The 56784-nt window shown below is 66.3% G+C and carries 51 protein-coding genes, 2 pseudogenes and 1 riboswitch (2 of these 54 only partly in view); of the genes and pseudogenes, 27 read left to right on the plus strand and 26 right to left on the minus strand.

Features of this window, described 5'->3' with window-relative positions:
* Positions 1 to 822, plus strand: partial view of an ATPase domain-containing protein gene (locus BMW54_RS16750; RefSeq protein ID WP_090058333.1) — the 3' portion only. The gene continues 669 nt to the left of window position 1, outside the view; the window shows 822 of its 1491 coding nt (coding positions 670-1491); its start codon lies beyond the left edge, outside the window; it ends in the stop codon at positions 820 to 822.
* Entirely contained in the window at positions 791 to 2893 is a 2103-nt protein-coding gene (locus tag BMW54_RS16755; RefSeq protein WP_090058335.1) for a hybrid sensor histidine kinase/response regulator, read from the plus strand. Before BMW54_RS16750 ends, BMW54_RS16755 begins: the two co-directional genes overlap by 32 nt.
* A gap of 27 nt (positions 2894 to 2920) precedes the next feature.
* On the opposite strand, the gene BMW54_RS16760 is transcribed toward BMW54_RS16755, so the two are convergent.
* Positions 2921 to 5290, minus strand: coding sequence for a DNA polymerase II (locus BMW54_RS16760; protein ID WP_090058337.1), 2370 nt, complete (start codon positions 5288 to 5290; stop codon positions 2921 to 2923).
* A 222-nt stretch (positions 5291 to 5512) separates the two neighbouring features.
* Here BMW54_RS16760 and BMW54_RS16765 point away from each other — a divergent pair, with 222 nt between their 5' ends.
* Positions 5513 to 5878, plus strand: a complete 366-nt coding sequence (locus tag BMW54_RS16765) for an ArsR/SmtB family transcription factor (RefSeq protein WP_090058339.1) — start codon at positions 5513 to 5515, stop codon at positions 5876 to 5878.
* Positions 5879 to 5882: 4 nt separating this feature from the next.
* Here the strand turns inward: BMW54_RS16765 and BMW54_RS16770 are convergent, their stop codons facing one another.
* Positions 5883 to 6410 carry an arsenate reductase ArsC gene (locus tag BMW54_RS16770; RefSeq protein ID WP_090058340.1) on the minus strand — a complete coding sequence of 176 codons (528 nt, stop codon included), beginning with the start codon at positions 6408 to 6410 and terminating at the stop codon, positions 5883 to 5885.
* A 121-nt stretch (positions 6411 to 6531) separates the two neighbouring features.
* Here BMW54_RS16770 and BMW54_RS18645 point away from each other — a divergent pair, with 121 nt between their 5' ends.
* A complete protein-coding gene (locus BMW54_RS18645) occupies positions 6532 to 7056 on the plus strand; it encodes an alpha/beta hydrolase (RefSeq protein WP_139206132.1) in 525 nt (174 codons plus the stop codon).
* Between the two features lie 35 nt (positions 7057 to 7091).
* On the opposite strand, the gene BMW54_RS16780 is transcribed toward BMW54_RS18645, so the two are convergent.
* Complete coding sequence (locus BMW54_RS16780) at positions 7092 to 7382, minus strand: hypothetical protein (protein ID WP_090058344.1); 291 nt, start codon at positions 7380 to 7382, stop codon at positions 7092 to 7094.
* A gap of 134 nt (positions 7383 to 7516) precedes the next feature.
* Positions 7517 to 8323, minus strand: coding sequence for an SDR family NAD(P)-dependent oxidoreductase (locus BMW54_RS16785; protein ID WP_090058347.1), 807 nt, complete (start codon positions 8321 to 8323; stop codon positions 7517 to 7519).
* Positions 8324 to 8404: 81 nt separating this feature from the next.
* On the opposite strand from BMW54_RS16785, the gene BMW54_RS16790 reads away from it, so the two are divergent.
* Entirely contained in the window at positions 8405 to 8989 is a 585-nt protein-coding gene (locus BMW54_RS16790; RefSeq protein WP_090058349.1) for a TetR/AcrR family transcriptional regulator, read from the plus strand.
* 3 nt (positions 8990 to 8992) lie between these two features.
* On the opposite strand, the gene BMW54_RS16795 is transcribed toward BMW54_RS16790, so the two are convergent.
* Positions 8993 to 9841: a tetratricopeptide repeat protein gene (locus tag BMW54_RS16795; protein WP_090058352.1), complete on the minus strand. Its 849-nt coding sequence runs from the start codon at positions 9839 to 9841 to the stop codon at positions 8993 to 8995.
* A gap of 196 nt (positions 9842 to 10037) precedes the next feature.
* On the opposite strand from BMW54_RS16795, the gene BMW54_RS16800 reads away from it, so the two are divergent.
* Positions 10038 to 10574: a hypothetical protein gene (locus tag BMW54_RS16800; RefSeq protein WP_090058353.1), complete on the plus strand. Its 537-nt coding sequence runs from the start codon at positions 10038 to 10040 to the stop codon at positions 10572 to 10574.
* A 33-nt stretch (positions 10575 to 10607) separates the two neighbouring features.
* On the opposite strand, the gene BMW54_RS16805 is transcribed toward BMW54_RS16800, so the two are convergent.
* Positions 10608 to 11510 (minus strand): helix-turn-helix transcriptional regulator, encoded by a 903-nt coding sequence (locus BMW54_RS16805; protein WP_175472907.1) that lies wholly within the window; start codon positions 11508 to 11510, stop codon positions 10608 to 10610.
* Between the two features lie 148 nt (positions 11511 to 11658).
* Between BMW54_RS16805 and BMW54_RS16810 the strand changes: the two genes are divergently transcribed.
* From BMW54_RS16810 to BMW54_RS16865, 12 genes are all read left to right on the plus strand, one after another.
* Positions 11659 to 16239: an autotransporter domain-containing protein gene (locus BMW54_RS16810; RefSeq protein ID WP_175472908.1), complete on the plus strand. Its 4581-nt coding sequence runs from the start codon at positions 11659 to 11661 to the stop codon at positions 16237 to 16239.
* A 78-nt stretch (positions 16240 to 16317) separates the two neighbouring features.
* The gene (locus BMW54_RS16815) at positions 16318 to 16842 is read left to right on the plus strand and encodes a hypothetical protein (protein WP_090058358.1); all 525 of its coding nucleotides are present in this window, start codon (positions 16318 to 16320) and stop codon (positions 16840 to 16842) included.
* A gap of 72 nt (positions 16843 to 16914) precedes the next feature.
* On the plus strand, positions 16915 to 17289 hold the full coding sequence (locus BMW54_RS16820) for a BlaI/MecI/CopY family transcriptional regulator (protein ID WP_090058360.1): 375 nt from the start codon (positions 16915 to 16917) through the stop codon (positions 17287 to 17289).
* Positions 17289 to 18848, plus strand: a complete 1560-nt coding sequence (locus BMW54_RS16825; protein ID WP_090058362.1) for a M56 family metallopeptidase — start codon at positions 17289 to 17291, stop codon at positions 18846 to 18848. The genes BMW54_RS16820 and BMW54_RS16825 overlap by 1 nt, the downstream gene beginning before the upstream one ends.
* A 42-nt stretch (positions 18849 to 18890) precedes the next feature.
* Positions 18891 to 20384, plus strand: a complete 1494-nt coding sequence (locus tag BMW54_RS16830; RefSeq protein WP_090058365.1) for a serine hydrolase domain-containing protein — start codon at positions 18891 to 18893, stop codon at positions 20382 to 20384.
* Between the two features lie 99 nt (positions 20385 to 20483).
* Positions 20484 to 21674 (plus strand): zinc-dependent alcohol dehydrogenase, encoded by a 1191-nt coding sequence (locus BMW54_RS16835; protein WP_090058368.1) that lies wholly within the window; start codon positions 20484 to 20486, stop codon positions 21672 to 21674.
* Between the two features lie 232 nt (positions 21675 to 21906).
* Complete coding sequence (locus BMW54_RS16840) at positions 21907 to 22527, plus strand: MotA/TolQ/ExbB proton channel family protein (protein WP_090058370.1); 621 nt, start codon at positions 21907 to 21909, stop codon at positions 22525 to 22527.
* Positions 22524 to 22946, plus strand: a complete 423-nt coding sequence (locus tag BMW54_RS16845; RefSeq protein ID WP_175472909.1) for an ExbD/TolR family protein — start codon at positions 22524 to 22526, stop codon at positions 22944 to 22946. Before BMW54_RS16840 ends, BMW54_RS16845 begins: the two co-directional genes overlap by 4 nt.
* Position 22947: 1 nt before the next feature.
* The gene (locus BMW54_RS16850; RefSeq protein ID WP_090058374.1) at positions 22948 to 24162 is read left to right on the plus strand and encodes a hypothetical protein; all 1215 of its coding nucleotides are present in this window, start codon (positions 22948 to 22950) and stop codon (positions 24160 to 24162) included.
* 57 nt (positions 24163 to 24219) lie between these two features.
* Positions 24220 to 24960 carry a hypothetical protein gene (locus BMW54_RS16855; protein ID WP_090058376.1) on the plus strand — a complete coding sequence of 247 codons (741 nt, stop codon included), beginning with the start codon at positions 24220 to 24222 and terminating at the stop codon, positions 24958 to 24960.
* The gene (locus BMW54_RS16860; RefSeq protein WP_090058378.1) at positions 24957 to 25259 is read left to right on the plus strand and encodes a putative quinol monooxygenase; all 303 of its coding nucleotides are present in this window, start codon (positions 24957 to 24959) and stop codon (positions 25257 to 25259) included. Before BMW54_RS16855 ends, BMW54_RS16860 begins: the two co-directional genes overlap by 4 nt.
* A 104-nt stretch (positions 25260 to 25363) precedes the next feature.
* Positions 25364 to 25843: a phosphate-starvation-inducible PsiE family protein gene (locus BMW54_RS16865; protein ID WP_090058381.1), complete on the plus strand. Its 480-nt coding sequence runs from the start codon at positions 25364 to 25366 to the stop codon at positions 25841 to 25843.
* A 487-nt stretch (positions 25844 to 26330) separates the two neighbouring features.
* Positions 26331 to 26549, plus strand: a riboswitch (cobalamin riboswitch).
* A gap of 489 nt (positions 26550 to 27038) precedes the next feature.
* Here the strand turns inward: BMW54_RS16865 and BMW54_RS19070 are convergent.
* From BMW54_RS19070 to BMW54_RS16885, 5 genes and pseudogenes are all read right to left on the minus strand, one after another.
* A pseudogene (locus BMW54_RS19070) lies at positions 27039 to 27197 on the minus strand (DUF3606 domain-containing protein); the annotation flags it as partial.
* A pseudogene (locus tag BMW54_RS19165) lies at positions 27189 to 27926 on the minus strand (HepT-like ribonuclease domain-containing protein); the annotation flags it as partial. The pseudogenes BMW54_RS19070 and BMW54_RS19165, both read right to left, overlap by 9 nt.
* A 174-nt stretch (positions 27927 to 28100) precedes the next feature.
* Positions 28101 to 28796, minus strand: a complete 696-nt coding sequence (locus BMW54_RS16875; RefSeq protein ID WP_139206133.1) for a hypothetical protein — start codon at positions 28794 to 28796, stop codon at positions 28101 to 28103.
* Between the two features lie 63 nt (positions 28797 to 28859).
* The gene (locus BMW54_RS16880) at positions 28860 to 29570 is read right to left on the minus strand and encodes an RloB family protein (RefSeq protein WP_090058385.1); all 711 of its coding nucleotides are present in this window, start codon (positions 29568 to 29570) and stop codon (positions 28860 to 28862) included.
* Positions 29563 to 30855 (minus strand): AAA family ATPase, encoded by a 1293-nt coding sequence (locus tag BMW54_RS16885; protein WP_090058387.1) that lies wholly within the window; start codon positions 30853 to 30855, stop codon positions 29563 to 29565. Before BMW54_RS16885 ends, BMW54_RS16880 begins: the two co-directional genes overlap by 8 nt.
* A gap of 306 nt (positions 30856 to 31161) precedes the next feature.
* On the opposite strand from BMW54_RS16885, the gene BMW54_RS16890 reads away from it, so the two are divergent.
* Genes BMW54_RS16890 through BMW54_RS16900 form a run of 3 tightly spaced genes read left to right on the plus strand, consistent with a single transcriptional unit; the run spans position 31162 to position 34004 of the window.
* Positions 31162 to 32172, plus strand: coding sequence for a two-component system sensor histidine kinase NtrB (locus BMW54_RS16890; protein WP_090058389.1), 1011 nt, complete (start codon positions 31162 to 31164; stop codon positions 32170 to 32172).
* On the plus strand, positions 32165 to 33550 hold the full coding sequence (gene ntrC / locus BMW54_RS16895) for a nitrogen regulation protein NR(I) (RefSeq protein WP_090058391.1): 1386 nt from the start codon (positions 32165 to 32167) through the stop codon (positions 33548 to 33550). Before BMW54_RS16890 ends, ntrC begins: the two co-directional genes overlap by 8 nt.
* A gap of 4 nt (positions 33551 to 33554) precedes the next feature.
* The gene (locus tag BMW54_RS16900; RefSeq protein WP_090058393.1) at positions 33555 to 34004 is read left to right on the plus strand and encodes a GNAT family N-acetyltransferase; all 450 of its coding nucleotides are present in this window, start codon (positions 33555 to 33557) and stop codon (positions 34002 to 34004) included.
* A gap of 100 nt (positions 34005 to 34104) precedes the next feature.
* Here the strand turns inward: BMW54_RS16900 and BMW54_RS16905 are convergent, their stop codons facing one another.
* Together BMW54_RS16905 and BMW54_RS16910 are read right to left on the minus strand one after the other, a co-directional pair.
* Complete coding sequence (locus tag BMW54_RS16905; RefSeq protein ID WP_254779422.1) at positions 34105 to 36234, minus strand: putative bifunctional diguanylate cyclase/phosphodiesterase; 2130 nt, start codon at positions 36232 to 36234, stop codon at positions 34105 to 34107.
* 82 nt (positions 36235 to 36316) lie between these two features.
* On the minus strand, positions 36317 to 37444 hold the full coding sequence (locus tag BMW54_RS16910; protein ID WP_090058395.1) for a hypothetical protein: 1128 nt from the start codon (positions 37442 to 37444) through the stop codon (positions 36317 to 36319).
* 188 nt (positions 37445 to 37632) lie between these two features.
* On the opposite strand from BMW54_RS16910, the gene BMW54_RS16915 reads away from it, so the two are divergent.
* Together BMW54_RS16915 and BMW54_RS16920 are read left to right on the plus strand one after the other, a co-directional pair.
* Entirely contained in the window at positions 37633 to 38919 is a 1287-nt protein-coding gene (locus tag BMW54_RS16915; RefSeq protein WP_090058397.1) for an acetyl-CoA C-acetyltransferase, read from the plus strand.
* A gap of 45 nt (positions 38920 to 38964) precedes the next feature.
* On the plus strand, positions 38965 to 39510 hold the full coding sequence (locus BMW54_RS16920) for an energy transducer TonB (protein ID WP_090058400.1): 546 nt from the start codon (positions 38965 to 38967) through the stop codon (positions 39508 to 39510).
* 25 nt (positions 39511 to 39535) lie between these two features.
* Here the strand turns inward: BMW54_RS16920 and BMW54_RS16925 are convergent, their stop codons facing one another.
* From BMW54_RS16925 to BMW54_RS16945, 5 genes are all read right to left on the minus strand, one after another.
* On the minus strand, positions 39536 to 41476 hold the full coding sequence (locus tag BMW54_RS16925; RefSeq protein WP_175472910.1) for a phospholipase D family protein: 1941 nt from the start codon (positions 41474 to 41476) through the stop codon (positions 39536 to 39538).
* Between the two features lie 58 nt (positions 41477 to 41534).
* Positions 41535 to 42089, minus strand: a complete 555-nt coding sequence (locus tag BMW54_RS16930; RefSeq protein ID WP_090058405.1) for a YceI family protein — start codon at positions 42087 to 42089, stop codon at positions 41535 to 41537.
* Between the two features lie 9 nt (positions 42090 to 42098).
* Positions 42099 to 42572 carry a SixA phosphatase family protein gene (locus BMW54_RS16935; RefSeq protein WP_090058406.1) on the minus strand — a complete coding sequence of 158 codons (474 nt, stop codon included), beginning with the start codon at positions 42570 to 42572 and terminating at the stop codon, positions 42099 to 42101.
* 63 nt (positions 42573 to 42635) lie between these two features.
* Positions 42636 to 43268: a ParA family protein gene (locus BMW54_RS16940; protein WP_090058409.1), complete on the minus strand. Its 633-nt coding sequence runs from the start codon at positions 43266 to 43268 to the stop codon at positions 42636 to 42638.
* A gap of 61 nt (positions 43269 to 43329) precedes the next feature.
* Positions 43330 to 43527, minus strand: coding sequence for an antitermination protein NusB (locus BMW54_RS16945; protein ID WP_090058410.1), 198 nt, complete (start codon positions 43525 to 43527; stop codon positions 43330 to 43332).
* A 175-nt stretch (positions 43528 to 43702) separates the two neighbouring features.
* On the opposite strand from BMW54_RS16945, the gene BMW54_RS16950 reads away from it, so the two are divergent.
* Positions 43703 to 44734 (plus strand): hypothetical protein, encoded by a 1032-nt coding sequence (locus BMW54_RS16950; protein ID WP_090058413.1) that lies wholly within the window; start codon positions 43703 to 43705, stop codon positions 44732 to 44734.
* Positions 44735 to 44782: 48 nt separating this feature from the next.
* On the opposite strand, the gene speE is transcribed toward BMW54_RS16950, so the two are convergent.
* A complete protein-coding gene (gene speE, locus BMW54_RS16955) occupies positions 44783 to 45637 on the minus strand; it encodes a polyamine aminopropyltransferase (RefSeq protein WP_090058416.1) in 855 nt (284 codons plus the stop codon).
* A 315-nt stretch (positions 45638 to 45952) separates the two neighbouring features.
* Between speE and speA the strand changes: the two genes are divergently transcribed.
* Positions 45953 to 47842, plus strand: a complete 1890-nt coding sequence (gene speA / locus BMW54_RS16960; RefSeq protein ID WP_090058419.1) for an arginine decarboxylase — start codon at positions 45953 to 45955, stop codon at positions 47840 to 47842.
* Between the two features lie 60 nt (positions 47843 to 47902).
* A complete protein-coding gene (locus tag BMW54_RS16965) occupies positions 47903 to 48763 on the plus strand; it encodes an NAD(P)-dependent oxidoreductase (protein ID WP_090058420.1) in 861 nt (286 codons plus the stop codon).
* A 48-nt stretch (positions 48764 to 48811) separates the two neighbouring features.
* Here the strand turns inward: BMW54_RS16965 and BMW54_RS16970 are convergent, their stop codons facing one another.
* The 7 genes from BMW54_RS16970 to radC form a co-directional block, all read right to left on the minus strand.
* Positions 48812 to 49420, minus strand: coding sequence for a hypothetical protein (locus BMW54_RS16970; protein ID WP_090058423.1), 609 nt, complete (start codon positions 49418 to 49420; stop codon positions 48812 to 48814).
* Between the two features lie 171 nt (positions 49421 to 49591).
* On the minus strand, positions 49592 to 50203 hold the full coding sequence (locus BMW54_RS16975; protein ID WP_090058425.1) for a hypothetical protein: 612 nt from the start codon (positions 50201 to 50203) through the stop codon (positions 49592 to 49594).
* A gap of 168 nt (positions 50204 to 50371) precedes the next feature.
* Positions 50372 to 50908 carry a hypothetical protein gene (locus BMW54_RS16980; RefSeq protein ID WP_139206134.1) on the minus strand — a complete coding sequence of 179 codons (537 nt, stop codon included), beginning with the start codon at positions 50906 to 50908 and terminating at the stop codon, positions 50372 to 50374.
* 195 nt (positions 50909 to 51103) lie between these two features.
* A complete protein-coding gene (locus BMW54_RS16985) occupies positions 51104 to 51616 on the minus strand; it encodes a hypothetical protein (RefSeq protein WP_090058431.1) in 513 nt (170 codons plus the stop codon).
* Between the two features lie 178 nt (positions 51617 to 51794).
* Entirely contained in the window at positions 51795 to 52544 is a 750-nt protein-coding gene (locus BMW54_RS16990) for an SPOR domain-containing protein (RefSeq protein WP_090058433.1), read from the minus strand.
* A complete protein-coding gene (argS, locus tag BMW54_RS16995) occupies positions 52545 to 54233 on the minus strand; it encodes an arginine--tRNA ligase (protein ID WP_090058437.1) in 1689 nt (562 codons plus the stop codon).
* Between the two features lie 448 nt (positions 54234 to 54681).
* A complete protein-coding gene (radC, locus tag BMW54_RS17000; protein WP_090058438.1) occupies positions 54682 to 55437 on the minus strand; it encodes a RadC family protein in 756 nt (251 codons plus the stop codon).
* A gap of 158 nt (positions 55438 to 55595) precedes the next feature.
* Between radC and coaBC the strand changes: the two genes are divergently transcribed.
* Positions 55596 to 56784 carry the 5' portion of a bifunctional phosphopantothenoylcysteine decarboxylase/phosphopantothenate--cysteine ligase CoaBC gene (gene coaBC / locus BMW54_RS17005; RefSeq protein WP_090058442.1) on the plus strand. The gene runs 17 nt beyond the window's last position, so 1189 of the gene's 1206 nt are visible here — the first part of the coding sequence; its start codon is at positions 55596 to 55598; its stop codon lies beyond the right edge, outside the window.

The following is a 56784-nucleotide window of genomic DNA, read 5'->3' on the forward strand; positions in this document are numbered from 1 at the left end:
ATACGCACGGGCGGGCTCGAAGTGTATCCCCGCCTCATCGCTTCGGCTTACCACGCGCCTTTCGTCGGCGAGCCGGTGCTCAGTGGGATCGCCGAACTCGACGAGCTCCTCGGCGGCGGCCCCCTGCGTGGTACCAGCACCCTCCTCACCGGGCCTGCGGGCTCGGGCAAGACGAATCTCGCGTTGCAGTACGTCGCGGAGGCCTGCCGTCGCGGAGAAGCATGCGCCATCTTCCAGTTCGACGAACGCACGGGGACGCTGCTGACGAGAGCGGAATCGCTCGGCCTGGATCTTCGGCCGCACATCGAGAGCGGATTGCTCACGCTGCGCCAGATGGATCCCGCGGCGATCTCGCCCGGCGAGTTCGCCTGGACGATCCGCCGCGCGGTGGAGGATGGATGCCGGATGCTGGTGATCGACAGCCTCAACGGGTACTTCACGTCGATGCCGCAGGAAAAGCAGCTGATGTTGCAGGTGCACGAGCTGCTCTCGTTCCTCAACCAGAACGGCGTCAGTACGATCCTCATCCACCCGCAGCACGGACTGGTGGGATCGATGTCGGTGGGTGACATCAATGTCAGCTACATGGCGGACACCGTGATCCTGTTTCGCTTCTTCGAGGCACAGGGCCGTATCCGCAAGGCCATCTCGGTCATCAAGAACCGTAGCGGCGCGCACGAGGACACGATTCGGGAGCTGCGCGTCGACGATCACGGACTGCGCCTCAGCGCGCCTCTGGATCAGTTCCGCGGCGTGCTGACGGGCACGCCGCAGTTCGTCGGTGCCGCCGATGCGCTCCTGGAGCAGCGCGGTGCCGGCTAGCAAGCCCGTCTATATCGCGGCGCCTTATCGCCGCGATGCGGACACGATCGCGGACGTGCTCCGCCGGGCCGGCTACGTTGCGACCGTCCATCCGTCGCTGGAGGCGATGGCGCCGGCGCTGGACGAACGCGTCGGCGCCGTCGTGCTGACCGAAGAAGCCATATCCGGCGACCTGTCGGTCCTCGTGGCGGTGCTCCGAAGTCAGGAGGCATGGTCGGACATTCCCTTCATCCTGCTGCGTCCCGCGCGTGCACACACGCTGGCGCACCGCGCCGCGTTGCCGCCCGAGGTCATCAACCTCGTCGAACTGGAACGGCCCCTGGGCGAGGCCTCGTTGGTCAGCGCGGTGGCCGCGGCGCTGAAGGCCCGGCAGAGGCAGTTCGTCATCCGGGATCAGATGCTCAGCCTGGCGGCGAGCCAGGCGGCGCTTGCCGCGAGCGAAGCCGAGCTCCGGCTGATCGCGGACTCGCTCCCGGTGCTGATCGCCTTCATCGATCGCGGTCTCGTCTACCGTTTCGCCAACGCGGCGTACGAATCCTGGCTCGGGAAGCCGCTGAGCGAGATCGTCGGGCAAAAGGTCGAGGACGTCATCGGACCCGAGCCCTGGGCCACGCGAAAGGACGCCATCGCGCAGGCTTTGCTCGGGCGCCCGGTGCGGATCGAGGTGAGCTGGCCGCACCGAAGCGGCCAGCGGCGCGACGCGGAGATACGGTACTTGCCTCGGCACGCCCCCGACGGCAGCGTCGACGGCTTCCACGTGTTCGCCACCGACGTGACGGCGAGGAAGGTCGCCCTGCAGGCCATCGAACACGAGGCGGCGCGGCTGGAGGCTCGCGTGGCCGAACGCACGGCCGAGCTCGAGGCCGAGATGGCGGCGCGTGAACGCAGCGAGGCCGCGCTGCGCCAGGCGCAGAAGATGGAAGCCGTCGGCCAGCTGACCGGCGGCATCGCGCACGATTTCAACAACATGCTCACGGGCATCCTCGCGGCCATGGACGTCATGCGGATGCGTATCGCCCAAGGTCGCACCGACGATCTCGGCCGCTTCATCGACGTGGCCAGCGGTTCGGCGGAGCGGGCGGCCGCGCTGACGCAGCGGTTGCTCGCGTTCTCGCGCCGTCAGTCGCTGGACCCGAGGCCGGTCGACGTTGCCGGGCTCGTGCGTTCGCTCGAGGACCTGCTTGCACGCACGCTTGGCGAGCGGGTGCGCCTGACCGTCACCCTCGACGACGATGTTCCGAAGGCCATGGTGGACCGCAACCAGCTCGAGAGCGCGTTGCTCAATCTCGCGATCAACGCCCGCGACGCCATGCCCGAGGGTGGTGATCTCTGCGTCGCGGTGGGCGCCCGGTCGGGCGTGGTCGGTTGTACGGAGGTCGCGGACGTGGCGACACGGTGGGACATCCCCGAGGGCGAGCACGTGGTGATTTCCGTCACGGACACGGGCGTCGGGATGGACGAGGACACGCTGTCCCGCGTGTTCGAGCCGTTCTTCACCACGAAACCGATCGGCCAGGGCACCGGCCTCGGCATGTCCATGATCTACGGATTCATCCAGCAATCGCAGGGACACATCCGCGTCCATTCGCGACCCGGCGCCGGCACCACCGTCGCGCTCTACCTGCCGCCATGCCATGACAAGGAAGCCGCGGAGCGAAGCACGCGCCAGGACGCCGCCGTGTCCGACGGCCGTGGCCAGCGCATCCTTCTCGTCGAGGACGATCCCCAGGTGCGCGTGCTCGTGGCCGACCTGCTCACCGAACTCGGCTACCGGGTACGGACGGCCGACGCGTCCGATGCCGCGCTCGCGGCGCTCGCGGACGATGCCGCGATCGATCTGCTGATCACGGACGTCGGCCTCCCGGGGCGCAGCGGCCGCGAGCTCGCCAGCATCGTTCGCCAGTCGCAGCCGTCGCTACCGGTGCTTTTCATGACGGGGTATGCGCAAGGCGCCGCGACACGCTCGGCGTTCCTCGACCCCGGCATGAGCATGATCCTCAAGCCGTTCGAACTCGCGGCCTTCAGTCAGGCGGTGAACGGCATGTTCGCCCGCGCATCGACGGCCGGGTGAAAGCGCGATGCCCGTGCTCAGCCGGGATCAGAACAAACCCGGCTGGCGGTTCGTCAGCGCCGCGAGGCTTTGGCCCAGAGGCGCCAGGATCGCGTCGGCGATGGGTTCGAGCTGGTTCGACAGGTAATGCTCGTGATCGATGGCCGAGGCGCGCGCCTCGACGGGCTCGGGACCGGCCAGCGTCATCACATAGCTGATCCATCCGCCGTTCTGGTAGCGCAGCGGCCGGCCGTGGCGCGCGTTGTACTCGTCGGCCATGCGCGCCGCGCGCACCTGCGGTGGCGTGGTGCGGTCGTACGAGTCGAGTTTTCCGCGCAGACGCTTGCGGTAGACGAGCTGGTCGTCGAGCTCGCCGGATTGCAGGCGCTGTACGTAATCGACGACGTAGTCGGCATACGGCTCGCGACGGAAGATGCGCCCGTAGAGTTCGCGCTGGAAGCGCTGCGCCATCGGTGTCCAGTCGCTGCGGACCGTTTCGAGGCCGCGGAAGGCGAGCTCCTCCTCGCCGTCGTCGTTGACGAAGAGGCCGGCGTAACGCTTCTTGCTCCCCGTCTCTCCGCCGCGAACGGTCGGCATGAAGAAGCGGGCATAGTGCGTGTCGAATTCGATCTCGAGGTGGTTCTCGATGCCGTGGGCGGACGCGAGCGACGTCTTCCACCAGTCGTTGATCCGTTGCCGGAGCCGGTCCGCGACGGCCATCGCCGCCGCTTCGTCGTGCGCGCGGCCGAGCCAGATGAAGATCGAATCGGTATCCCCGTAGATCGCCTCGTACCCTTCGTCCTCCACGAGCCTGCGCGTGCTGCGCATGACTTCGTGGCCGCGTAGCGTGACCGCGGCCGCGAGCCGGGGATCGAAGAACCGGCCACCGGGCGCGCCGAGCACGCCGACGAACGCGTTCATGAGGAGCTTGAACGCCTGCGACAGGGCCTGGTTGCTTTCGGCCTTGGCCTGATCGCGCCGCTTCCACAGGTGGTCGATGATGCCGGGCAGGCAATGCCGGGTACGCGAGAAATAGGTGTCGTTCGGTCCGGGCACGGCGTTCGACGGGTCCAGCATGCCTTCGGCCAGCCCGATGGGGTCGACCAGGAAGGTGCGGATGATCGAGGGATACAGGCTCTTGTAATCGAGCACGAGTACCGAGTCGTAGATGCCCGGCCGCGAATCCATCACGAAGCCGCCGGGATAGGACACGCCATGCACGGCACCGGCGCTCGGTGCCACGTAGCCTTCGCGATGCATGCGCGGCAGGTAGTGGTGGCTGAAGGCGGCGATGGAGCCGCCGGACTGGTCGGCGGGCAGGCCCGTCGCGTTCGCGCGCTCGAGGACGAAGTCGAGCAGCCGCGTCTTCGCGAAGATGCGCGTCACCAGTTTGCAGTCCACCAGGTTGTAGCGTGCGAGCGCCGGTTTGTCCTCGCGGAAACGACGCTCGATCTCGTCCATGCGATGGTATGGATCGTCGACGTCCTTGCCTTCGCCGAGCAAGGCCTGCGCGACGGATTCGAGGCTGAACGAAGGGAACGACCACATCGCCGAACGCAGCGCCTCGATGCCATCGATGGCGAGGCGTCCGGGGATCGACGCGAACACGTAGTTCTCCCGGCGTCCGTGTTCGCGCCAGTCGACCGGTCGGCCGCCGCGGCCCAGCGACAGCACGAGACCGTGCTGATCCGCGCAGGCCTGCAGGAGGCGAAGGTCGAACTGCACGAGGTTCCAGCCGACGATCGCATCGGGATCGTGCTCGCGGAACCATGCGTTGATGGCGTAGATCATCGCGCGGCGGTCCGCGCAGTAAGTCAGGACGAAGTCCTGCGGGCCCGGTTCGTCGGCGGGTGCCTCACCGAGCATGTAGACGTCGCGCCGCCCGCAACCCTCGAGCGCCACGGAGTACAGCTCGCCCATCGCACTGGTTTCGATATCGAGCGACACGATGCGCAGCGTTGGGCGAAAAGGCTCGCCGGGGCGAATCCGCGGATTCACGAGAACGGCGTGCGCGTCGTCTTCAGCCGCTTCGACCGTCACCGAGGCGGTGATGAAGCGCTCCATGAGGTAGCGATCCGTCGGCCGGACATCGGCTTCGATCAGGGCGATGCCGCGCTCCACGAGCCGCTTCTCGAGCCGCAGCATGGCGCGGTAGTTCCGGGCGTACAGCCCGACCACGGGCTCCTGGTCCAGGGTCTTCATCGCCAGGGGCCTGAGTTCGAACACCGGGTCGTTGCGGACCGCCGCCTCGACTTCGCCTCGTTGCGATTCCCGCACGAAGGCGACCGCCGTCTGTCCATTCACCACGACGTGTCGCGGGCCGTCGTCCGTCGCCAGCCAGAAGTCGAGTTCCACGCCATCGCGCGTGTCGCGCCAGTGGCGCGTGAGGATGTAGCCACGTCGAGCGGGGGAAACCATCGCGCGATTTTACAGCGGCGTGGGTGGAGGGAACCGCCGGACGGGCGTGGTCTGCTGACAGCATGCCGTCAGCAGGGACGTCATGCGTGGCGAAGCCACCGGCGAGCGCGTACGCGAAGGCGATGCGCGGGATGTCGCGCTCGCTGGACTGGACGTGGATGTCCATGGCGCGGCCGCCGCGCGCGCATTTGTTACACTGGCCATTCGTTGCCGGCCCATTCGATGAAGACGCCCGAAGCCATCAAGGTCCTCTCCGCACTGGCTCAGGAATCGCGCCTGGCCATCTTCCGTCTGCTGATCGAGCAGGGGCCGGACGGCCTTCCCGTGGGCGCGATCGGCGAGCGTCTGGGCCTCGCGAACGCCACGCTTTCGTTTCACCTGAAAGAACTGCTTCACGCCGGGCTCGTGACGAGCCGGCAGTCCGGCCGGTTCATCTATTACGCGCCGGTGATCGCCGCGGTGGACGGGCTTGTCGCGTTCCTCACCGAGAACTGCTGCGCGGCGACTGGCGGCGACTGCCTGCCGGCAAAGCGCGGCGCGAAAGCCGCCGGTGAAACGCCGAAGAGGCGGCACGCTGCCACGCGCTGATTCGTCAGCCGTTTCCGCGCGCCAGCGGCGAAGCGCCTTCGCCCTTTCCGATGCGGACCAGCTCCTGCCGCATGGCAAGCGCATCGAGCCGTTCCGTCGGCAATGCGACGAGCGCGCCGATGCGTTGTCGCAGGTAACGTAGCGCCGTGACGAACGCACGCTTGCGATCGACCGGCGAGCCTTCCACGGCGGACGGGTCTTCGATGCCCCAGTGGGCGGTCACGGGCCGTCCCGGCCAGATGGGGCATGTTTCGCCCGCCGCGTTGTCGCAGACGGTGATCACGATGTCCATCGTCGGCGCGCCTTCCGCCTCGAAGGTGTCCCAACTCTTGGACTCGAGCCCCGTCGTGGGGTAACCGAACTCGTCCAGCACCTCGATCGCCATCGGGTTGACCGACGTCCGGGGTGAGCTGCCCGCGGAGAACGCCCGAAAACGTCCGGCACCCTCCTTGCGCAGGATGCTCTCGGCAAGCACCGAGCGCGCCGAATTGTGGGTACACAGGAACAGCACGTTCAACGCGCGCGTGGTCATGGTCGTGCTCCGCAGGCCGTCATGCACGACGAGGCTACTACATTTCCATAAATATCGATATGTGGATGTGTCAGCACCGCGGTGATGACCTGCGGAACGACGGCCGCTAGAGTCGAAGGTCGTGCTCAGGGGACGCTTTCATGCCACGGACCACCGTTATCGCCCTCGTCGTGCTTGCCGCCACGTTCGTGGCCCATGCCGACGACGTCCCGCCGGCTCACGAGAGTTTCTCGCTGGCGTCGGCATCGTCGGCCGAGACGCGGCGCATCAACGTCTACACACCGCCGGCCTGTTCGCCATCGAGAGCCTGCTTCACGAGCCGGCTCTCTTCGATACGGTCATCGCCATCAGCCCGAGTCTCTGGTGGAACGATGCGGGCATCGTCCGCGATGCCCCGGCGCTGCTGCGGAGATTGCCGGCTACTTCGCGGCACCTCTTCCTCACATCGGCCGACGAGGAAAACATCGCACCGAACGTGGCGGCGTTCGATCGCGCGCTGCGCGCTGCGAAACCGCCAGGGCTGGTGTGGACGTACGTTCCGCGCCCGGAACAGCGGCACGACACCATCTATCGCGCGTCCGAGCGGGCGGCCTTGCGGTGGGCCTATCCGGCGTCGCGCGCCGGCGACGACGACCCGGCGCGATAGTTACCGGGTCGTCGCGGCCGTGGCGTGATGAAGGCTTACTTACCCTCGGGCACCAGGTTCGCGAGCTTGCCCTTCTTGTCGAACTCGCAGGTGAATTTCTTCTCGCCGTCGATGCCCGCGTTGGCGACACCGGCGATCGAGTAGCCCGAGTCCGCGGCTTCGAGCGGCTGCAGCTTGATGTAGTCGTTCTTGACGTCGAACTTCTTGCCCGCGGCGTCGAGGCACTTGTTCGTCAGCTTGCCCGGATCGGGACGGTCGGAAGCGAAGGCGCCCGAGGCGAGGACGAGACCGAGCGAAGCGGCCATGAGCAGGGTGGGAGTACGCATGGATCTATCTCCGTACGAGGCACGAGGCCGGAATCAACGTCACCGGAGTCTGCCTTCCGATTCCTTGCGGCAGGATGAATCGTGCAAGCGGAATTCGTCTCGTCGTTGCGTGCGACTGCGCCGCCGCATCGGCGTCAGACGGTCGGCGTGGCACCGCCGTCGATGCGGAAGATCGTGCCTGTCATGAAGTCGTTGAGCGGACTGGCCAGCAGGCAGGCCGCGATCGCGATGTCCTCCGGCATGCCCAGGCGATCCACGGTCTGTCTCACCACGTTGCGCAGTACATGCTGCTTGCCGACCTCGGGATCGTCGCTGCCCAACGGCTTCGCGGTCGTGGCGAACCAATGATCGAGCTGCGGGGTATAGATGAGTCCCGGCATGATCGCGTTCGCCGTCACGCCGGTTCCGGCGAGCGATTTCGAAAGGCTGAGCGTGAGGTTGTTGAGCGCCGCCTTGGCGGCGCCGTAGGCGGGGAACTGCGCATGCGGGGAAATCGCGTTGCGCGACGAGATCTGGATGACGCGTCCCCATCCGCGCTCGCACATGGCGGGAACGAGGGCGCGCGTGAGGCGCACGGCGGCGAGGGTGTTCGCGTTGTAGTTCTCGGCCCACTCATCCACCGAGGCGCCGAACCAGTCGGCATGCGACGTGTCGGACGAGCCGCCGACGTTGTTGACGAGGATGTCGATCTGTCCGAAAGCGGCACGCGCCACATCGGCCACGCTTTCCGCCTGCACGGCGATCGCCAGGTCGCCGAGGGCCATGGATGCGCGGCCCCCTGCGGCCTCGATCGATTCCACGACGGCCGCGGCGCGGGCGGCGTCGCGACCGTGGACGACCACCGACACACCTTCCGCGGCGAGCATTCGCGCGATCGCCGCGCCGATGCCGGAGGTGCTGCCCGTGACGAGTGCGATTTTTCCGCTGAGACGAAGATCCACTGTAGCCATCCCATCATGATGTCTACACCAGTATACTTAGGCGACAACCCTTGTCTACACCTGTTTACTTAGGAGCCCGCCATGACGTCCTCCGATGCCCCGAGAAAGCGCGACGCCGCGGCGACGCGGGCTTCGATCCTGGCCTCGGCGCGCCACGCGTTCGCGACCTTCGGCTACGACGGCGCGGGCGTTCGCGACATCGCGCAGCAGGTCGGCGTCACCGCGATGCTGGTCAACCGCTATTTCGGGTCGAAGGAGCAACTGTTCGCCGAGGTGGTGGCGACGACACTCGCCGAGCCGCAGATCCTGCGCGACGACGTGCTGGCTTCCAGGGAACGAGGCCGCGATCTCGCGAGTGCGTTGATCGAGCGGACGGCCGGCGACGGTTCCCGACTCGACGGCTTCCTCATCCTGCTCAAGTCGGCGTCGAACGAGCGCGCGGCGGCCATCTGTCGCGAGCAGGTGGAGAAGCACCACCAGCACACCCTCGCCTCGTCTCTCGGGGGCGAGTCGGCCGAACTCCGCGCCGGCGTCGCGCTCGCGCTGATCGCGGGGTTCCAGTTCATGCGGCAGATGCTGGGCATGCAGGCGCTCGCCGAAGCGTCTCCCGAGGCCCTCGCGGCCATCCTCGCCCCGGCCTTCGACGCCATCCTGGCGCCGCGCTGACGATCACCAGGTGTTGTCGTCGGAGGAATCGTCGTCGCCCGACGAGCCGTCGCCCCAGGAGCTATCGTCGTTGCCCATGTCGATGGGACGGTCGCGCAGGTCGTCGTAGGCCTGACCCGAGGGGTCGCGGTCGTCGCGGCTCACCGGTGTCACGTCGCGCGGCTCGGTGCTTTCGCCATGCGAGCGGAGCGCCTCGTCGAGCAACATGCCCGCCGCGACGCCGCCCAGCCCGGCGGCGACCGCCGTGCCCACACCCGAGTGAGGTGCCTGCGGCTGCGGAGGCATGGGCGGATAAGCACCGTTCGACGTGTAGCCCGAGTACGGCGGCACGCCATCGGTGGGAGGCGTCCCGGCATACGGGCCCGGGACAGGCGTGGCATCGCGCTTCTTCCGCATCAGCAGGATGAGGGCGAGGATCACGACACCACCGATGACGAGGATCGTCGTGAAGTGCGACGAGCCGCCCGAGCCGGTCGCGGATCGCGCGTCATCCCCGAAACGAGCGGCGGTATCGACGCGTGGTGCCTGCGTCGTGGACCCGAGCGCCGCGTCCAGCTCGCGCTGGAACGCCTGGAACTTCGCAGGGTCGGTGAATCGCGTGGAGGGATCGAGGGTGGCGGCCTTCGTCGCCTCGGCCTTTGCATCGGCGATGTTGCCCCGGTGCGCGAGCACCTCCGCGAGCACGTAATGCGCCTTCGCGCTCTGCGGGTGCTCCGCCACCGCCTCGCGCAGCATCGCTTCCGCGCCGGCATAGTCGCCGCGGGCGATCAGCGCCTGGACGTCCTTGGGAGAATCCGCGGCATGTGCCAGCGACGCGCCCAACAAGAGAAGAAACAAAACCAGCCTGGCCATGACGGTGCCGCTCGATGAGGACTAGGACGACAGCATACGCCTCGTAATTTTCAACGGCCTTTCTTTTCGTTCGCACAGCCGAAACGTTCCACGCCGGCGGTTTCGTTCCACGATCGCCTGCAATGCGGTTACGCCAAGAACGTCCGCGTTCCCGCAGGGAGAATTTCGTCACACCCTTCTCCACGAGAACCCCGTCATGTCCGATAACGTCCTTTCCCGTTCCGCGTACAGCGCCGTCATCAATCAGCCCGTCGACAAGGTCGACATCGCCGAATGGCTGTTCAGCTTGCCGAGCGATGAATACAAGCGTTGCTGCCCACCCGATCACATCGCCGCCGGCTCCACCTGGACCGACGACGGCCGCCGGATGTCGATCAATGTCGAAATGATCGGCAAGGGGCTCGTGATCCAGCAATACGTCGCCGAAGTCGCCGAACCGAATCACTGCCGGATGGTGTCGCTGTCCGACGTCTTCGCGCCGCAGGGCCGTAGCCGCGTGCAGGTGATCTGGGATCTGTCCGTCGAGGCCATCGACGAGACGAGCTGCAAGTACACGAACTCGGTCGTCTCGTCGGCGCCGCCGGAGTACGTGGCGTGGCTCGCCGAGAACGGCATGACGATCGAGCAGGCGGCTGCCGCGCGGCAGTCGGCATCGAGCGATCACAACAGCCGCGAGACGCCGCTCTTCGCCGCCAGCATCGAGCGCCGCGCACGCGCCAACGCGGGCAAGTGACCGGCACGACCGCCGCGACGGATCGCGGCGGTCTCAGCCAGCCGGGCCTCGCACGCTGCGATACGCGCCTGGCGTGACGCCGGCGATCCGGAGGAACACGCGGGTGAAATGGCTCTGGTCCGCGAAGCCACACGCGGACGCTACATCGCTCAGTGCGTCCGTCGAGCCGGCGAGCAGTTGCATGGCGACCTGGACACGTCGCCGCTGCAGCCACCGGTGCGGCGGAAGGCCGCTGGAGACCTTGAACGCCTTGATGAAATAACCGCTGGAAAGGCCGCAGGCGGCGGCGATGTCAGTGATGGAGAGCCGCCCCATGAGATCGTCGGCGAGCATCTCCGTTGCCATCCGGAGCTGCGCTGGCGCGAGGCCGCCGGCATGTCGCGTCGGCACCGGCGCGCTGGCCCCGTAGCGCGTCGCGAGATGGACCAGCAAGGCCATCTCCACGTGGTCGGTGAAGACGCGGCTGGCTTCCTGCGGGGCGACGGTGGCAGAAAGCAGGGCACTCGCGAGGTTCTCCACCACCGTGTCCCGGACGCTCACGCCCGGCGCGACGTCGAGCCGGTCGACGGGACGTTTCAGCTCCAGCGCCGTCGCGTCGAAAGACGACAACGGAACATGGAAGTTCATGCAGTCGAACCGGCTGAGCAGATTCGCCCGCCAGCGTTCGCGATAGTCGTAGACCGTGAACTCGCCCGCGCCGAACATGCGCGTCGGCACCCTTCGTCCGTTCCGCCAGAGTTCGCCGCGATAGTCGGCCAACTGAAGCGCGACGAGAAAAGCGCCTTCGAGCGCGTGCGGATCGCTGGGGCCGTGCCCTTCGCGCGCGCACGTCAGCCGGCTCACGGTGAGCCCGCTGCGGTTCATCGCCGCGTATCGCAGTTCGGTGTCGTCGACGCGCAGGTAGCGCATCGACCGGTTGGTGGTCGCGGAGGCCATCGAAGCGTGTTTCGTTCCCGGATAGCAGGTCCCCCGAAAGGACCACATGGCGCCGTTCCTCGCAATCATCCGTAGGGATGGGCGCGGGTCGGCTCACTGGAAGACCGTGAGATCTTGCGGCAAGATGCCGGCTCCACAGGGGGAAAACATGGAAGAACTGCGAGGTGTCGCCGCACCCGGCCGCGTGGCCGTGGGCGTCTGGGGAAAGCCGTGCGCGATCGCGCTGGCCGTGGCATTGGCGCTCGGCCTATCGGCCTGTGGCGGAGGGGGCGGCGGCGGCGGGAACGTCCGGCCGACGCCGCCACCCGCAACGGGCGGCGGCGGTACCGCCCCGGGCCCCAACGGTAACTTCGACGTGGCCGCGAACGTATCGACGGTCGTGCCCGAGACCCTCGCCGGTGCGATCGATGTCGTGAAGACCGGCGCCGGCACGCTCACCCTGACGGGCTACAACACCTACGGCGGACGCACGCAGGTCAACGCTGGTGCCCTATACGTCAACGGCGACCAGACGGCGGCGAAGGGAGCGACCACGGTCGCCGCCGGCGCGACACTTGGCGGTAGCGGCATCCTCGGTGGCGATGTGACCGTCGCCGACGGCGCGACGCTGTCCCCGGGCGACCGGGGCAAGACCGGCGTGCTCACCCTCAACGGCAGCCTCCGCCTTTCGTCGGCCTCGATACTCGACTTCGGTTTCCTGCAGGCCGCCGGCGGTGTCCAGTCGGGTGACCTGATCAACGTGCGGGGCGATCTCACCCTCGACGGCATCCTCCACGTCGACGTGGCATCGGGCGGCGACCCGGGCCCCGGCGTGCATCGCCTCTTCAACTACGGCGGCGTCTTGACCGACAACGGCCTGTCGCTGGGGAACATGCCGTCCACGGGCTGGTACGTGCAGACCGGCGTCGCGCATGAAGTGAACCTGATCGACACGCGTGGCATGCGATTCGGCTTCTGGGACGGCGCCGGAGCGAAGGGGAACAACGCCATCGACGGTGGCGACGGTACATGGAGCGCGGATCCAGGGAACGATACGTGGACCGACGCCAGCGGCGCGGCGAACGCCGGATTCAGCGATGGATCGTTCGCCGTCTTCCAGGGACGTCCCGGCACGGTGAGCGTCGATGGCGGCAGCGGCCCGGTCAACGTGTCCGGCATGCAGTTCGCTGTCGGAGGGTACGCCGTGCGCGGAGGCCCGATCCATCTCGTGGGCGACGCGGCCAATCCGGCACGCTCCACCATCCGCGTGGGCGACGGTTCGATTCTCAGCGCTCATATGGTCGCGACCGTCGACAGCGTGCTCGATGGCGATGCCATGCTTGTCAAGACGGATCACGGCACGCTCGCCCTCGGGGCAAACAACACGTACCGCGGCGGAACGACGGTCGACGATGGCGTGCTACAGGTGGGGACCGGCGGCACGACGGGTTGGATCGTCGGCGATGTCACGAACAACAGTGTCTTCGCGTTCAACCGCAGTGACGATGTGACGTACGGCGGCGTGGTGAGCGGCAGCGGCACGCTCGTCCAGAGCGGCACCGGGCGGCTGACCCTCACCGGTGTCAATACGCATACGGGCGGGACGACGGTGCGCTACGGCATCCTCGAGGTGGCGCCGGGTGCGACGCTCGGGTCGGGCGACATCGTCGTGGATGTGAACGACCATCCTTACGATCCGGCCGCCACGCTAAGGGTCGACCACGGCGTGACCCTTCCTAACGCGGTCTGGTTGATGGGCCACGGGATGATCGATAACGCGGGCGTGCTGAGTGGTAATACCTTCGGCATGCGCGGCATGAGCGACGAGTTCTTCGACGGCGGGACGGTCTGGAACCATGACGGCGGCATCATCCGGGGCATCCAGTCCGGTGTCGGCTTCGGATCCGCCATGGGTACGGTCAGGAATGGTAGCGGTGGCCTGATCGAGGGTGGCGATGCGGCCGTCGACCTGCTCGCCGGGGGCGCGATCTACAATGACGGCTCAGGTACCCGCATCGCGTCCGACACGGGTCTCGCGGCGCGAACGGCGTGGCAGTTCTCGTCGATCCGGAACACGGCTGGCGCCACGCTGTCGGGCCGATTCGGCGCCATCCAGATGCAGGCCGGTGGCAGCGTGGGCAACGACGGCATCGGCAGTTCGATCGTCGCATCGTCGGGTCGCGGTATCGAAGCGACAGGCGCGACCGCGTCGGTGAGCAACACCGGGGGTGCCCTGATCTCCAGCGCCGGCACCGCGATCTGGCTGCAGCGCGGCGGATCGGTCACCAATGGCGCGGGGTCGGTCATCGAGACCACCGGTACGCGGCGGGGCGACTGCAGCAATGCGGAATGCGCCATTTATGTCGCCACGGACGACGACGGCCTCGGACACCACACGGGCGGTGGCCTCACGCTCGTCAATGCGGGCAGCATCATCGGCGACGTGCAGATGTTCCGCACGGCGAGCAATAGCGTGACGCTGAGCGCTGGCAGCTCGATCCACGGCGATCTTCAGCTGGGTACGACCGCGTCGTCCCGGATGACCGTGGAAGGCGATGCGGGGACGGTGCAGTTGTATTCACAGGCGGTCACCGGTCGCACGACATTCGACAACGGGTACCTGTGGAAGACCGGAAACGGCAGCTGGATCTTCGACAACGACGATCTCAGGCCCGGTAGCATGACGATCACGAGTGGCACCGTGCAGGTCGGCAACGGCGGGACGACCGGGTCCCTCGGTGCACCCTTCAGGGTCGACCTGTACAACGCGAGTCTCGTGTTCAATCGAAGCGACGACATCGCCTTCGACGGACTGCTTGTCGGAAGCCACACGCAGGGCCAGGTGGGCTACCTCGTGCAGGCGGGCACGGGCAAGCTGACATTGACCCAACCGGCGGACATCAGCTCCCTGCGCGTCAGGATCGAACGGGGTACGTTGCAGATCGACGACACCGGCTCGCTTCCGGGAAGCGATAACGGCAGCTTCTCCATGGCCAATGTCGAAAACGACGGCGCGCTGATCTACGACAGCCAGTGGAACATCTTCGCGGGCGTCACCTCGGGCACGGGCTCCGTGACGCAGAACGGTTCCGCGTCGCTGATCATGGATCTCCCGAATACGTACGCCGGCGGGACCACGGTGAACAAAGGCAGATTGCAATCGTCTTACACGCTGCCGGGCGACGCGGCGGTGAACGCATCCGGCACCGTGACGGGCATAGGGCGCGGGTACTACGTGCCCGGCTTCCCCGGCGTGACCGGTAGCCTGTTCAACGCGGGCGTGGTTTCCGTGCGTGGTGGCGATACGAAGGTCGGTGGCGACTACGTTCAGTCACCCACGGCCACCATCGCGCTGGATCTGGGCAGCAAGGTCGCCGTCGACGGCATGGCGACGCTCGGCGGGGGCACGCTGAGGATCACCGGCGCCGACTCCGGCTACGTCGCCAACACGCATACCGACGTCCTCACCGCGAACGGTGGCGTTACCGGCGCCTTCGATCGGCTGGTCAAGGACACGGGCGTCGTCTTCACGGCGACCACCATCAACTACACGCCGAACAGCGTGTGGCTCGATACCACCGGCCTGGACGTGACGACCGCCGCGGCGGGCGACGGCGTGAGCTACACGGCGGCGTCGTTCCGCAGCGCGCAGCGCGTGCAGGCGGCATTCGACCAGATCGACGGCGAGATCGCGGCAAGCGGATCGCCATCGGCATCGAACGGTTCCCCCGCCGTCACGACCGCTTTCGTGCAGGCGGCTGGCGAGTTCCAGCAGGCGCCGTCGCTGCAGGCGGCACAGGCTTCCCTGCGGAGCCTTTCCGGCGAGCTCCATGCCGCCAGCGCGGCGATGACCTTCGAAAGCATCGACGCCTCGAACCGCGCCTTGTCGGATCGCCTCGACGCTCTGGCGTGCAAGAGCGACGGTTACGGCATGTGGACGCAGAGCCTCAACGTCGGCGGCGACATGGGGCGCACCGGCTACGACGGCATCGGCTTCCAGCTCAATGGCTGGCTGGTCGGCAGCGACAGTCCGATCGGCACTTCCGGCGTGGCGGGCTTCGCCTTCGGCCAGAGCACCGGGCGTCAGCAGCTCGATCGAAGCGCCGACCGGAATCGCAGCCGGAACACGGACGGCATGTTCTACGCCGGCTGGCTCGACGGCAACTGGTATGCGCATGGCCGCCTCGGCTTCGGGCGCTTTCACCAGGACGTCGATCGCCGGCTTCTGCTCGGCACCTCCGCACAGGGCGTTTCGACCAATTACAGCGGCAGCTACAGCGTGGCGTATGGTGAGACCGGGCTGCGCATGGGCTGGGCGGGGACACTCATCACCCCGTTCTTCAGCACGGAGTACGCCAGGATCGACCGCGACGGCTTCGCGGAGGACGGCGCCGGCGGATTCGGCCTGCGCGCCAATGCGCAGGTGATCGATCGCTGGCAGGCGGGCCTCGGGCTGCGCGCTTCGCGACAATGGAACTTCGCAGGCGGGCGCTCGGTGGCGGTGCGTGCGAGCGCGCAGTTCCAGCGCACACTCGCTTCGCAGGGTGACATCTTCGACGCCAGCTTCGTCGGACTGCATCAATGGCAGCCCCTTACCGGCGTGGGCCTGTCGCGCTATCGCGGCATTCTGAACGTCGGCATCGACGCGGCGCTATCCGAACGCACGTCGCTCACCTTCGGCTACGACTATCAGAAGGGCCAGCGCGATCAGGCACAGGGAGTCTCGGCCCGGATGCTGATGGCGTTCTGACGACGAGGCCACGGCATGCGGTACGTTCCGCTGGCGCGCCCCATGACCGTGAGTTAGGTTGCGGGAGTCACGCGTTCGATGAAGGAGTTCACGGTGCGGCCAGCGGTGGTGTCATGGATAAGCCTCGGATTGTCGTCGATCGCGGTCTGCTTTTCGGCGGCCGCTTTCATCGCCACGCAGCGAGGCGATCGAACCCTGCACGCGAGGGGCATCGTGATCGACGATGCCGCCGGTATCCCTCGCGTCGTCATCGGGGCGCCCTTACCGGGACCGACGATCGACGGGAAGACGGGCACGCGGGCGGGTGACCTCTCGGGTATCGTCATCAACGGCCCGGACGGCACCGAGCGCGGGGGGTACGGCACCGTCGACCAGGGCGGTGAAGCCGTGCTGACGCTCGATTCGGCCAACGGAAAGGTGGAGCACTTCAAGGTCGTATCGAACGCCAGGTCCGGCGCGAGCCTGTTCATCGTCACGGGCGATGCCCGCAAGGCGCTCATGTTGAGCACCTACAGCGGAGAGTCAAGGATCTCGGAACTGGCGGATGACGGTGAAGTCGGGACCTACGAAGCGAAGCGCCCTCCCGCGTCATCTACTAAATAATTAGTTGACGCGGGCGGCCCTTCGGGCGTATCACTACTACATCTTTAGTAGATATCGCCGCAGGGGCCGTGCATGAAGATCTCCCTCACCGACCGCGAGGCCGACGTCATGCAGGTGCTGTGGGAGCACGGGCCTTCCATGGTGGCGGACGTTCGCGAGAAGCTGAGCGACAGGCTGGCCTACACGACCGTACTGACGGTGTTGCGCACGCTCCAGGCGAAGGGATACGTCGGCTACGAAGAAGAGGGACGGGGCCACCGCTACTTCGCGAGCGTGAAGCAGCAGGCCGCTCGGAAGAACGCGTTGCAGCACCTGACGGACAAACTGTTCAAGGGCTCGACGGAACTCCTTTTCTCGCACCTGGTCTCCGAGCAGAAGCTCACGACCGAGCAGATCGGCCGCATGCGCAAGCTGCTCGCCGAGCACGCCGACAAGGACACGAAGTGATGCTGGCCTGGATGGTGTATGCCGTCCTCGTCACGGTGGCCCTCGGCGTGGCGGCCCTGATGGCCGAGAAGGCGATGGCATCCCGGCGAATGCCGAAGCGCTGGCCGTGGATGGCCGCGATCGCCGCCTCGGTGGCGCTGCCGATCGGCATGGCGACGGTTTCGGTGCCCACGCCCGCAACGCCGACGCGCGCGGCGTCCGCCATCGCCTTGCGGGACACCACCTCGATTCCCCTGGCGTCGGTCGCGATCGACTGGAGCGGAGCGAGTGCTTACACGGCGTCCCCGTCGGTGAACAGGGCGGCGATCGACATATGGGCCGCGAGCTCGTTCACCCTGGTCGCCTTCCTGTCCGCCAGTGCGTTGATCCTTCAGCGACGCAAGCGCCGATGGACCACGGACCAGCTGTGCGGCGTTCCCGTGCTGGTTTCAGACAGCGCCGGCCCAGCCGTGGTCGGCCTCGTCCGCTCGCGCATCGTGGTGCCGGCGTGGGTGATGCGCGAGTCGGTCGGGCAGCAGCGCTACGTCATGGCCCATGAGCAGTCGCATCTGCGCGCACGCGATCCGCTGCTCGTCGCCGGCGCCCTGGTGCTGCTCTCAGCCATGCCATGGAATCCGCTGCTGTGGTGGCAGTTCCATCGCCTTCGCTGCGCGATCGAGGTCGATTGCGATGCGCGCGTGCTGCGCTCGGGTGGCCAGGTGCAGGAGTACTGCGAGACGCTGATCCAGGTAGGGCAGAACCAGTCCGAATTCATCGGTTCGGTCACCGCCATGTCGGAATCGCGATCGTTCCTCGAACACCGGATCAGGATCATGCTTTCCCAACCAGGACGCTGGGCACGCGCCACCGCGTTCGCCCTGATCAGCGTCGCGCTTGGCATGGCGGTGTTCGCGACACAGGTGACGCCTCCCGCCACCGCCGTGCCGGCCACGAACGGGGCCATCCGGATCAGTCCGGATATCCTCGATGCCTACGCCGGCGAGTACGAACTTGGCGACTACTCGCTGGTCACCGTGGCGCGCAAGGGCGGCGACCTGACGGTGACGCCGATCGGCCAGTTCATGGCGCAGGGGACAATCGACGCACCGGCCATCAGCGAGACGTCGTTCGCGATTCCGGTGCTCGACGCGCGGCTCGAATTCACCCGCGGCGCCGGCGACCGCGTCGAGGCCATGGCGGTCTACATCCACGGCGCGCTGGCCGCGACGGCGAACCGCGTCGACGAGGCGCGGGCCGAAGCGATCCGGGCAGCGCTCGCCGCGAGGATCCGCGAACAGACACCGTACCCCGAGAGCGAAAAAGCGCTGCGACTCGTTCTGACCAATCCTCCCACCGACGCGGGCACGCGCTCCGGTACGCCGCCGAAGAGCGCGGCGCAGCGCGAGTCGCTGTCGAAGTACTTCGACGCGCTCGGTCCCGTGCAGTCCTATCGATTCAACGGCGTCACGGACTATGGCTGGGACAGCTACGACGTGCAGCACGAACACGGGGCCGAGCAGGTGTTCTTCCTGCTCGACCGCGACGGCCTGATCGTCAGCAGCGTGGTCCGTCGTCAGTAGGACGTCCGCCACCCCAATACATCCTGCAGAAGGACACGAACGATGCGAGGCATCGAACGACTCGTCATGCGTGGAGCGATGGTCGTGGCCGGGTTCGCCGCGGCACCGGCGTTCGCCCTGTGTCCCGAGCCTGCCGCTTCCGCGGGTGGGCCGGACAACGCGCACACGCGCTACGTGGAATCGCATCTGTTGCCGCCCGTCATTCGGAAGGGCGACACGCCCGTTACGCTGGCCGAGCGGATGCGCCAGTACGGCGTGCCCGGCATCAGCGTCGCGGTGATCCACGACGGCAAGCTCGCCTGGGCGCGTGGGTGGGGCGTGCGCGATGTCGTGAGCTGCAAGGCCGTGACGCCCGACACGGTGTTCCAGTCAGCCTCGATAAGCAAGGTCGCCACTGCCGTACTGGCGTTGCGCATGGTCGAGCAGGGAAAGCTCGGGCTGGATGCGAACATCGACGACGCGCTTCGTTCCTGGAAACTTCCGGCGGACCCGGCGCTGGCGCCGCACGGCGTCACGCTACGCCAGTTGCTCAGTCATACGTCGGGTCTCGGCGTCCATGGCTTCATCGGCTACATGCCCGGCGTGCCGCTGCCCACGCCCGAACAGATCCTGGGCGGCGTGCCGCCCGCCAACACGCCCGCCGTGCGCAGCGTGCTTCCTGCCGGGCAGACGTTCGAGTATTCCGGTGGTGGCTACGTCGTGACGCAGGTCGCGCTCGCCGACGCAGGCGGTGCACCGTTCGCCGAGCTTGAGCGACGCGAAGTGCTAGGCCCGCTCGGCATGACACGCAGCGCCTTCGCCATGCCGCCGTCGCCCGAGCTGGTCGCCAACCTGGCGTTCGGGCACGAGAACGGCAGCGTCGTTGCCGGGAACTACCGCGTTCAGCCGGAGCTCGCGCCCGCGGGCCTGTGGACGACCGCCGCGGATCTGGCCCGCCTCATCATGGATATCCAGGCCTCCGCCCAGGGCAAGACGGGTCATCGTCTGTCACCGGCGATGACGCGGCAGATGCTCACCGCGGTCAAGGACAACTGGGGCATGGGCGTGGCCGTCTATCCGAGCGGTCCGTCGCGCTTCATGCACGACGGTGTCAACGTCGGGTATTACGTGTTCATGATCGCCTATGCGGACAAGGGCGAAGGCGTCGTCGTGCTGACCAACGGCGGTGACCGGCGAATCGTGGCCGACGTCGTCCGCGCGGTGGCCACCGACTACGGCTGGCCCGACATCGCCGCACCGGCGAGCGAAGAGAAAACGCTCAGCCTTGCCGAGTACGCCAAAGCGGCAGGGCACTTCGTCGGCGGAGGACTCGATGTCGTCCTCGAAGCCCGGCCCGGCGGTCTCTACGCGAACGCTGGTGCGCCCGTCGCGGAGCGACTCGTCACGCTCTCCGCACGACGCTTTCGCTCCGAATCCCTGGGAATCACGGTCGAATTCACCCCCGACTTTTCGAGCTTCACGATGATCGAAGGCTCGCCGCCGATGAAACTGGTGCGGATGGAGGCACCTGCGTCGCCCGTGAAGAAGGCGACCTGACCGCGAGGATGCGGACGATCATCGGACGGCGACAGTTTGCGGGCCGGCCGTTCACGGCCCGACCGCTAGCGTCGTGGCTTCCACATGCCGGAGTATCTTATGAAAGCCATCGTCTTCCACGGGACAGGTGACATTCGCCTCGACGACGTGCCCGAGCCGACCATCGAAGCCGACACCGACGCCATCGTCCGGCTGACCAGCTCGGCGATATGCGGCACCGATCTGCACTTCATCCGCGGCACGATGGCGGGCGTCGAGCCGGGAACGATCCTTGGACACGAAGGCGTCGGCGTGGTGGAGAAAATCGGCCCGGCCGTGCGCAACCTGAAGGTCGGCGACCGCGTAGTCATCCCCTCGACGGTCGCGTGCGGGTACTGCTCGTATTGCCGCGCGGGTTATTCGGCGCAGTGCGACAACGCCAATCCGAACGGTCCGGGGACCGCGTTCTACGGTGGCCCGAAGGAAGCCGGCGGCCTGAATGGCATGCAGGCGGAGAAGGTCCGTGTGCCGTTCGCCGGCGTCAACCTGGTCGGCCTGCCGGACGAGGTCAGCGACGACGAGGCGATCCTCATCTCCGACATCTTTCCTACGGGCTATTTCGGTGCCGACCTTGCCGGCATCAAGCCGGGTCACCTCGTCGCCGTGTTCGGCTGCGGACCGGTCGGGCAGTTCGCGATCGCATCCGCGAAGCTGATGGGCGCAGGTCGCGTCTTCGCGATCGACCGGCATCCGGATCGGCTGGAGATGGCGAGGAGCCAGGGCGCGGAAGTCATCGACTTCTCGAAGGAAGACCCGGTCGAAACGATCAAGCAGCTGACGGGCGGCATCGGTGTCGACTCGGTCATCGACGCGGTCGGCGTGGATGCCGAACACGCGCACGAAGGGCCGGCGAAAACATCGAATACACCCGAGACGGCGAAGCAGGCATCGCCCGCCGCGCGCGAGGACGCCGAGCACTTCCGGGCGGGCGACGGACCGATGCAGTCGCTGGCGTGGGCCGTCGACGCCGTGGCCAAGGCGGGCACCGTGGCCATCATCGGTGTCTACCCGCCCTCGGATAACCTGTTTCCCATCGGCGCGGCGATGAACAAGAACCTCACCGTGCGCATGGGCAACTGCAACCATCGCAAGTACGTTCCCATGCTCGTCGAGCTCGTGCGCAGCGGGCAGGTCGTTCCGACGTCGATCCTGACCGAACGCGAGCCACTGAGCGACGCACTCGCGGCCTACGAGCAGTTCGACCAGCGGCAGCCCGGGTGGATCAAGGTCGAACTCGAGCCGTCATCATGATGCCGAATTCGTCGACTTGGCCTGGACCGCTGCTGCCCGGTGGGCGGCAGTGCGTTCGCGACCCCAACCCTGGTCCGCGAGAAGCGGGAAATCGACCTATACTCGGCGCACTCGCTGATGAACGGACGCCTATGAATCGTCGCCTGTTTGCCTGTTCTGCCGGCTCGATCGTTCCCGATTTCCCTGCGTCTCACCAGCTGTCATCGGCTTATGCCCGGCCGGGGTTTCCGTGATGGGTGAGCTGAGAGAAGGGGGGCTGGCCATCCTGGTCTTGCTGGCGATGTCGGTGATCGCGCTCTGGGTGGCTATCGAGAGGTTTCGGAGCGTTCGCAAGCGACTGGTCGTCCCCGAGGGCCTCGCGCGCCGGGCGGATGTCTTGTGGCAAGAGGGCAGGATCGATCAGGTCCAGACGTTGATCTCGAGCGATCCGAGTACGCTCTCGCGCATGCTGCGCTACATGCTGGACTATCGTGCGCACGATCTGGCGTCGATCACTAAGGGCGTGGAAGACATCGCCTCCATCGAGCTTCGCGACCATCTGCGCCGTATCTATCCCCTGGCGATCATCGCTACCGTTGCGCCAATCGTGGGTCTCCTCGGCACGGTGGCCGGCATGATCGAAGCATTCCACGCACTCGCCTTCTCCGGTCCGGTCGATCCCGCATCGCTCGCGAGCGGGATTTCGAAAGCCCTGGTCAACACGGCGGCCGGCCTTTGCGTGGCTCTGCCGGCGCTGGCCTTCTACCACGGTTTCAAATACCGCATTACCGCCTTTGGCCTCGAGCTGGAACGGCAGGCGGGCGCGCTCCTGCGGACCCACTTCATGGGCACGACGAGCGGCGCGACATCGTGAAGATCGATCTGGGGGACGATCATGAGCCGGAAATCGGGCTGGTGGCTCTGATCGACTGCATCTTCTTCCTGCTGATGTTCTTCATGGTGGCGACCACCTTCAAGGCGAACCAGGACAACAAGCGCGATCGGTCCATTCCCGTCGATCTTCCGAAAGCCGCGGCGACCTTTCGCGCGGACGAAGCATCGACGACGGGCATGGTCATCGCCGTGGCGCGCGATGGAGCGATCTATGTCGATGGCGTCGCGACGACGCAGAACCAGCTGCACGATCGTCTGCGCGACCTCGCGGCGCGCGATGCGCATGCGGTGATTCGCATCGACGGAGATCGCCGTGCCCCGTTCGAAGACATCGTAAGCATCATGGATTCGTGCGCCTTCGAAGGGCTCACCAACCTCGCCGTCCACGTCCGGCATTAGCATGGCCAGGCGATCGTCGTGGGATCCGTATCGCCCGATCCGAAACGAAAGCCCGGCACGCGATGTGCTCTGGTCCATACTGACGCACGCCCTCTTGCTGGGCCTGGCGTACTACCTGACTCAGCTCCGCCCGGCCTCGAACGACGTGTCGGGGCGGGTGCAGGCGACCCGCAACGCCGCTTTCCAGGCGGCGGCGACCCAGCGTCTGAACGACCTGTCATCCGCCGAGGCTGCACTTGCGCAGCGTTCGCAGGACACCGCCCCACCTCCGTTCCGCCCCATTCGTTCGGCGCGAGACGCTCTCGAGCAAGCGCGAGCGCGCTACGACGCCCTGAAGAAAAAGCACGCCGACCTGCCAACGCTGCCGAAGATGCCGCGCACGGAGGCCGAGGCACTCGCGCAACTGGCCCAGCTCGAAACCCAGCTCGCCGCGACGTCGACGCGCGACGCACAGTCGGGATCGCCCGGCGCCGCATCAGCGGCCGGGGACGCCAAGGGTGGGCCGGGAGGTGCCCGATTGGCCGGTTCTGCAGGGGATGCCGAGCTGACCCCGTTCGATGTCGCCACGGATCGTGGGCGCGGCGCGGACGTCGTGCCGCGGGGACGGTTCTCGTCCATCCCGCCCCTCGATGCGCCGGTCCGGGCGGCAGGGGGCCGCAGCGTCGGTCCCGGCGGCACGTATGCCAACCGCCTGTACGTCGACACGTGGTATGTCGTGGGGCCATTCGATGCGATCGGCGACCAGCCACTGGAGCATCAGGAGTTGCCGGAGCTGGCCGTCGATCTCGACGGAACCTACGCAGGAAAGTCGGGCAGAACGCTCACGTGGCGCCATGTCCAGGCAAGCGAATACCCGTTGTTCCTCCCGGATCCTTCCGAGAGCGCCGTCTATTACGGCTACACCGAGTTGAGGCTCGACCGTGACCGCGAGATATGGGCGTGGATCGGCGCCGACGACGCGGCGAAGGTGTGGGTGGACGATCGACTCGTCTGGAAAGGCGGCGCGCCGGTAAAGCCCTGGTTTCTGCGGGATGCCCGATCGATGAAACACGAGATCGCCGATTACAACCTGAGCGAGGGCAAGATACGCCTTCGTCTCTCCGCGGGCCGCCATCGGGTGCTCTTCAAGCTGTACAACGGCGCCGAGGTGATGTTCTTCTCGTTGGTTCTGAGCGACGCGCAGGAGCGAAGCAATGCCGCTCTCGTTCACCCGTGACGGGCGAAGCCATAGCCGCAAAGCGTCTGGCACACCACGCCACAAAAGGAGACACGTATGAAAATGGGTATTCGGTCCAAACGTGCCGTGGTTTTCGTTGCGGCTGCTCTAGGATTCGCGGACGCAGCCTGCGCTGAGGAGTCGCCCCCCGTCGTCCTGTCGTTGCCGTCGGAGGCGGCTTTGGCGGAACGAGGTATCGTCACATTCTCGATCACGAATCCAACCGACGAGAACATGGCAGCCGTCTCGCTTGAGACCCCGTTCGCCATCGCCGACGATCGATTGGCAAACCCGGAGTTCGAAGTGAGCGATGCCAGTGGACGCGAACTCCCGTACAAGGGTCGCCAGGTGCGCTTCGGGCCGCCCGAGGCTTCCACGTTTCTGCTCATAGGGCCGCATCAGACGCTTAGCAAAAACGTCGATCTGGGTTCAGATTACGACATCCGTGAGGGCGGCGCCTATAAGGTCACGTACGTCAAAACGCTGCGTTTACTACGCGGGTCAGGGGTGGAGAAGATCAAGGACATCGGGCCAGAGGAGGAGATCCCTCTGCAAGCTGTTCGTAGCAACACCCTTACGATCTGGATGAATGATGCACTGATGACAGGAGCATCCGTATACCGTTCCCGTCGGGTCGCCGAAGATGCTTTCGCAGTGTGTTCGCCGAGTCAGTGCCCGACATCAGGCAGCGACGTTTCAGCGGATTCGCTCTTCATCGTGAGGCGGCACGTGCATCCTGTCGCCAATCGGCGCAGTATCGAGTCGTTCGGATCTACCACCCACCGGAGATCGACATGACGACCAAGAGCCTCTACGTTGAACTGCACGCGAAGCCCGGCCGCGAAGAAGACGTTGCCGCCTTCCTCGAGAGCGCGAAGGGACTCGTCGATGCCGAACCCGGCACCACCACCTGGTTCGCCGTTCGTTTCGACTCGAGCACGTTCGCGATATTCGACGCCTTCGGCGACGACACGGGCCGCGACGCCCATCTGAACGGCAAGGTCGCCGCGGCGCTGATGGACAACGCGAGCGAGCTGCTCGCCAGCGCACCGGTGATTCGCAAGGCCGATGTACTGGCCGACAAGCTGCCCGGCTGAGGGGGCCAGTCAGTTCGGGTCGAAGGGGCCGCATCGAGTTCTGCGAGCTCCTTCGAACCTTCGCATTCGCTGCCAAGGCCGGCGCCCGGTAGAGGATCACCTCCATGCAATCGAGTCGATTGAAACAGCTCACCGTCAGCTGGTCGCTCCTCGGTTATTACCAGCGTTTCGAAGCGATCGTCGCGCTGGCTCTCACCTTCCTGATCAGCGTGATCATCATCGTCGCTCTGGTTCGCCTTGCGATGGGCGTCGTGAACGGCCTGGTGTTCAGCGCGATGGATCCACTGGACCACGCGGTATTCCAGACGGTGTTCGGCGAGATCATGACGCTGTTGATCGCCCTCGAATTCAATCACACGTTGCAGTACATGGTCGCGCGACAGCAGAGCATCGTGCAGACATCGGTACTGTTGCTCATCGCCATTCTCGCCCTTGCGCGGAAGTTCATCCTGCTCGATCTCAAAGCAGTAAGCGCGGCCCAGGTGCTTGCACTGGCGGGTGCGACCTTAGCCCTGGGGCTGACCTATTGGTTCATTCGCGCCCGTCGTGACGCGGACGGTGCATCGGCGTCGAGTTCATCGTAGCGGCGGCGGACTTCCGCGCTTTGCTGATCGGTCACGCTCGATGCCCCGACCCAGGTCGCCCGCTCGTTCGCCAACGTGCATGCGAAGCTCGCCTGGCCTCTATCCCGTTCAACGTGGACGGATTCGCATAGTTTGTACGTATTACAAGCCCGTAGTTTGAGCATCTGGCCGTTTCTTCCGGGCAGTGGAGCTCGATCGGCCATCGATATGACCATAGTTTGTACATGCGAGGTCACATGGGTTCCGGGATCGAAACGCCACCCGGCACGGGCTGCTCGGCCATATTAACTCCAAATTAACGACTAGTGATCTTTCCCGGGCGACTGCAAGAGTGGCCTGCCGGTCACCCTCGCCGCGGAGTGAGCCGCAGCCCAGAGCTCGCGATCGACACCCCGGCTCGGTCCGAGGACGCGCCCCGCCGGCCAGGCATCAGCGAGGCCGCAGGCGTGAGCGAGCTAGCGGCTGTATTGACCCGCCCCAATTCCCCCTATACGTTGGGGCCGCTGGTGTCCGAGGCGGCGCGTCTGCCCGTCGGACTTAATAGGGAATCCGGTGTAAATCCGAAACTGGTCCCGTAGCGGTAAGTGGAAACGACCCCGTTCTATGCACTGGCTCCATGGGGAGCTGGGAAGCGGCGGGTAGGCCGGGAGGCGAAAGCCCCTATGTCCACGAAGTCCGAAGACCTGCCAGCCGCCGCCGCCCTTCCTGGGCGCGGTTCGTTGCATACGCGCCCTGGTGCTAACACGCTTCCCACCAGCTCGCCTTGCTAACAGTCCAACCTTGGCGAGGACCCAAGGAAAGTCTGGTCCCTCAGGAGCCTCATTTATGAGCGCGATCGCTGCTGTGCTTGGCGTGCTTAAACGCCTTCCATCGTTCCGCTGTTTCGTCGCTGTCGATATTGGACAGACGTCTCTCAGCCTAACCCTGGAGGCCAAGCGCATTTAACGCTGGGTGGTGACGCCGGGCTGCACGGCCGAGCAGTCCGGCGTTCGTCATCGCGTAAGCGCATTCTAGTGCCGCGCCGAACATTTCAACCGATGATCCCCGAAATCTGCTCGAAGGCAGCCTTCGAGCACGCAGAGAATGGCTGAATTGAATCGCACTCTCTGCGGGCCTTACCGCCTTTTCTTTGCCTGTAAACCGGCCGTCACTCGTCGTCACGGTCCTCGCCATGGTCCTCGCCGTGCTGCTTTTGCCGGGTCAGCTCCCGCCTCACCATGTCGGCGGAAGGGCCGACCTTCGCCACAGCCTGGCGAAGCTTCTCCTCCGACACGCCAAGCTGCCGAGTCCAGTAGCGCAGCTCGTACGCTTCGTGGATGTTAATCTTCTTTACGTCCTGAATGAGGCTATTGATCTCGTTCGCCGTGTGCGTCAGCTTTTCAATCTTCGACGGCGTTATCTCCCACTCGCCGTGGACGATCTTATTGCGGTAGCGCATCAGGTCACGAAAAAGGCGCGATGTGTCCTGGTCGACCAGCCCAGTCGTCGCCAGCAGTTCTAATGCCTGGTACGCCTTTGGGGGCGGCGGCACCCCGAAATTGTCAGTGAACCGTTCGTTGATGTTCCTGGTCAGCTCGTCCGTGGCTTCGACCAGCTGAGCAAGAATAGGGATCTGCTTGTAGAGTCGCGTGCGACGTCGTCGCTTTAACAGCACAGGCGTCGACCGCAAGTCCTCGGTTGTGATCTTGCCGCTCGCGCCGCTCCATTCCCTGTCCCCTTCCGCGTCCGCGCCCCCTTCCGTCGGCGGCGACGGTGCGGCCGGCAGCTGCTCGATGCCGTCCTCTACACTTGCCTCGGATGCCTTCGCAATGGCGATGGCATCTGTGCGTTCCGCGAGAGAGTCAATCGCGAACTCCAGCTCGGCGCCGCCAAACTTCGCTCGGCGCAGCTGGGTCAGAAGCTTCGCCATGTCTGGAAGCATGACGCAGGCGGCAGCTGCCAGAATCAGGTACAGCGAAAGTGAATCGAACGTCAGCTTCGGAAAGATCATTCGCGCGAAAACAATGCCGACGCACAGCGCCGCAAATAGCCGCTGCGCCTTCAGCGCGCACAGCCACGTTATCAATCGTCGCAGCTTTCCCATGTTGTTCCCCTGCACCGCTTGAGCAGCGGCATGCTTGATGGCTTAGCCCAACAGCACCCCAATGCGGAATAGCGCCAAGGGGAATTCCGGTGTGTACACTACAAACGCGAAAGGCCCCTTGAAGGCGCGAGAAGGCAAGGTCATGCGTGATGCAAACTGATGCACCTGGAGGGCTTATTGGTCGGTGCTGGACTTTGGAAACATAGCCTGGCGCACCTCGTTGTAGTCAGCTCTTATGCGGTTCAAATGAATTACGACGTTGTGAATGAGAACTTTGTTCGCAGTTTCGAGTGCACGATCGAGCTCTCGGTAATCTTCAGGTCGTCGGTACAGGTCAAGGGTTTTTTTCAGCTCGGAGTGATTCCAAGGGCCGGCAATGTAAGTTTCAAGCGCGTCTTCTAGGAGAAGGAACTGATCTCGCATGCTCAGGATCGCTGCGACGCCGCCGTCAGCACCGATTTCGTAGAGGGGGAGGGACTCGAGAGCCCTAGCAATTCGTTGAGTGACGACTCGGCTGTAAACCCAGGGTAGCTCTTCGCGGGGAACGTCACGGCCCATGACCAGCCGGATCTCATCGGCCTGGTAATCGGCGGCCTGCACCACCGCAAAAAGGCCACGCTTTCGATCCTCTACCACACCGCGCTGTGTTGCCTCCACGGCCTCAATCGCTGCGCGGCTTTGCCTCGCGCCTACCATGTAAGCGACCGCGATGGCCACAATTGAACCGAACGCCTGCACCCAGGCGGCGAGAGTCTGACTAGCCGGGGCGGGAAGGACTAGCGCAGAGACTATCAGTGCACCAGTGATTGCTGCGCCACCAAAAGAGGCGATATCACGAGCACTGGGATGTCTTAGCTTAAAATGTCGCATGTGCTATCCGTGCTGCGCGCTGGTGATCACGAGCGCCTCCGTGTAGGAGGCGCTGCGTAGCAATTAAGCGTCCTCATCTTCGCGCTTCATCGCTCGTATAGCTTTCAGGTCTGGGCGCTGTCCATTTGCGATAGAACGCATGAGTGTTACGAGGTCGCCAATAAGTGAATGTGGGTTTCGTAGACCGTCCCTATTGTTCCGCGCCGAATATTTTATGGCCTCGTCCAGCTTGGGTCGAAGGGCTTGGTAAATGCCTCTCGCGCCTTTGGTGTATGAGGTCTTTGTGTCCGCTTTGAACGCCTTTTGAAACTCGGCGAGCACAACATCGCCACTGCTCTTCCTGCCAGCCATCCTATAGGGCTTCGTCGTCTGGTTCAGGTGCAGCAGTAGCCAGTACTCAAAGGAGGGATTCGATGTAATGGCGACCAGTTGGACGGGTGTATCGTCCTCTTTTGACAGCTGCTTTTGAGCGCAGCGATTACACGCTTCGGAATATCTTGCGTGCATGTCGCGATCAAACACGCAGAATATATAGTCGTAATCAGCCGATGAGTCCTCAGACATGTTGATAGCCTGCTCGACTACAGCGCTTGGGTCTCTTCCCTCACCAACGATCGTTACGTCTGCGGTGCTCATGCGAAGATCGTTTTTGAGTTCCTTTAGGTAGTTCGGCTCCGTCTTCTTACCTTCGCAAACGATTAGCACACTTGCGTATGTCGGCTTTACTGGTCTGGTGGGCCGCTTTTCAACGAGCCCGCGCGGTGCCTTAGCCATCCTGCTCCTCCGACATCTCGTCTATTGCCGTGTCCCACGGCTCTGCCGAGATGTATGGAATGGCACCAAACCTTCCCTGCAGGTAGTGCTTAGCCAATGAAGCATCCTTGCGAGGTTCGAAATCTGTCATCGGATAAATCTTTGTCACGCCATCCTGGGTCTTCTCGGCGAACCATATTTGGTCGCGACGTAGAATCTCGGTGCTGAGAAGCGACGTTGCGTGGGTTGTGAATAGTAGCTGGGCGCCGTTAGGGTTCCATTGGGGGGAATGAAACATCTTCACAACGGCTCGTGCCAAAAGAGGGTGCAGGTTGTTGTTGAGCTCGTCATACACCAGTATTCCGCCAAGCCCCATCGTTTTGACCATGGGCCCGATTTGCGAGAATAGGACTCTCGTCCCTTCCGACTCCTCGCTTAAGTCGAACCAAACTTCTTTGCCCTCGCTCGTTCGGTGCAGTGCGTGGACGTCGAAGCTCTTACGTGCGTCGAGAATCTTGGCGACTTCAGGGTCGCCTTGACGAATTGCCCGCATGACTGGGTGCTCATTCGGCGGAGCATCTTTAACTTCGAAGTCGACGATTGAAATGTCCGCTGTCTTCATAATCCGCAGCGCAACTTTCTTTATTTCTGGGATTTGAACCACTCTCGCGGTGTTGTTGTGGCTCTCCTCCGATCCCGGAGTTATGTGATCGCCGAACCAATCCCTAAGACCCGAAAGTTGCTCCGAGTTCAGCAGCGCGGCTGTTGATAAGAACAGCGCGTTCGGCCGGGTGGCATCGCGCCATGTCGCTTTTGCACCCTTCAAGAACGCGCCGAACTGCCACGAGTAATCGTTCGTCGCCGGGTCGAATTTTCTGATGAATACCCGTTGTGAGCGCTTCTCGGGGTAGGCGTATAACCATTCCTCGATAACACGCTCTTGGGTAGCCTCGAAGCCGTACTGAAAGCGCTGCCCGTCGTGAGTAAACACGGCCTCGAACATCGTGGGCATCGTCTCCGAATCATCGAGGCGAAACGGCTTGACTGGCAGGCCTTCGGTAAACGCATCGCTGTCAGCCGACCTGATGACGATCCGGCGCATCGTCAAAAGCGCATCTAGGACCGTCGTCTTGCCCGCCGCATTTGCGCCATAGATCACGGCACTCGCCAGGAGCCGCCCCACGCCATTTACGTTGCTGTCGAGGGTGTTGGTTTCAGTCAACTCGGACAAGCCGGCAGGAAGGAACGAGAGGACTTGCTCGTCGCGAATAGAGCGGTAGTTCCTGACGGTGAACTCGATGAGCATGACGGACCCTTGGAGACTGATTCAGGGCGATTCTCGCACTTTTTTCTCACAAAAGGGGTTATTTAGGTCTCAGTAGAGCGCGTACGCCTGCGCCCTGTTTCCCAACCTATTCGAGAATGATTCGCAAAAGAAGTGATTTTTGGTCTCCAGCTTCTTACAGAGTGACTCCCACCAGTGCGGCACGCACGCCTTCAACTCACGCCATTCGGCATAGTGTGTGCAAAGTGTACAAACTATGCCGATCCGTCAAAACGCGTCCCTCTAAGCGGCTTGCGCTTTCACCCTTTCACTCCCTAAATTGGTGCAATGCATGCACCCGATCAGACAGACCTTCTGACCCTGCTGGGAACCGGCCTCGCCGTCGTGGGCCTCGACGGGCGCGTCGCCTGGCTGAATCCCGCGTTGGGCGAGGTGCTCGATGTGGGGCCGCGCACGGCGCAGGGGCAGGACCTGGCGGTGCTGATGCGGGCGCCTTCGCTCTCGGCGCAGCTGGCGCGGGTGCTGGCGGAGCGGCGAGGGTTCCACCTGCGCGGCCTTGCTCTCGGGCTGCGGGGTCGGGAGGTCAGCGCGGATGTGTCTCTGCAGCCGATCGACGACGAGCGGGTGCTGGTGGAGGTCCATCCGCTGGCGCATGACGTCGCGTCGGGCGCCACGCCCCTGTCCGCCACGTTGCGTGGCTTCGCCCACGAAGTGAAGAACCCGCTGGCGGGTCTGCGCGGCGCGGCGCAGCTGCTGCAACGCCGGGTGGGCGACGACGATCTTCGCCAGCTCGCGGGCATGGTGATCGCGGAGGCGGACCGTCTGGCGGCGCTGGCCGACGGCCTGCTCCGGCATCGCGGCGCGGCGCGCATCGGCCCGGTCAGCATCCACGAACTGCTCGACCGGCTCGAAGGCCTGGTGGCCGCCGAGCCCGATGCGCCTCACGTGCGGCACGACTTCGATCCCAGCCTGCCCGATAGCGTCGGCGACACCGATCGTCTGATGCAGGTGCTGCTGAATCTGACGCGCAACGCCGGACAGGCAGGCGCTTCCACGATCACCCTGCGCACGCGCGTGGAGCATGGCGCGCGTCTGGGCGATCGTACGGTGCGCGCGGCGCTGCGCATCGACGTGATGGACGACGGGGCCGGCGTGCCCGACGATCTGCGCGATTCGCTGTTCCAGCCGCTCGTGTCGGGCCGCCCCGACGGGACCGGCCTCGGCCTGGCCCTGTCGCGTGAGATCGCGCTCGAACACGGCGGCGACCTGCGTTACACGAGCCGTCCGGGCGAAACCGTCTTTTCGCTGTACCTGCCGATGGAGCGCACGCATGAGTGAAGTATGGATCGCCGACGACGATCGCGGGGTACGGTTCGTGCTGGCGGAGGCGCTGCGCGACGCCGGCCACGCGGTGCGCGAGTTCAGCGCGGGCGACGCGGTGCGCGCGGCCCTCGACGAAAGCCGCCCCGCTTTGCTTGTCACCGATGTCCGCATGCCTGGCGAAGACGGCCTGCATCTCCTCGAGGACCTCACCCGGCGCAACATCGGGCCGGTGATCGTCATGAGCGCGTTCACCGACGTGGCGACGACGGCCGCGGCGTATCGCGCTGGTGCGGCGGATTACCTCGCGAAGCCCTTCGATCTCGACGGCGCGGTGGAGGCGGTGGAACGCGCGCTCGCCGCCGCGAACGAAGAGGTCGTCGTGCCCGCCACGCGATCGGACACGAACGCGCTGCTCGGCGAGAGCGCGGCCATGCGCGAAGTGTTCCGCCTGATCGGCCGCGTAGCGGCCAGCGACCTCAACGTGCTGATCACCGGCGAGACAGGCACCGGCAAGGAGTTGGTCGCGCGTGCCCTGCACGATGAAAGCGCGCGCAGCGGCAAGCCGTACGTCGCGCTGAACACGGCGGCGATTCCGTCGGAGCTGCTGGAAAGCGAGCTGTTCGGTCACGAGGCTGGCGCGTTCACTGGCGCGACGCGTCGTCACGCGGGACGCTTCGAACAGGCCGACGGCGGCACGCTGTTCCTCGATGAAATCGGCGACATGCCGCTCGGCCTGCAGACGCGCCTCTTGCGTGTGCTCGCGGGAGGCGAGTTCTACCGCGTGGGTGGGCGTGAACTGATGCACGGCAACGTGCGGATCGTGGCCGCCACGCATCAGGACCTCGACGCGCGTGTCGCCGCCGGTCAGTTTCGCGCCGATCTGAAACACCGGCTCGACGTCGTGCGCATCGCGCTGCCGGCCCTGCGCGAGCGCCGCGGCGACATTCCGCTGCTGGCGCGGCACTTCCTCGCGCAGGCGGCCGCGGACCTCAACCTGCCGCCGAAGCGTTTCTCGCGTGGTGCGATGAAAGCCATCGAGCAGCGCGAATACCCGGGCAACGTGCGCGAACTGGAAAACCTCTGCCGCCGGCTCGCGGTGGTCGCACCGGGCCTGGAGATCCAGGCTGGCGACCTCGGCAGCCTGCCGGGTACGCCGGCGCGCGGCGAGGAATGGACGGAAGCCCTCCGCGTATGGGCGCAGGACGCCCTCGCGCACGGCCAGGCCGACGTGCACGCCCGCGCGCGTGACGCACTGGACAAGACCTTGCTGCAGGTGGCGCTCATCGCGAACGATGGCCATCGCCAGCATGCCGCCGCGGCGCTCGGCGTCGGCCGCAACACCCTCACCCGCAAACTCGGTGCGTCGCGCAAGCGGCGTCCGCCCCATGGATAACGCCATGCCGCTCGAAATCCGCCGCGCCGCCCCGGACGACGCCGATGCCATCGCCCGCTGGAACATCGCGATGGCGTGGGAGACGGAAGAGAAACGCCTCGACCCCGACATCATCGGTCGCGGCGTGCGCGCCGTGTTCGACGAGCCCCGCCGGGGGTTCTACCTCGTCGCCGAACTCGATGGCCGCGCGGTGGGATGCCTGCTGGTGACCTACGAGTGGAGCGACTGGCGCGATGGCGATTTCTGGTGGGTGCAGAGCGTGTACGTGGCGCCCGAGGCGCGGCGCGCCGGCGTGTTCCGCGGGATGTACGCGCACGTGAAAGCGATGGCCGAGGGCGCGGGCGCCGTGGGTCTGCGCCTCTACGTCGAGCTCGAGAACGAGCGAGCGCAGGCAACGTATGCGGGGCTGGGCATGGAGCGCTGCCATTACTTCATGTACGAGGCCCCGTTGTAGGAGCGCGGCTTTCGCGTTCGTGTTCTCTGGGTACGTGCGACGAAGAGCTGTGGGGCCTGTTGCTCGAGGCTTCAAAACATGTCGCGCGCAGGGCGCGCTCCTACGGGTCGACCGTCGGGTCGCCGGTGTCGACGACCGCGATGCGCTCTTCGAACTCGCGCGGGGACATCGCCTTGCCGAAGAGGAAGCCCTGCATCTGCGAGCAGCCCACGGAGGACAGGAAACTCGCCTGCTCCACGCTCTCGACGCCCTCGGCGAGCACGTGTTTGTTCATGCCCTTGCCCATGGTCACGATGGCGCCGACGATGGCGGCGCTGTCGTTGTCCCAGGCGACGTCGCGAATGAACGCCCGATCGATCTTGAGGGTGTCGACAGGGAAATGCTTCAGGTAGGAGAGACTGCAATATCCGGTGCCGAAATCGTCCAGGCTCAGCGACACGCCCAGCGACTTGACCTTGCGCAGCAGCTCGACGATATGGTCGCCGCCTTCCATCACCGTGCGCTCGGTGAGTTCGAGTTCGAGCAGGGTCGGATGCAGGCCGGTCTCGTCGAGGATCGACTGCAGCGATTCGAAGAACCGCGTGTGCTGGAACTGCAGGGCGGAGACGTTGACCGAGACGGATAGCGGGCGGTACATGCGCGCCCAGCGCTCGGCGTGGAGGCAGGCCGAACGCAGCACCCACTCGCCGATGGGCACGATGAGGCCGCAATCCTCGGCGACGGGGATGAAGTGCTCGGGCGTGTAGACGTCCTCGCCATCGACCTGCCAGCGCAGCAACGCTTCGGCGCCGACGATGGTCCCGAGCTCGGTGTCGACCTTCGGCTGGAACTGCAGGGTGAGCTCGTTGCGCGCGAGCGCCTTGCGCAGATCGACCTCGATGCGCACGCGCGCGGTGCTGCGCTCGTTCATGCTCGCGTTGAAGAAGCGGTAGCCGTTGCGGCCCTGCATCTTCGCCTCGTACATCGCGGTGTCGGCGTTGCGTAGCAGCGACCCGGCGTCCTCGGCATCGTCCGGGTAGATGCTGACGCCGATGCTGAAGCTGATGCTCAGTGCCGCCGCCTCGAGGTTCACGGCCTGGCTGCACGCGGCCAGCACGTTCTCCGCGACCTCGCTGGCATCCGCGGGCGTCTCCACGTGCGGGAGCAGCACCACGAACCCGTCTCCGCCGAGCCGGCTGACGGTGGCGTCCGCGCGCGCGGCGGCGCGGATGCGTCGCGCGACGTTCTGGAGCAGTGCGTCGCCGGCGGCATGACCGAGCGAATCGTTGATCTGCTTGAAATGATCGATGTCGACGAAGAGCAGCGCCGCCCGCTGGTGCCGTCGCGCGGCGACGGATACGGCGAACTCCAGGCGCGAGGTGAGCAGCGCCCGGTTGGGCAGGCCGGTGAGGGTGTCGTGGTGCGCCTGGTGAGCCATCTTCAGCGCGAGGGCGCGCGTCTCGCTCACGTCGTGGAACACCACGACGCCGCCGACCACGTTGCCGGCGTGGTCGTGGATCGGTGCCGCGGAGTCCTCGATCGGGCTGTCGAAGCCGTTGCGGTGGATGAGGATGGCGTCGGTGGTGAGGCCGACGATGCTGTTCTTGTCGATCGCGACGAGCAGCGGGTTGGCGATCGGCTGGCGGGTCAGCGGATCGCGCAACTGGAAGATCTCGTCCATGTGCCGGCCCACGGCTTCGTGGCTGGGCCATCCGGTCATCGCCTCGGCGATGGGGTTGAGCGAGGTGACGATCAATCGGGGATCCGTGGTGATCACGGCGTCGCCGATCGACTTCAGCGTGACTTCGGCGAGCTCGCGCTCGCGGAAGAGGGCGTCTTCGAAAGCCTTGCGCTCGCTGATGTCCTGCATCTGCGAGATGAAATACAACGGTTCGCCTTCGTCGTCGCGCACCAGCGACGCGCTCAGCTGCGCGTGCACCACATGGCCGTCACGATGGATGTAGCGCTTCTCCATGTGGTACGAGGCGCACTCGCCGGACATCAGCTTGCCGACGAGGGCGAGGTCCGCGGCGAGGTCGTCGGGGTGGGTGATGTCCTGGAAGGTGAGCGACATCATCTCCCGCTCGGTGTAGCCGAGCATCGCGCACAGCGAATCGTTGACCTGCAGCCAGCGGCCTTCGGGCAGGACGAGCGCCATGCCGATCGCGGCGTACTGAAAGGCCTGCGCGAACCGGCGCTCGCTTTCCTTCAGCTGGGTCTCGAGGGGAGAGGAAGACGGGGTGGATGGCACGTCGGTCGCCGATGGATTGACTCGCCACCCACTCTAATTCGTCGTCCGTCCCCCGTATATCGAACTATTCGGGGATTTCCGGCTAATGCAGCGCAGGTGCGGGCGCCGTGAGCGCGCCATCGGCGTCCAGCATCATCCGCCCCAGCGCGTGGACCTCGCTGGCGGCGCCGTACCGTTCCGCCAGGGCGTCGAGGAGCGGCGCGAGGGCATCCGGTGCGAGCGGGTAGCCGTGCGCGAGCACGCGTGCCTTGCCCGGGACCGGCTGGGCCACGGTGATCGCGGCCATGCCGAGGCCGGCGGCCTCGTGCGCGTAGAGCAGGGGTGCCGGCTGCGCCGGATCGGCGTCGGCGACCGGTTCGACGAGGTAGCCGGCGGTGCGTGCCGCTTCGCCTTCCAGGTGCAGGGGCACGTGGTGCGCGGCCAGCAGGGCGGCGTACTGCCGCAGTTCGAACAGCGTGCCGGCGAATTCGTGCACGGGGTTCGCGCCCTTGTTCCCCGCGCGCGCGAACCAGTCGGCGATGCGGGGCACGCCGACGCGGCCCTCGGCGTAATGCAGCGGCAGGCCGCGCGAGCCGAGCGCGGTCTCTTCCTTGTACGGCGTGAGCAGCGCGGCTTCGAGCATCGTCCACAGCGGCGCGAGGTTCACGTGCTCGTACTGGACGCAGGTCAGGGCCATCAGGTCGTCGCGGCTGAGGAAACGGGCGTGCTCCAGCCGCATGCCCAGCGTGCGCATGAGGAAATCCGCCGTGGCGGTGCCGGCTTCGCCACGACCGACCAGTTCCACTTCCATGCGCTCGGCCAGTTCGTCCGCGATATCCGCGGGGGCGAGCAGCATCCAGGGGATCAGCCGCATCGGGCCGCCGGCATAGGCCGGGTCGGGGACCAGCGGCTGGGCGGGCATGTGGCCGTCGCTCGTGCCGAAGGCCACCACGCCGCCGGCCGTCGTCACGCGCGGGATCCGGCGGGCCAGCTCTTCGAGGGTGGCGAAGACGGGAAAGCCCGGACGCAGCAGCTCCACGCCGTCGAACAGCGCCCCGGCGACGGCCAGTCGCGAGGCTTCGACGCCGGGCAGGAGGGCGCGCAGGTCGTCGGCGATCAGCCCGGCGAGCGTCTGTGCCTCGTCGCGGGTCAGTTCCAGGCGCTCCGGCGTCTCGCCGGCGGCCAGTTCCAGCGCCAGGACGGCGGGACGGGCGATCAGGGACTCGTTCACGCGGGTTTTTCCGAACGGCAAAGGAATGCGATTCTACCATCCGGCCACGACGGGCTTTCGCCCAGAGGGGATGCGGGTTAGCCTTGCCGATACGCGTTCGTCGGCGATCGTCGGCGTCCGCGATCCCTTCGTCATCGCATTTGGGCCCGCCAGCGGGCAAACCCCTCGGTCTGGATCGTTCTTCAAGCATGGATAAGACGCAAAAGCGCGTGGGTGTGGTCGGCGGCGTCCGCATTCCCTTCTGCCGCAACAACACCGCCTACGCCGATGTCGGCAATTTCGGCATGTCGGTCAAGGTTCTCGGGTCGCTGGTGGAGAAGTTCGGCCTGCACGGCGTGGAACTGGGCGAGGTCGCCATGGGCGCGGTCATCCGCCACTCGTCCGACTGGAACCTCGCTCGCGAGGCGCTCCTGTCGTCGGGGCTGGCCCCGACCACCCCGGGCATCACGACGGCGCGCGCCTGCGGCACCTCGCTGGACAACGCGATCCTCATCGCCAACAAGATCGCCACGGGTCAGATCGACGCCGGCATCGCGGGCGGCTCGGATACCACGAGCGATGTTCCCATCGTCTACGGTCAGAAACTTCGTAAGCGCCTGCTGGCGCTGAACCGCGCGAAGACGCTGAAAGAGAAATTCCAGGTCGCCACGCGTGGCTTCGCGCTGAAGGAACTGAAGCCGTCGTTCCCGGGCGTGGTCGAACCGCGCACCGGCAAGTCGATGGGCGACCACTGCGAGCTCATGGCCAAGGAGTGGAAGGTGGGCCGGCTGGAGCAGGACGAACTCGCGCTGGCCAGCCATCGTAAGCTCGGCGCGGCCTACGAGGCCGGCTTCTTCGACGACCTGGTGGTGCCGTTCCGCGGCCTGAAGCGCGACGGGTTCCTCCGCGCCGATTCCACGCTCGAAAAGCTGGGCTCGCTGAAGCCGGCGTTCGACAAGACCTCGGGGCAGGGCACGCTCACGGCCGGCAATTCCACGGGCCTCTCCGACGGTGCGGCGGCGGTGCTGCTCGCCAGCGACGACTGGGCGGCTTCGCGCGGCCTGTCGATCCAGGCGTACCTCACCCACGCGCAGGTCGCCGCGGTGGACTTCGTCCACGGCGAGGGCCTGCTCATGGCTCCGACGGTGGCCGTGCCGCGCATGCTCAAGCAGGCGGGCCTCACGCTGCAGGATTTCGACTTCTACGAGATCCACGAGGCCTTCGCTGCGCAGGTGCTGTGCACGCTACGTGCATGGGAGAGCGAAGACTATTGCCGCAACCGGCTGGGCCTCGATGCCCCGCTGGGATCGATCGATCCGGCGAAGCTCAACGTCAACGGCTCCAGTCTCGCGTCCGGCCATCCGTTCGCGGCGACCGGCGCGCGCATCGTCGCCACGCTGGCGAAGATGCTCGAGCAGAAGGGGTCGGGCCGCGGCCTGATCTCGATCTGCACGGCCGGCGGCATGGGCGTCACGGCGATCCTCGAACGTCCCTGATTCGACGAAAAAAGGCGGTGCCCCGGTGCCGCCCCTGCAAGGCTCATGCTCGCACTACGTACCAGTACCTCCCTGAGCGCACTCGCCCTCGTGATCGGCATCGCCGGCACGAGCTGGCTGACGGCGCTCACCTATGAGCGCGCACCGATGACGCGCCGCCTCGCCGAGGTGACGCTGCCCACGGCCGCTCCCGCGCTCGTGTCGAAGACGGTGTCGCGGTTCGCTCCCCCGAAAGCCGCGGAGGCGACGCCGGCGGCACGCGTCGCGTCGCGTGTCGCACCCCGTGCGGAACGGCCCGTCGCGGCAGCTCCGCCGGCGTCGGCGCCGCTCGAGCCCGTCTACATGCCGTCGCCGCGCTACCCCATGTCCGCGCTTCGCGCACGGCGCGAGGGGAAGGTGATCCTCAGCGTCACCGTCACGCCCGACGGCGACGTCACCAGCGTCACCATCGGCCGCTCGTCGGGTGACGACGATCTCGACCGGGCCGCGCGCGAGGCCGTGCGCGGCTGGCGTTTCGCGGCCTCCGACGACCGCCCGCAGCGTTTCACGGCGGAATTGCCGGTGAATTTCGAGCTGACGCAGCGGTACTGATCGGGGCCGCACCAGGCCTCGGAAATCAGAGGATGCCGGCGGCCGATGAGCCGAAGGCCGTGATCATGCGCGTGTAGATCAGCTTCAGCGACACGTCCACTTCCGGGAAGTCGCCGACGGGCTCGTAGCATTCGAAGAACTTCGGGTCGGTCCAGCGCATGGGGATGCAGCCGGGCTTGATCTCGTAGCTGGTCGCGTAGCGGAACGGCCACAGGTCGAAGAACGGAAGACGTTCCGAGACGTCGCCGATGAATTCGTTGACCGACGAGAGGACAGGGATGGTCTTCTGCCGGGGCGCGATCACCCACGCGTTCTCGGGCTGCGTGTCCTGGAGGATCGAATCGCGCAGGCGATCGGCGAACCGCTTGTCGTAGACGATCACGCCCGACTCGGTGTTGTAGTGGTCGGAGCGCGGATCGAAGTTGTGCGTGCCCACCATGGCGAAGGTGTCGTCCACGACGATCGACTTCGCGTGCAGGCCGAAACGCACGCCGGCGGTGAGCAGCGGGGCGGGGCGGTTGCGCGGACCGCGGCCGGCGCGGCTGCCCATCCCGAGGAAGCCCGACGACTCGGACGGCGTGCCCGCGGCGGCCTGGGCCGCACGGTCCGAACGGCGCGAGCGCCCGCCGCCGCTGCCCTGGTGCGCGACAGCGACGGGCGGCGTGTCGATGCTGACGGTTCGTCCTTCGAGGGCATCCGGATCGCCGTTCGCCGGGTGCGGCTTCATTTCGTAGATCTCGAAGCCGTAGTCGGTGAGGTAGCGCTTGCGATGCTTGTACGACAGGGCGTAGACCGCGAACGCGTCCGTCGAGGCGAGCGAGTTCGTGGAGACGACCACGCGCGGAGGGTCGGGGCGCTTGCGCAGGCCGCTGAAGACCTTCTGTGCCGGCTTGCTCATCACCAGATACGGCGTCTGCAGGACGATTTCGCTCTTCGCGTTGCGCAGCAGGCCGATGATGTGCCGCGTCAGGGCGCGGACCTCGCGACGCTTGGGCTCGTCGGTCTTGCCGGGCAGGTCGGAGAGGTATTCGACGCGGTTGAGACGCAGCGTGGCACGTTGCAGACGGGTGGCGATCCAGCCGGCATCCGTCGCGTCGGCGATCATCTGGTTCACTCGCTCGGGGTGTTCGTACGTGGGCGGATCCCAATGGCGGGGATCGTCGGTGTCGGCCATCAGCTCGCGATTCACGTCACGCAGGTGCGTGAGCGGGACGGAGCGCTTGTGGTTCCAGAACTGGTCGAAGCTGGCGCCCATCGCGCGGGCCGCCGGTCCGCCGACCATGACATCGCGGTCCACGTAGTCGAAGGCGCCGTCCCAGTCGAAGTAGCGGTCTTCGTAATTCCGCCCGCCCGTGATGCCGATCAGGTCGTCCACCACGATCAGCTTGTTGTGCATGCGCTGGTTGAACTTGTAGAAGCAGCACAGGATGCCCGCCGCGAACTCGAGGGGCGGCGTGCGCGCGCTCTGGAACGTGGGGTTGTAGAGGCGGATCTGCATGTGGTCGCTGGCGCGCGCCAGCCGCGCGAGCAGGCCCGGGTCGCGGAACGAGAACAGCTGGTCCGCCAGGATCCGCACTTCGACGCCGCGCCGGGCGGCATGCACGAGCTCGTCGAGCACCAGCTTGCCCGCGTCGTCCTGCTCCCAGATATAGGTCTGCACGTCGATCGTCTTCGTCGCCGCGCGGATCAGGCTGATGCGCGCGGCCATGGCGCTCTCGCCGTCCTCCAGCAGGGTCGCCACGTGGACGGGGCGCTCGGCCGTGGACGCGCCGTTGGCCTCGATGGCCGCGTCGATCAGCGGCGAGGGGACGGCGCAGCGGGTGGCGTCGGAGGACGGGCAGGCATCCTGGCGGTCGACGGTCAGCGTCACCACGGCGTCGGCCTTGCGGATCCGCTCGCGGGACAGGGAACAGCCACCACTGGCGAGCGTGGCGGCGAGGAGCAGGATCGTAAGGAAGCGGCGCATGCCGGCGATGATAGGCGACGCTCAACAACGCCACGTGAGTTCCGCGGCGTTCCCGGTCTCAGGGATTCGTCAGGACGATCGCCATGCCCAGACTGACCCGGTCGGACAGCGCGCCGCGCCGCCCGCGCATCTCGTAGTCGGTCCGATCGATCATCCCCTGCAGCTGGAGGACGCAACCCGCCATGCCGTGGGTGGGACACCGCGTGGGTTGCAGCCGGAACGACACGGGCTGCGTGACGCCACGGATGGTCAGCCTGCCCTGCACGTTGCCGCCCTGGCTCAGGACCTCCAGGGCGGTGGGCGAGGATTCGAAGTGGATGCGCGGGTGGTGACCCGCGTCGAAGAACTCGGGGGCCAGGACCCAGCGACGCAGGCGGGCGGACTCCATCCGGATGCTCTCGGTGTCGATGTCCGCGTTGACGACGGCCGTCTGCGTCGGCGGGTCGATGGTCACCTCACCACGGATGCCGTCGAAACTTCCGGTGACCGTGCTGACCCAGAGGAGGCGCACGCTGAATTCGGCGCGTGAGCGCACGGGGTCGATGCGCAGGTCGGCGGCGGACAGGGGCGTCGTCGCCAGGAGCGCGACGAACGCCGACAGCAGGTGGCGCATGGAGAAAACTCAGTTCGGTGGCGACCAGAAGGTCTCGAGCTTGGCTTTGCCGGGTTCGAGCGGGCCATGGGGGAACGTGAGGCGCGCCAGCGCACCTGGCGGCATGCCCCGGTAATCTTCGGAGCGCCCCTCGACGAGGAAGGCTACCAGTTGCTCGATGCCGGGATTGTGACCGACGAGCACCACGTGCTCGGCGCCCTGCTGCTGGTCGAGCAGCTCGAACAGGTCGCCCACGGTGGCGTCGTAGATGCCGTCCACGTATTCGGGTTCGACCTGCCCGAGGGCGAGGGCGGCGGTTTCCTTCGTGCGTTCGGCGGGTGAACACAGGACGCGGTCGTAGCGGACATGATGGGAGGCGAGCCACTCGCCGGCGGCGCGGGCCTCGTTGCGGCCGTGTTCCGTGAGTTTTCGCTCGCGGTCGTCCTTGCCGTCCTTGCCTTGCGGCGCGGCTTCGGCGTGGCGTAACAGGATGAGCTCTTGCATGGGTGTCGCCCTCCTCGATGCCACCGGTGGTGGCGTGACTGCCGACGCGTTGCCCTTGCGACTTCAGGTGCTTCGTTTGATCCAGCGAAGCAGTTTCGCCCAGTCGTCCTGGTGTCCGCGCACGTTTTCCGAGTGATAGTCGAAGATGCCCTTACCGAGCGCCGTGAGCAATACGTACGCCTGGGAGTCCCGAAGTTCCGCGACCACGGGAAACGGCGCACGCTCGCCGAGTTCCGCGAGTGCGGACTGGCTGGCGTTGGTCCAGGGTTTCAGGCGGTTGCCGACGAGCCCGACGGGGAGCTTGCCGCGTTTCACGCGGCCGATGCCCTTGAGCACCTTGAGGAAATCGAGCGTGGCGTCGAGGTCGAAGTGCGAGGGCAGCACGGGCACGAGGATCACGTCCGCGTGATCGATATAGGGTTCGAGGTCTTTCTCGTCGACGCCGGCGGGTGTATCGACGATGACCCGCTCGACGCCGCCCGGCAGGCGGTCGAAGGCGCGACGGCTGCCCTCGATGGCGGCGATCGCCGGTGCGTTCTCCGGACGGCGCTGGGCCCAGCGCAGGCTGGAATGCTGCCGGTCCGCATCGACGATGGCCGTGTGCTTGCCCGCGTGCGCCCAGTGGGTCGCCAGCTGGGTCACCACCGTCGTCTTGCCGCAACCGCCCTTGCTGCTTGCCACGAGCGTCGTAAGCATCCGCGCGCACCTGCCATGGGGAGTGTTCCTAATCTACACACCCCCAGGCATGGGTCCAAGCTCAGAAGATCTTCGTGCGGACCTTGGGCATCACGACGAGGATGAGGGTGGCGATCGGGCCGAGGATGAGCGAGAGGAACCACCACAGCAGGCCGCTGCGATTCTTTCCCTGGGCGAGGCCGGCATTGATCAGCGCGAGCGTGCCCCAGCCGACGAAGAAACCAGCGCCCCCGCTGGTGAGGAAGGCGAATTGATCCACGATAAGCTCCTGTTCTGTCGCAGGATTGAGTGTTGCGGTCGGTCGTGTGTCGGCCCGGAATCCCCCCGTGCAGGCTTCGATAGTAACAATCTCGTGCAAGATGGGGCCGGTTCGGCGCAGCTTCCGTTCATGGTCGAACCGTATCCTCTCGTCTTTTATGTCACGGAGATGGCCCATGCGGGGACGCCGCGTAGCGACACTGGCCCTGGCCGGCCTGCTTTCCCTGCCCACCCTGGCAGCCACGCCATGGCCGGGCGCCGCGAAGGACCCCGCGAAGGGGCCGGTCGCGAAGGACCAGAGCAAGTCCCTCCTGCAGTTCCAGAAGGACCTCGCCAGCGTGCTGGCGCTGCGGACCGAGTCGGAGCCGCTGCTTGCCGCCGCGCTCCTCGCGCGGCCGCTGTCGGGCGTCCCGGAAACGCTCACCTATCACTCGCTGCTCGAGCGCGCATCGCGCAACGCCGACGCGGGTCCTCAGGTCGCGTGGGCCCAGCTGGCCGACTGCGACGCCAGGGCGGGTAACTGCCCCAACCCCGAGGCCGTGACGGCGCTGCAGTCGAAGGCATCGGACAACGCGGCATTCTGGCTGCTGAAGCTCGGCATCGACGAACACAATGGAGCGAGCGACGCCGTTCGCACGGACCTCGCGAAGGCCGCCAACGCGAAGCTCTACGACGATTACCTCGGCGCGAGCCTCAAGGCGCTGGCCAATCACGTGAGCCAGCTCCCGCCGCCGCCCGATACGTTCAACGCCCTGCAGGGGTCGGGCGCCGCGGGCGTGCAGATGGTGCTCGTCTTCGGCCTCGCCAGCGCGCAGCCGATGCCGGGCTTCCAGGTCGCCGCGAAGTACTGCGACGACAACAAGTCCGATGCTTCCGTGGTCGCCGACTGCCTGAAGCTCGCGAAGGTGCTGGAGTGGGGGAGCAGCCCGCTGGGCCGGTCGCTCGGTCTGCACCTGCGCGAGACGCTGTCGCCCGACGCGGCCGACCAGCAGAGCGCGAAGAACGCCCGCCTCAATCTCGTCTGGCAGATGCAGCAGTTCGCGCGCCTGAACGTGCAGGCGCAGGGCGACAAGGCCACGGCGCAGAAGCTGCTGTCTCTGGCGCGCACCGGCGGCACGGAGATGAGCGTCATCCTCGCCTCGCTCCGCGCCTACGGCCTTCCGCCGGAAGCACCCGCCGGATGGGAGCCGGCGAAGCTGGAGAAATAAAAAAAAGGCGCCCATGGGGCGCCTTTTTTTCGCAGGAGAGCCCGGGTTTCAGTCGCCCAGCTGCTCGCGCATGAACTCCGGCTGCGCCAGCGCGCCCTTGTGGACGTCGGCGTTGTAGTACTTCGTGGCGAAGTTCTTGCTGATCGCGCCGCGCTCGCGGAAGCCCGACAGATCGCCGTCCTTGCGCGCCATGGTGCAGCTCCACCAGCCGGTGGGGTAGCACGGCTGCGGGAACGGCAGGGTGCGCACCGCCTTGAAGCCCGAGGTGCGCATGGCCGAACGCATGGCCTTGATCAGCTCGATGTGCGCCAGCGGCGATTCGGACTGCTGCACGAGGATGCCGCCGTGGCGCAGGGCCTTGTAGCAGCTCGCGTAGAACGCGGCGTTGAACAGGCCTTCCGCCGGGCCCACCGGGTCGGTGGAGTCGACGATGATGAGGTCGATGGACTCCGGCTCGGCCTCGGCCATGTACTTTATGCCGTCGATGAAGAGCAGCTCGGCGCGCGGGTCGCCGTTCGCATCGCACAGCTCCGGGAAGTACTGCTCGGCGAGGCGCGTGACGCGCTCGTCGATCTCGACCTGCGTGGCCTTCTCGACTTCCTCGTGCTTGAGCACTTCGCGCAGCGTGCCGCAGTCGCCGCCGCCGATGATCACCACGCGCTTGGCGCGCGCATGGGTGAACAGCGCCGGGTGGGTCATCATCTCGTGATACAGGAAGTTGTCGCGGCTCGTCAGCATGACGCATCCGTCGATCACCATGAGATTGCCCCAGTCCGTGGTCTGGTAGATCTCGATGGTCTGGAACGGGGTCTTCTCGGCGTGCAACAGGCGCTCGACGCGGAAACCGATGGAAGAGCCCGAGGCCTGGTGGGCTTCGGTGAACCAGCTGAGCTGCTGCGACATGACGCTTTCCTGAAAACGGGTAGGGGGCTAACCGGGCATTGTACCGGCTCCGGGGCGCCGTGCGGCCACGTCCTCGCCCGGGCTGGCCTGTAGGCTCATTCCGACCCGGCGCCGGGCGGGTTACCCCCCTGTCACGAGCGGCCGCTACAATAGGCGGTCTGCCGCCCCATCGGGGCGCGCAGCACCAAGTCTGGTCGGCCCCGCGGCGTGCGAGGCTCCCGGCCGCCAGGCCCGCTTCAGGTCAAGGTTCGCCGCTGCGACTGTTCCGCGCCCCCCATGGGGACACGACACAATCACTTGGAGATCGTCACAGCCATGACGAACTGGACCACCGATCGCGCGAAGCTGACCTACGCGATCCCCCATTGGAGCGACGGCTACGTCGACGTCGCCGGCGATGGCCACCTGACGATCCGCCCGCGCGGCAACGGGGGCCCGGCCCTCGACCTGCCGGCGATCGTCGACGCGGCCACCCGCGAGGGCCTGCGGCTGCCGCTGCTCGTGCGTTTCCCGGACATCCTCGCCGACCGCCTCGCGCGCCTCCAGCAGGCCTTCGCCAAGGCGATCGATGATGCCGACTACGCCGGCACGTACACGGCCATCTATCCCATCAAGGTGAACCAGCAGCGCGGCGTCGTCAGCGAGCTGGTCGCCGCCGGGGACCAGGGCTTCGGCCTCGAGGCCGGTTCGAAGCCGGAACTGATGGCCGTACTGGCGCACGCGCGCCCGGGCAGCATGGTCGTGTGCAACGGCTACAAGGATCGCGAATACGTCCGCCTCGCGCTGATCGGCCTCAAGCTCGGCCTGCGCGTGCACATCGTCATCGAGAAGCTGTCCGAGCTCGACCACGTGTTCGCCGAAGCGAAGGCGCTGGACGTCGAGCCGCTGCTCGGCGTGCGCGTGCGTCTGGCGTCGATCGGCGCCGGCAAATGGCAGAACACCGGCGGCGACAAGGGCAAGTTCGGACTGAGCCCGGGGCAGGTGCTGGAGCTGATCGAGCGCCTCGAAGCGGCAGGTCTGAAGCACACGCTGAAGCTGCAGCATTTCCACATGGGCTCGCAGATCTCCAACGTGCGCGACATCGCCGCGGGCATGCGCGAGGCCGTGCGCTACTTCATCGAGCTGCACCGCCTGGGCGTGCCCATCGAGGTCGTCGACGTGGGCGGTGGCCTCGGCGTCGACTACGAAGGCACGCGGTCGCGCAGCTACAACTCCATCAACTACAGCCTCGGCCAGTACGCCGCCAGCATCGTGCAGCCGCTCGCCGAGGCGGTGGCCGAGCACGGCATGAAGGCGCCGGTCATCTTCACCGAATCCGGCCGCGCGATGACCGCGCACCACGCCGTGATGGTCGTCAACGTCAGCGAAGTCGAGCCGGTGCCGCAGGGCGCGATTCCGGCCGAGCGCGCGGGCGAGCCGGCGGTGTTGCGCCACCTGCGCGAGACGCACGCGGAGCTCGACCATCGTCCGGCGCTGGAGCTGTTCCACGAGGCCCAGCACCACTTCGCCGAAGGCCAGGCGCTGTACGCGCTGGGGCAGCTCGACCTGCGCGACCGCGCCCGCCTCGACGAGCTGTTCTACGCCATCGCCAACGCCGTGCGCCCGCGCCTGCTGCCCGCCGAGCGGGCGCATCGGCAGGCGCTGGACGATCTCGACGAGAAGCTGGTCGACAAGTACTTCGTGAACTTCTCCGTGTTCGAGTCGGTGCCGGACATCTGGGCCATCGACCAGATCTTCCCGATCGTGCCCATCTCGCGCCTCGACGAAGAGCCGACGCGCCGCGGTGTCATCGCGGACCTCACCTGCGATTCCGACGGCCGCATCGATCACTACGTCGACGCCGAGGGCGTGGACGTCAGCCTGCCGCTGCATGATCTGAAGGACGACGAGTCGTACCGGCTAGGCATCTTCATGGTCGGCGCGTATCAGGAGACGCTGGGCGACATCCACAACCTCTTCGGCGACACCGATGCGGTGAACGTGCGCGCGACGGACGACGGGTATGCGTTCGCGCATATCCGCCGCGGCGACACGACGGACCTGATGCTCGACTACGTCGGCTACGACCTCAAGGCGCTGCGCCAGTCGTATGCGGATCGCCTCGCGGCCGCCGGCATCGCGGGAACGGAGGCCGAGACCCTGGCCGCCGCGCTCGACAAGGGCCTCACCGGATACACCTACCTCGCGGAAACCGCGGGCCGCTGACCGGACGGTGCGGCGCCGCTGCGCGCCGCACCGCGTTTCCTCTTTCTTCCAGGCACGACCATGACACTCAAGGCAGCTTTCATCGGACTCGGCGCGATGGGCGCGCCCATGGCCGGTCACCTCCACGCGAAGGGCCTGCTGGCCGCCGTGGGCAATCGCACACAGGCCCGGGCCGATGCGCTGGCGGGCGAGCTCGGTGTCGCCGCGCCTTCGCTGGCGGAGATCGCGGCGTCCTGCGACGTGATCGCGCTGTGTGTCAGCGCGGATGCCGACGTCATCGGCGTCGTCGAAGCGCTCGCTCCCTCGCTCAAGGCCGGCGCCATCGTGATCGACCATTCGACCGTCGCGCCAGCGACCGCGACGAAAGCGGCACGCCTGATCGCCGAGGCGGGCGGGTCGTTTCTCGACGCACCGGTTTCCGGTGGTGTCGAAGGCGCGAAGAACGGAAAGCTGTCGGTGATGGTCGGCGGCGACGCCGATGTGCTCGACCGCGCACGACCGGTGCTCGAGGCCTACGGTGCGCGCATCACGCACATGGGCAAGGTCGGCAGCGGCCAGGCGACGAAAGCCGTGAATCAGGTGCTGGTCGCGGGTATCGCCCATGCGGTCACGGAGGGTCTGGCGCTGGGTGAGGCGCTGGGTCTCGATGCCGACCGTCTGATCCCGACGCTCGCCGCGGGTGCCGCGGGCAACTGGTTCCTCGACAAGCGCGGCGCCACGATGCTGCGCAACGAGTTCTCGGTGGGCTTCAAACTGGCGCTGTTGCACAAGGATCTCGGCATCGTCCGTGGCATCGCCACCGACGCGGGCACGGATCGCACGATCATCGAGCAGTCGCTGGCCGATTTCGCCGAGCTGATGTCGCAGGGCTATGGCGACGACGACATCTCGGCGCTCATCCGCCTGAAGCGCGCATCCTGACATGACGCGTGCGCCGGGCTGTCGCCGGCGCACGCGAGGGGACTGCGGTTACGGCGTCGGCGCCTCCCGCGGCGGGACGTCGTAGTTCGGTCCGGAGAAACTGCCGCTCTTCACCACGCGGGTACCGAGTTCGTCATCGAACGCGACGAACTCGAACGTCACGTCCACGTGTGTCCGGTCCGGGCTGAACTGCACGTCGACCCAGCCTTCTTGCGTGTCGAAGGCCCTGACACCAATGTACCCGGGCGGAGCGGGGATGTTCTCGGAAAAGGTAGCGAAAGCGGTGCCAGGGCCTTCCGGCCCGCCTAGCTGATACCGCCCGCTGACGGCGTGTGGCTCCCCGACGGGTGGAACGACGCCCAGGGTTACATAACCGCCCTTCCCGTCGTACGTTGCGAAGAGCCCCGAAAACGGCTGGCCCAACCAGTACTGCTCAACGAAATATCCCTGTCGTCCTACAAGAAGGTTGCCATTGACCAATGCCTTCAGGACCCCGTCGGACCGGGAGCTGAGAGTCGTCGTCTCGAAGGTCCGGTTGGCGAACTCTTGGATGGAGTACGTGGGGTTGTCTGCCATCGCCGGCATGGCGAAAGCGCCAGTGGAAAGGGCAAGAGAGAGAGCAGCGCGCGACAGGCGCGAGCGGAACGATCCGTACATGAAGCCTCCGTGGTGTGTGTGTCGGGACGCGCTGTGTATCCTGCCGGGTACATACCTACGAAAAAATCAGACCATTCTGAAAGATCCGACGATTCGCGTGCCGCGTGCAGCCCAAAGAGAAGACCGCCACGAGGGCGGTCTTCTGGTCGGGCGACCCTCGCAGAAATTCGGTTAAGGCGTCCGCACGTCTTGCGGCGGAAGGTCGTAGTTCGGGCCGGAGAAACTGCCGCTCTTCACCACGCGGGTACCGAGTTCGTCATCGAACGCGACGAACTCGAACGTCATGTCCACGTGTGTCCGGTCCGGGCTGAACTGCACGTCGACCCAGCCCTCCTTGATGTCGAAGCTCCTCATACCACCAGTGAATCCCGGCGGAGAGGTAATGTCCTCGAGGAAGCTGGCGAAAGCGGTGCCAGGGCCTTCCGGTACGCCGAGCTGATATCGGCCGCTGACGGCGTGCGGCTCCCCGAGTGGCGGAACCACGCCCAGGAGAACATAACCGCCCTTGCCGTCGTAGGTTGCGCGAGACGCCGTGAAACTTTGGCCCATAAACCATAGCTCCATCGCATACGCCTGGCGTCCTACAAGAAGGCTGTCATTGACCAACGTCTTCAGGACCCCGTCGCCCTGTACGCTGAGAGCCGATGCCTCGAGGGCTCGGGTGGCGTAGTCCTTCACGGAATACGTGGCGTCGTCGGCCATCGCCGGCATGGCGAAAGTGCTGGTGGAAAGTGCAAGAGAGAGAGCAGCGCGCGACAGGCGCGAGCGGAACGATCCGTACATGAAGCCTCCGTGGTGTGTGTCGGGACGCGCTGTGCATCCTGCCGGGGACATACCTACAAAAGAATCAGACCATTCTGAAAAATCCGACGATTTGCGTGCCGCGTGCAGGCCAAAGAGAAGACCGCCACGAGGGCGGTCTTCTGGTCGGGCGATCCTCGCTGAATTCGGTTAAGGCGTCCGCACGTCTTGCGGCGGAAGGTCGTAGTTCGGGCCGGAGAAACGGCCGCTCTTCACCACGCGGGTACCGAGCTCGTCGCCCCGCGCGACGAATTCGAAGGTCACGTCCACGCGCGTCCGGTCGGGACTGAAATGTACGTCGACCCAGCCTTCCTTGATGTCGAAGGACGTGAAACCGGTGAATCCGGGCGGCGCGGGAATCCACTCTCTGTAGGTGGCGAAAGCTGTGCCAGGGCCTTCCGGAACGCCGAGCTCATACCGGCCGCTGACGGCGTGCAGCTCGCCGCGTCGTGGGATGACGCCAATGGTTATCGAGCCTCCCTTCCCGTTGTCTGTTCCGTAAAGCGTCGAAAACGGCGTGTCCTGCCAGGTCAGCTCCCTCATATATGCCTGCCGCTCCATGAGAAGGCCGCCATTGACCGACGCCGTCATGATCCCGTCGGACCGGGCGCCGAGAGCCGACGCCTCGAGGGCCCGGGTGGCGAAGTCCTTGATGGACATCGTGGCGTCGTCGGCCATCGCCGGCATGGCGAACACGGTGCTGGAAAGAGCGGAAAGAAGGACGGCCCGCGACAGGCACGAGCGGAACGATGGGTGCATGAAAACTCCGTGGTGTGTGTCGGGACGCGCCTCGCATGCTGCCCGGCCCACACCCCGGAAAGAATCAGACTTGTCTGAAAAATCCGTCGACTTACACGTCGTGAAGCGACGCACAGGTTCGCGCTAGGGCGCGTTGGGGTCCGGGAGATCGGCGTAGGGGAGGAAGAACTTGCCGCGGCGGATAAATCGATTGCCCTCGGTGTCGTTCGTGGCGTCGAACTCGAACGTGCCCGCGACGCTCGTGCGATCAGCGGCGAACTCAAGCTCGATCCAGCCGCCGGTCGGGAGAAACCGGACGAGTCCCGACGGAAATTGTTCGAAATAGATGGCTTCGCCACTCCCGGGCTCTTCCGACAGGCCAATGTCGTATCGGCCGCTCGCCGCGTGAGCATGGCCGGCGGCCGGGAACGCCAGCAACTGGATCAGCGCGGAACGCTCGGTCCATGCGTCGTCCACCATGAAGAAGCGATCGCCCGTCAACGGGTGCAGATCCTCTTCAGCGCGCGCGACGGCACTCATCAAGAACACGTCGTTGACGGTGCATGAAAATCGCCATTCGCTCCGATGGCGCGTTTCGAGCCGCGTCGCGAGCGTATTGACGAGGCGGCCGGCCCCTTTCGTTCTGGCGTTGCGCATGACTCCTCCTTGAGCTTGGCAACCGCGGGTTTCCTCCCTGGATACCCATCGGTTCGCGCAGGTCTACGCCGGGATCCCACTGGCGTCAACGGGCACGAAAGCGGCAACCGCGCGCCGTTCCTTGCAAAAAAAAAGACCGCCACGAGGGCGGTCTTTTCTTCGGGCGGGCCGCGACGGATCAGCTGCCTTCTTTCAGGGCGATGGCGCTGATGCCGGCGGACTGCAGGCGCTGTTTCGTGCTCTCAAGATCGGTGGCCGACTTGAAGGGGCCGAGGCGGACGCGGTTGTAGGTCTGCGCACCGACCTTGACCGACTGAACGTTGGCCACGAAACCCTGCAGCGCGAGCTTTGCCTTGAGAGCCTCGGCATCCGCCGCGCTCGGGAACGCGCCCACCTGGAGCAGGTACCCGGAGCTGCCCGACGCCGCGGCCGGTGCCGGCTGCGCCGGCGTCGCGGTCACCGTCTGCGTCGTCGCCTTCGGCAGGTTCGCCGCCGCGGCGGTCGTCTGCGCCTGCTGCTGCGCCTGCGCCTGAGCCTGTTGCGCCGCCGCGGCCTGTGCCTGCGCCTGCGCGGCCTGTTGCTGCTGCTTCTGCTGCGCTTCGGCACTTGCCTGCGCCCGGATCTCGGCGTCGGGAATGCGGACCTCTTTCTCGGAGAGCACCGAATAGAAATCGTACGAGGGCTTCTTCGGCTTCTCCGCCTCGGCCTGGTCGACGACGCCCGGATCGCTGCCCTTCTGCGCGGTGGCCTGCGGGTTCGGTTCCGGGCCCTGGTGCTGGCGCATCATCGGCATCCACGTGCCGCGCATCGCGAAGGCCATGAGCAGGGCGCCGGCGAGGATGCCGATCAGCGCCCAGCTCCAGCCTGGCATGCCGCTCGAGCCGTTGCGGACGGCCTGGCGGCCCTTGCCCTTCTTGCGTGTTGCCATTTACATGCTCTCCGGGGCGGAAATGCCCAGCAGATCCAGACCGTTCCTGAGCACCTGCTGCGTGGCGGCCACCAGCGCGAGGCGCGCGTCACGCAGATCGGCGTCGTCGACGATCCATTTGTGCTCGTGATAGTAGCTGTGCAGCGCGCCCGCGAGTTCGCGCAGGTACTGCGCGATCAGGTGCGGTTCCAGGTTCGCCGCGGCGGACTCCACGATCTCGGGGTAGCGCGAGAGCTCGACCATCAGGATCGACTCGTGCTCCGTGTCGAGGCGGCCAAGCTTCGCGATCCCGTTGCCGCGATCGGTCGCGAGGCCGCGCTCCGCCAGTTCGCGGAACACGCGGCTGGCGCGGGCATGGGCGTACTGGATGTAGTAGACGGGGTTGTCGTTGCTCTGCGAGCGGGCGAGGTCGATGTCGAACACCAGCTGCGAATCGGCCTTGCGCGCGATCAGGAAATAACGCGTGGCGTCGCGGCCGGCCTCGTCGATGAGGTCGCGCAGCGTGACGTAGGAGCCGGCGCGCTTGGAGATCTTCACCTCCTCGCCGCCGCGCATCACCGTCACCATCTGGTGCAGCACGTACTCGGGCCAGTTCTTCGGAATGCCGGTGTCCAGCGCCTGAAGGCCGGCCTTCACGCGGGCGAGCGAACCGTGGTGGTCGGAGCCCAGCTCGGTGATGGCGCGCTCGTAGCCGCGCTGCCACTTGGTGCGGTGGTAGGCCACGTCGGGAAGGAAGTAGGTGAACGTGCCGTCGGACTTGCGCATGACGCGGTCCTTGTCGTCACCGAAGTCCGTCGAGCGCAGCCATAGCGCGCCGCCTTCCTCGTAGGTGTGACCGTGGGCGACGAGTTCGCGAACGGTCTCGTCGACCTTGCCTTCGCCATACAGCGACGACTCGAGGTAGTAGACGTCGAAGCCGACGCCGAAGGCCTTGAGGTCGAGGTCCTGCTCGTGGCGCAGGTACGCGACGGCGAAGCGGCGTACGTCGTCCAGGTTGTCGGCATCGCCGGTGGCGACGACGGTTTCGCCGTCGGCCTCGACCGATTCGCCGGCCAGGAAGGCACGCGCCACGTCGGCGATGTAGTCGCCACGGTAGCCGGATTCCGGCCAGCCCGCTTCGTCCGGGGCGATGCCCCTGGCGCGGGCCTGCGTGGAAAGCGCCAGGTTGGCGATCTGGACACCGGCGTCGTTGTAGTAGAACTCGCGGAACACTTTCCAGCCCGCCGCATCGAGAAGACGCGCGATGCTGTCACCGATGGCCGCCGCGCGGCCGTGGCCGACGTGCAGCGGGCCCGTCGGGTTGGCCGACACGAACTCCACGCCCGCGGTGCGGCCGGCGCCATCGCGATTGCGGCCGTACCGGTCGGTTTCCGCGAGGGCGCGCTCGATCTCCGCGTGGAACGCGGCCGGCGCCAGCGAGAAATTGATGAAGCCCGGTCCGGCGATCTCCACCTTGCCCACCCGGACCGAGGCCGGCATGGCCTCGACGAGATCGGTCGCGATGTCGCGCGGCTTCCGGCCGGCGGACTTGGCCATCATCATCGCCGCGTTGGTCGCGAAATCGCCGTGCTCGCGGTTGCGGGTCCGCTCGATCACGAAATCCGGGGCCACGAAGTCGGACGGCAGTTTGCCGGACTCCCGCAATGCGCCGATGGCCTGCAGGACGAGTTGTTTCAGCTCTTGTTTCACGGGATGGGCGACGCGGATATGGAACCGGCAATCCTATCAGATGGCGCGCGGCCGTCGGCCGACCGGGGGAGCCCGTCCATCCACAGCCTGTGGATAACTCTGTGGGCAAGACGGAGCCGCCGGGGCGGCGACAGGCAGGTACGCATCGTGACACGACCCTGCAACACATGAAAATCATTTAAATCAATGCATTGCAATCCTGACTTGCGCCGGGACAACAACTGTGACGGCCAAGTGGGAAAAAGCGCCCGTGTGCATAACTTCGACGGCGCAGTGGCGAAGCAGGCGCGAAAGCGGCACGTCACGGCGCTGTCATCCCTCATCGTCACAATGTCCCTCGTGCCCGGTGTCTCCCCGGCCCAACGGCACGACGGTCGCCCACCCCTCCCTCGAAAGGTGACCCCCCCAGACGGCGCGAGCGGCACTCGCGCCGTCTTTTTTTGGTCGCTCAGCGGCTCCTGGCCAGCAGCAGGCCCCGCTCCGCCATGGAAACGGGTTCGCCCCGTCCCACCACGATGTGATCGAGCACGCGAATGTCCATCAGGGCGAGCGCGTCGACCAGGACCTGCGTGATGTCGCGGTCGGCCCGGCTGGGCTCCGGGACGCCCGAGGGGTGGTTGTGGGCGAGGATGACCGCGCTGGCGTGATGGCGCAGGCATGCGCGTACCACCTCGCGGGGATAGACGCTGGCACCGTCGATGGTGCCGCGGAACAGTTCCTCGTACGCGAGGACCCGATGCCTGGTGTCAAGGAAGAGGCAGGCGAACACCTCGTGCGACAGGTGACTCAGTCGCGCCTGCAGGTACTGCGCACTGTCGCGCGGGCTCTCGATGCGGGGCAGGTCGGTCAGTCCTTCGCCCAGGGCGCGGCGCGCCAGCTCCAGGGCGGCGACCAGCCGCGCCCGCTTTACCGGGCCGACTCCCGGCACGGGCGGCAGGTGGTCCGGCTCGGCGAGTAGGCGGCCGAGGCTACCGGCGCGGGAAAGCAGGGCGCGGCCCGTCGCGACGGCGTCGCAGCCCGCCGTGCCGTTGCCGATCAGAACGGCCAGCAGCTCCGCGTCGGACAGCGCCGCCGCACCGTGCGCGTACAGCCGTTCCCGCGGCCGGTCGTTGGCGGCCCATTGCCGGATCGGCGGCTGGCGATACGCGACGGGCGACACGGTGGCATCGCGGACCGTGGAGGGCGGGTTCGTGGGCGACTTCATGGCTTCCCTTCGATGAGGGCCGCACGGGGGTTGCGGCACGACGTACAAGGTAGGGTTGCGATCGCGATGTGGCGATAGAACGATTCTGAAAAATCGCTCCGGAAGTGCGATGGTGGAAATCCGTTAAGCTAACGTGCCTTCCGAACCGCCATCCCGCCATGAGCCTTCGCCAGCGTCGCATCCTGATTGGCGTTACCGGTGGTATCGCCGCGTACAAGATCTGCGAACTCGTGCGGCGCCTCCGCGACCTCCAGGCCGAGGTGCGCGTCGTGATGACGGAAGGCGCCACGCATTTCGTCACGCCCACGACGTTCCAGGCCCTTTCCGGCCAGCCGGTGCGCGTGAGCCTGTGGGACGAGCAGGGCGAGGCCGCGATGGGGCATATCGAGCTCGCCCGCTGGGCCGAGCGCGTCCTGATCGCGCCCGCGAGCGCCGACACCATCGCGCGCCTGGCGCACGGCCATGCCGACGATCTTCTGACGACGGTCGTGCTGGCCACCGCGGCGCCGGTGTACGTGGCGCCTGCGATGAACCAGCAGATGTGGGCGAACCTCGCCGTGCAGGCCAACGTCGGCACGCTTCGCGTCCGCGGCGTCGGCGTCCTGGGCCCAGCCGACGGCGACCAGGCCTGCGGGGACATCGGCTCAGGCCGCATGCTGGAACCGCACGAACTGCGCGACATCCTCGTGGCGTCGTTCGGCGAACAACCGCTGCGCGGTCGGCGCGTCGTCGTCAGCGCCGGCCCGACGTATGAAGACATCGATCCCGTGCGCTTTATCGGCAATCGGAGCTCCGGTCGCATGGGTTTCGCGGTCGCCGCGGCGGCGCGCGACGCGGGTGCGTCGGTGACGCTGGTGGCCGGTCCTGTGTCGCTTTCCACGCCGCCGGGCGTCGAGCGCGTCGATGTCCGTAGCGCGCGCCAGATGCACGACGCCGTCGTGGCGGCGTGCGCGGGCGCCGACATCTACATCGGCGCGGCGGCGGTGGGCGACTATCGCCCCGTCGAAGCGGCGGACCACAAGCTGAAGAAGGCGGGCGGCGTGCCGCTGCGCCTCGAGCTCACCGAGAACCCGGATATCATCGCGGCGCTCGCGGCGCAGCCCGTGCGCCCGTTCCTCGTCGGCTTCGCCGCGGAGACGCGCGACATCGAGGGGTACGCGCAGGACAAGCTGGCCCGCAAGGGCATCGATATGATCGCGGCGAACGATGTCACGAGCGGCAAGGGTTTCGAGGTGGCGGACAACGCGTTGCACGTCTACTGGCATGGCGGTGACGAAGCGCTTCCCGAGATGCCCAAGACCGAACTGGCCCACCGGCTCGTCGCGCTCATCGCCGAACGATTCCTCA

Origin of the sequence: Luteibacter sp. 329MFSha (assembly GCF_900111665.1) — a bacterium.
Taxonomy (GTDB): domain Bacteria; phylum Pseudomonadota; class Gammaproteobacteria; order Xanthomonadales; family Rhodanobacteraceae; genus Luteibacter.

Bases quoted from the DNA above. Each gene is read 5' to 3' on its own strand.
- BMW54_RS16755 (WP_090058335.1), top strand. From the start codon at position 791: ATGCGCTCCTGGAGCAGCGCGGTGCCGGCTAGCAAGCCCGTCTATATC.
- BMW54_RS16760 (WP_090058337.1), bottom strand. From the start codon at position 5,290: ATGGTTTCCCCCGCTCGACGTGGCTACATCCTCACGCGCCACTGGCGC.
- BMW54_RS16765 (WP_090058339.1), top strand. From the start codon at position 5,513: ATGAAGACGCCCGAAGCCATCAAGGTCCTCTCCGCACTGGCTCAGGAA.
- BMW54_RS16770 (WP_090058340.1), bottom strand. From the start codon at position 6,410: ATGACCACGCGCGCGTTGAACGTGCTGTTCCTGTGTACCCACAATTCG.
- BMW54_RS16780 (WP_090058344.1), bottom strand. From the start codon at position 7,382: ATGCGTACTCCCACCCTGCTCATGGCCGCTTCGCTCGGTCTCGTCCTC.
- BMW54_RS16790 (WP_090058349.1), top strand. From the start codon at position 8,405: ATGACGTCCTCCGATGCCCCGAGAAAGCGCGACGCCGCGGCGACGCGG.
- BMW54_RS16795 (WP_090058352.1), bottom strand. From the start codon at position 9,841: ATGGCCAGGCTGGTTTTGTTTCTTCTCTTGTTGGGCGCGTCGCTGGCA.
- BMW54_RS16800 (WP_090058353.1), top strand. From the start codon at position 10,038: ATGTCCGATAACGTCCTTTCCCGTTCCGCGTACAGCGCCGTCATCAAT.
- BMW54_RS16805 (WP_175472907.1), bottom strand. From the start codon at position 11,510: ATGGCCTCCGCGACCACCAACCGGTCGATGCGCTACCTGCGCGTCGAC.
- BMW54_RS16810 (WP_175472908.1), top strand. From the start codon at position 11,659: ATGGAAGAACTGCGAGGTGTCGCCGCACCCGGCCGCGTGGCCGTGGGC.
- BMW54_RS16815 (WP_090058358.1), top strand. From the start codon at position 16,318: ATGAAGGAGTTCACGGTGCGGCCAGCGGTGGTGTCATGGATAAGCCTC.
- BMW54_RS16820 (WP_090058360.1), top strand. From the start codon at position 16,915: ATGAAGATCTCCCTCACCGACCGCGAGGCCGACGTCATGCAGGTGCTG.
- BMW54_RS16825 (WP_090058362.1), top strand. From the start codon at position 17,289: ATGCTGGCCTGGATGGTGTATGCCGTCCTCGTCACGGTGGCCCTCGGC.
- BMW54_RS16830 (WP_090058365.1), top strand. From the start codon at position 18,891: ATGCGAGGCATCGAACGACTCGTCATGCGTGGAGCGATGGTCGTGGCC.
- BMW54_RS16835 (WP_090058368.1), top strand. From the start codon at position 20,484: ATGAAAGCCATCGTCTTCCACGGGACAGGTGACATTCGCCTCGACGAC.
- BMW54_RS16840 (WP_090058370.1), top strand. From the start codon at position 21,907: ATGGGTGAGCTGAGAGAAGGGGGGCTGGCCATCCTGGTCTTGCTGGCG.
- BMW54_RS16850 (WP_090058374.1), top strand. From the start codon at position 22,948: ATGGCCAGGCGATCGTCGTGGGATCCGTATCGCCCGATCCGAAACGAA.
- BMW54_RS16855 (WP_090058376.1), top strand. From the start codon at position 24,220: ATGAAAATGGGTATTCGGTCCAAACGTGCCGTGGTTTTCGTTGCGGCT.
- BMW54_RS16860 (WP_090058378.1), top strand. From the start codon at position 24,957: ATGACGACCAAGAGCCTCTACGTTGAACTGCACGCGAAGCCCGGCCGC.
- BMW54_RS16865 (WP_090058381.1), top strand. From the start codon at position 25,364: ATGCAATCGAGTCGATTGAAACAGCTCACCGTCAGCTGGTCGCTCCTC.
- BMW54_RS16875 (WP_139206133.1), bottom strand. From the start codon at position 28,796: ATGCGACATTTTAAGCTAAGACATCCCAGTGCTCGTGATATCGCCTCT.
- BMW54_RS16880 (WP_090058385.1), bottom strand. From the start codon at position 29,570: ATGGCTAAGGCACCGCGCGGGCTCGTTGAAAAGCGGCCCACCAGACCA.
- BMW54_RS16885 (WP_090058387.1), bottom strand. From the start codon at position 30,855: ATGCTCATCGAGTTCACCGTCAGGAACTACCGCTCTATTCGCGACGAG.
- BMW54_RS16890 (WP_090058389.1), top strand. From the start codon at position 31,162: ATGCATGCACCCGATCAGACAGACCTTCTGACCCTGCTGGGAACCGGC.
- ntrC (WP_090058391.1), top strand. From the start codon at position 32,165: ATGAGTGAAGTATGGATCGCCGACGACGATCGCGGGGTACGGTTCGTG.
- BMW54_RS16900 (WP_090058393.1), top strand. From the start codon at position 33,555: ATGCCGCTCGAAATCCGCCGCGCCGCCCCGGACGACGCCGATGCCATC.
- BMW54_RS16915 (WP_090058397.1), top strand. From the start codon at position 37,633: ATGGATAAGACGCAAAAGCGCGTGGGTGTGGTCGGCGGCGTCCGCATT.
- BMW54_RS16920 (WP_090058400.1), top strand. From the start codon at position 38,965: ATGCTCGCACTACGTACCAGTACCTCCCTGAGCGCACTCGCCCTCGTG.
- BMW54_RS16925 (WP_175472910.1), bottom strand. From the start codon at position 41,476: ATGCGCCGCTTCCTTACGATCCTGCTCCTCGCCGCCACGCTCGCCAGT.
- BMW54_RS16930 (WP_090058405.1), bottom strand. From the start codon at position 42,089: ATGCGCCACCTGCTGTCGGCGTTCGTCGCGCTCCTGGCGACGACGCCC.
- BMW54_RS16935 (WP_090058406.1), bottom strand. From the start codon at position 42,572: ATGCAAGAGCTCATCCTGTTACGCCACGCCGAAGCCGCGCCGCAAGGC.
- BMW54_RS16940 (WP_090058409.1), bottom strand. From the start codon at position 43,268: ATGCTTACGACGCTCGTGGCAAGCAGCAAGGGCGGTTGCGGCAAGACG.
- BMW54_RS16950 (WP_090058413.1), top strand. From the start codon at position 43,703: ATGCGGGGACGCCGCGTAGCGACACTGGCCCTGGCCGGCCTGCTTTCC.
- speE (WP_090058416.1), bottom strand. From the start codon at position 45,637: ATGTCGCAGCAGCTCAGCTGGTTCACCGAAGCCCACCAGGCCTCGGGC.
- speA (WP_090058419.1), top strand. From the start codon at position 45,953: ATGACGAACTGGACCACCGATCGCGCGAAGCTGACCTACGCGATCCCC.
- BMW54_RS16965 (WP_090058420.1), top strand. From the start codon at position 47,903: ATGACACTCAAGGCAGCTTTCATCGGACTCGGCGCGATGGGCGCGCCC.
- BMW54_RS16970 (WP_090058423.1), bottom strand. From the start codon at position 49,420: ATGTACGGATCGTTCCGCTCGCGCCTGTCGCGCGCTGCTCTCTCTCTT.
- BMW54_RS16975 (WP_090058425.1), bottom strand. From the start codon at position 50,203: ATGTACGGATCGTTCCGCTCGCGCCTGTCGCGCGCTGCTCTCTCTCTT.
- BMW54_RS16980 (WP_139206134.1), bottom strand. From the start codon at position 50,908: ATGCCGGCGATGGCCGACGACGCCACGATGTCCATCAAGGACTTCGCC.
- BMW54_RS16985 (WP_090058431.1), bottom strand. From the start codon at position 51,616: ATGCGCAACGCCAGAACGAAAGGGGCCGGCCGCCTCGTCAATACGCTC.
- BMW54_RS16990 (WP_090058433.1), bottom strand. From the start codon at position 52,544: ATGGCAACACGCAAGAAGGGCAAGGGCCGCCAGGCCGTCCGCAACGGC.
- radC (WP_090058438.1), bottom strand. From the start codon at position 55,437: ATGAAGTCGCCCACGAACCCGCCCTCCACGGTCCGCGATGCCACCGTG.